Origin of the sequence: Streptomyces sp. SID14515, assembly GCF_010548505.1 — a bacterium.
In the GTDB taxonomy this organism is placed as follows: domain Bacteria; phylum Actinomycetota; class Actinomycetes; order Streptomycetales; family Streptomycetaceae; genus Streptomyces; species Streptomyces caviscabies.
The window spans coordinates 1-54742 of the sequence record NZ_JAAGMH010000111.1 but is presented as its reverse complement, the minus strand read 5'-3'; the positions used below and the strand labels follow the sequence as shown (position 1 = coordinate 54742).

At 72.8% G+C, this 54742-nt stretch carries 55 protein-coding genes, 3 pseudogenes and 1 riboswitch (1 of these 59 cut by a window edge); of the genes and pseudogenes, 25 read left to right on the top strand and 33 right to left on the bottom strand.

The annotated features are described in order from the left end of the window. Positions 1–387: the 3' end of a fused MFS/spermidine synthase gene (locus tag G3I54_RS26290; protein ID WP_164617722.1), read on the top strand. 459 nt of this gene lie to the left of the window's left edge; only the last 387 of its 846 coding nucleotides appear in the window; its start codon lies beyond the left edge, outside the window; it ends in the stop codon at positions 385–387. A gap of 55 nt (positions 388–442) precedes the next feature. On the opposite strand, the gene G3I54_RS26285 is transcribed toward G3I54_RS26290, so the two are convergent. Beyond that, positions 443–1540: a hypothetical protein gene (locus G3I54_RS26285; protein ID WP_164617720.1), complete on the bottom strand. Its 1098-nt coding sequence runs from the start codon at positions 1538–1540 to the stop codon at positions 443–445. A gap of 121 nt (positions 1541–1661) precedes the next feature. Between G3I54_RS26285 and G3I54_RS26280 the strand changes: the two genes are divergently transcribed. Beyond that, entirely contained in the window at positions 1662–2099 is a 438-nt protein-coding gene (locus G3I54_RS26280) for a DUF4442 domain-containing protein (protein WP_030081225.1), read from the top strand. Positions 2100–2189: 90 nt separating this feature from the next. Here the strand turns inward: G3I54_RS26280 and G3I54_RS26275 are convergent, their stop codons facing one another. Beyond that, entirely contained in the window at positions 2190–2720 is a 531-nt protein-coding gene (locus tag G3I54_RS26275) for a gamma carbonic anhydrase family protein (protein ID WP_164617718.1), read from the bottom strand. Positions 2721–2853: 133 nt separating this feature from the next. Here G3I54_RS26275 and G3I54_RS26270 point away from each other — a divergent pair, with 133 nt between their 5' ends. From G3I54_RS26270 to G3I54_RS26260, 3 genes are all read left to right on the top strand, one after another. Next, a complete protein-coding gene (locus tag G3I54_RS26270) occupies positions 2854–3603 on the top strand; it encodes an acyltransferase (RefSeq protein WP_164617716.1) in 750 nt (249 codons plus the stop codon). Between the two features lie 232 nt (positions 3604–3835). Next, entirely contained in the window at positions 3836–4408 is a 573-nt protein-coding gene (locus G3I54_RS26265; RefSeq protein WP_164617714.1) for an XRE family transcriptional regulator, read from the top strand. Positions 4409–4452: 44 nt separating this feature from the next. Then, positions 4453–5007: a YbaK/EbsC family protein gene (locus G3I54_RS26260; protein ID WP_164617712.1), complete on the top strand. Its 555-nt coding sequence runs from the start codon at positions 4453–4455 to the stop codon at positions 5005–5007. Positions 5008–5025: 18 nt separating this feature from the next. Here G3I54_RS26260 and G3I54_RS26255 read toward each other — a convergent pair whose 3' ends face one another. Beyond that, the gene (locus G3I54_RS26255) at positions 5026–5862 is read right to left on the bottom strand and encodes an AAC(3) family N-acetyltransferase (protein ID WP_343240423.1); all 837 of its coding nucleotides are present in this window, start codon (positions 5860–5862) and stop codon (positions 5026–5028) included. A gap of 55 nt (positions 5863–5917) precedes the next feature. Beyond that, positions 5918–6370, bottom strand: a complete 453-nt coding sequence (locus tag G3I54_RS26250) for a CoA-binding protein (RefSeq protein WP_164617710.1) — start codon at positions 6368–6370, stop codon at positions 5918–5920. A 75-nt stretch (positions 6371–6445) separates the two neighbouring features. On the opposite strand from G3I54_RS26250, the gene G3I54_RS26245 reads away from it, so the two are divergent. The 3 genes from G3I54_RS26245 to G3I54_RS26235 all read left to right on the top strand — a co-directional run bounded on the left by G3I54_RS26245 (position 6446) and on the right by G3I54_RS26235 (position 11605). Continuing rightward, positions 6446–7078, top strand: a complete 633-nt coding sequence (locus G3I54_RS26245; protein WP_164617708.1) for a YigZ family protein — start codon at positions 6446–6448, stop codon at positions 7076–7078. A gap of 181 nt (positions 7079–7259) precedes the next feature. Beyond that, positions 7260–8429, top strand: a complete 1170-nt coding sequence (locus G3I54_RS26240) for an exonuclease SbcCD subunit D (protein WP_164617706.1) — start codon at positions 7260–7262, stop codon at positions 8427–8429. Further along, on the top strand, positions 8426–11605 hold the full coding sequence (locus G3I54_RS26235) for an SMC family ATPase (protein ID WP_164617705.1): 3180 nt from the start codon (positions 8426–8428) through the stop codon (positions 11603–11605). Before G3I54_RS26240 ends, G3I54_RS26235 begins: the two co-directional genes overlap by 4 nt. A gap of 21 nt (positions 11606–11626) precedes the next feature. On the opposite strand, the gene G3I54_RS26230 is transcribed toward G3I54_RS26235, so the two are convergent. Next, complete coding sequence (locus G3I54_RS26230; RefSeq protein WP_030811699.1) at positions 11627–12073, bottom strand: Lrp/AsnC family transcriptional regulator; 447 nt, start codon at positions 12071–12073, stop codon at positions 11627–11629. Between the two features lie 87 nt (positions 12074–12160). Here G3I54_RS26230 and G3I54_RS26225 point away from each other — a divergent pair, with 87 nt between their 5' ends. Continuing rightward, positions 12161–12655, top strand: a complete 495-nt coding sequence (locus G3I54_RS26225) for a rhodanese-like domain-containing protein (protein ID WP_164617703.1) — start codon at positions 12161–12163, stop codon at positions 12653–12655. Between the two features lie 151 nt (positions 12656–12806). Here the strand turns inward: G3I54_RS26225 and G3I54_RS26220 are convergent, their stop codons facing one another. From G3I54_RS26220 to G3I54_RS26210, 3 genes are all read right to left on the bottom strand, one after another. Beyond that, positions 12807–13733: an ATP-grasp domain-containing protein gene (locus G3I54_RS26220; RefSeq protein WP_164617701.1), complete on the bottom strand. Its 927-nt coding sequence runs from the start codon at positions 13731–13733 to the stop codon at positions 12807–12809. A gap of 52 nt (positions 13734–13785) precedes the next feature. Further along, a complete protein-coding gene (locus tag G3I54_RS26215) occupies positions 13786–15474 on the bottom strand; it encodes a DUF885 domain-containing protein (protein ID WP_164617699.1) in 1689 nt (562 codons plus the stop codon). A gap of 138 nt (positions 15475–15612) precedes the next feature. Continuing rightward, a complete protein-coding gene (locus G3I54_RS26210) occupies positions 15613–16095 on the bottom strand; it encodes an Lrp/AsnC family transcriptional regulator (protein WP_164617697.1) in 483 nt (160 codons plus the stop codon). A 59-nt stretch (positions 16096–16154) separates the two neighbouring features. Here G3I54_RS26210 and G3I54_RS26205 point away from each other — a divergent pair, with 59 nt between their 5' ends. Continuing rightward, entirely contained in the window at positions 16155–17369 is a 1215-nt protein-coding gene (locus G3I54_RS26205; protein ID WP_164617694.1) for a PLP-dependent transferase, read from the top strand. Here the strand turns inward: G3I54_RS26205 and G3I54_RS26200 are convergent. The 5 genes from G3I54_RS26200 to G3I54_RS26180 all read right to left on the bottom strand — a co-directional run bounded on the left by G3I54_RS26200 (position 17302) and on the right by G3I54_RS26180 (position 26342). Then, the gene (locus G3I54_RS26200) at positions 17302–18696 is read right to left on the bottom strand and encodes a GNAT family N-acetyltransferase (RefSeq protein ID WP_164617751.1); all 1395 of its coding nucleotides are present in this window, start codon (positions 18694–18696) and stop codon (positions 17302–17304) included. The two genes, G3I54_RS26205 and G3I54_RS26200, sit on opposite strands and share 68 nt — an antisense overlap. 102 nt (positions 18697–18798) lie before the next feature. Then, positions 18799–21639: a DUF6493 family protein gene (locus G3I54_RS26195; protein ID WP_239144580.1), complete on the bottom strand. Its 2841-nt coding sequence runs from the start codon at positions 21637–21639 to the stop codon at positions 18799–18801. Beyond that, positions 21636–23015: an SWIM zinc finger family protein gene (locus G3I54_RS26190; protein WP_164617692.1), complete on the bottom strand. Its 1380-nt coding sequence runs from the start codon at positions 23013–23015 to the stop codon at positions 21636–21638. Before G3I54_RS26190 ends, G3I54_RS26195 begins: the two co-directional genes overlap by 4 nt. A gap of 70 nt (positions 23016–23085) precedes the next feature. Next, positions 23086–24684, bottom strand: coding sequence for an alkaline phosphatase D family protein (locus G3I54_RS26185; protein ID WP_164617690.1), 1599 nt, complete (start codon positions 24682–24684; stop codon positions 23086–23088). A 161-nt stretch (positions 24685–24845) separates the two neighbouring features. Continuing rightward, complete coding sequence (locus tag G3I54_RS26180; RefSeq protein ID WP_164617688.1) at positions 24846–26342, bottom strand: PLP-dependent aminotransferase family protein; 1497 nt, start codon at positions 26340–26342, stop codon at positions 24846–24848. 47 nt (positions 26343–26389) lie between these two features. Here G3I54_RS26180 and G3I54_RS26175 point away from each other — a divergent pair. Continuing rightward, a pseudogene (locus tag G3I54_RS26175) lies at positions 26390–27232 on the top strand (DMT family transporter); the annotation flags it as partial. A 93-nt stretch (positions 27233–27325) separates the two neighbouring features. Here G3I54_RS26175 and G3I54_RS26170 read toward each other — a convergent pair. After that, on the bottom strand, positions 27326–28156 hold the full coding sequence (locus tag G3I54_RS26170; protein WP_164617686.1) for an alpha/beta fold hydrolase: 831 nt from the start codon (positions 28154–28156) through the stop codon (positions 27326–27328). A gap of 119 nt (positions 28157–28275) precedes the next feature. Here G3I54_RS26170 and sigJ point away from each other — a divergent pair, with 119 nt between their 5' ends. Together sigJ and G3I54_RS26160 are read left to right on the top strand one after the other, a co-directional pair. Continuing rightward, entirely contained in the window at positions 28276–29160 is an 885-nt protein-coding gene (gene sigJ / locus G3I54_RS26165) for an RNA polymerase sigma factor SigJ (RefSeq protein ID WP_164617684.1), read from the top strand. Between the two features lie 276 nt (positions 29161–29436). Continuing rightward, positions 29437–30207: a GntR family transcriptional regulator gene (locus G3I54_RS26160; protein WP_164617682.1), complete on the top strand. Its 771-nt coding sequence runs from the start codon at positions 29437–29439 to the stop codon at positions 30205–30207. A 110-nt stretch (positions 30208–30317) separates the two neighbouring features. Here G3I54_RS26160 and G3I54_RS26155 read toward each other — a convergent pair whose 3' ends face one another. Beyond that, the gene (locus G3I54_RS26155) at positions 30318–31475 is read right to left on the bottom strand and encodes an ROK family protein (protein WP_164617680.1); all 1158 of its coding nucleotides are present in this window, start codon (positions 31473–31475) and stop codon (positions 30318–30320) included. A gap of 100 nt (positions 31476–31575) precedes the next feature. Then, a pseudogene (locus G3I54_RS26150) lies at positions 31576–31734 on the bottom strand (LuxR C-terminal-related transcriptional regulator); the annotation flags it as partial. On the opposite strand from G3I54_RS26150, the gene G3I54_RS26145 reads away from it, so the two are divergent. Then, positions 31666–31833 carry a hypothetical protein gene (locus tag G3I54_RS26145; protein WP_275408017.1) on the top strand — a complete coding sequence of 56 codons (168 nt, stop codon included), beginning with the start codon at positions 31666–31668 and terminating at the stop codon, positions 31831–31833. The pseudogene G3I54_RS26150 and the gene G3I54_RS26145 sit on opposite strands and share 69 nt — an antisense overlap. A 151-nt stretch (positions 31834–31984) precedes the next feature. Here G3I54_RS26145 and mug read toward each other — a convergent pair whose 3' ends face one another. From mug to G3I54_RS26115, 6 genes are all read right to left on the bottom strand, one after another. Then, positions 31985–32575, bottom strand: coding sequence for a G/U mismatch-specific DNA glycosylase (gene mug / locus G3I54_RS26140; RefSeq protein WP_164617678.1), 591 nt, complete (start codon positions 32573–32575; stop codon positions 31985–31987). 19 nt (positions 32576–32594) lie between these two features. Further along, on the bottom strand, positions 32595–34037 hold the full coding sequence (gene purB / locus G3I54_RS26135) for an adenylosuccinate lyase (protein WP_343240422.1): 1443 nt from the start codon (positions 34035–34037) through the stop codon (positions 32595–32597). Between the two features lie 89 nt (positions 34038–34126). Beyond that, positions 34127–34996, bottom strand: a complete 870-nt coding sequence (locus tag G3I54_RS26130; protein WP_164617676.1) for an SGNH/GDSL hydrolase family protein — start codon at positions 34994–34996, stop codon at positions 34127–34129. Between the two features lie 96 nt (positions 34997–35092). Further along, a complete protein-coding gene (locus tag G3I54_RS26125; protein WP_164617673.1) occupies positions 35093–36112 on the bottom strand; it encodes a hemolysin family protein in 1020 nt (339 codons plus the stop codon). Continuing rightward, positions 36109–37449, bottom strand: coding sequence for a hemolysin family protein (locus G3I54_RS26120; protein WP_164617671.1), 1341 nt, complete (start codon positions 37447–37449; stop codon positions 36109–36111). Before G3I54_RS26120 ends, G3I54_RS26125 begins: the two co-directional genes overlap by 4 nt. Positions 37450–37569: 120 nt before the next feature. Then, positions 37570–38004 carry a GNAT family N-acetyltransferase gene (locus tag G3I54_RS26115; protein WP_164617668.1) on the bottom strand — a complete coding sequence of 145 codons (435 nt, stop codon included), beginning with the start codon at positions 38002–38004 and terminating at the stop codon, positions 37570–37572. A 95-nt stretch (positions 38005–38099) separates the two neighbouring features. Here G3I54_RS26115 and G3I54_RS26110 point away from each other — a divergent pair, with 95 nt between their 5' ends. Together G3I54_RS26110 and G3I54_RS26105 are read left to right on the top strand one after the other, a co-directional pair. Then, positions 38100–38327, top strand: coding sequence for a hypothetical protein (locus G3I54_RS26110; RefSeq protein ID WP_010062312.1), 228 nt, complete (start codon positions 38100–38102; stop codon positions 38325–38327). After that, positions 38324–38695 carry a hypothetical protein gene (locus G3I54_RS26105; RefSeq protein ID WP_018957883.1) on the top strand — a complete coding sequence of 124 codons (372 nt, stop codon included), beginning with the start codon at positions 38324–38326 and terminating at the stop codon, positions 38693–38695. Before G3I54_RS26110 ends, G3I54_RS26105 begins: the two co-directional genes overlap by 4 nt. Positions 38696–38799: 104 nt before the next feature. Here G3I54_RS26105 and G3I54_RS26100 read toward each other — a convergent pair whose 3' ends face one another. From G3I54_RS26100 to bioB, 4 genes are all read right to left on the bottom strand, one after another. After that, positions 38800–39477: a class I SAM-dependent methyltransferase gene (locus G3I54_RS26100; RefSeq protein WP_164617666.1), complete on the bottom strand. Its 678-nt coding sequence runs from the start codon at positions 39475–39477 to the stop codon at positions 38800–38802. A gap of 136 nt (positions 39478–39613) precedes the next feature. After that, positions 39614–40306 (bottom strand): dethiobiotin synthase, encoded by a 693-nt coding sequence (bioD, locus tag G3I54_RS26095; protein WP_164617664.1) that lies wholly within the window; start codon positions 40304–40306, stop codon positions 39614–39616. Positions 40307–40312: 6 nt separating this feature from the next. After that, positions 40313–41656 carry an adenosylmethionine--8-amino-7-oxononanoate transaminase gene (locus tag G3I54_RS26090; RefSeq protein WP_164617662.1) on the bottom strand — a complete coding sequence of 448 codons (1344 nt, stop codon included), beginning with the start codon at positions 41654–41656 and terminating at the stop codon, positions 40313–40315. Continuing rightward, positions 41649–42923, bottom strand: coding sequence for a biotin synthase BioB (gene bioB, locus G3I54_RS26085; RefSeq protein ID WP_164617659.1), 1275 nt, complete (start codon positions 42921–42923; stop codon positions 41649–41651). Before bioB ends, G3I54_RS26090 begins: the two co-directional genes overlap by 8 nt. Positions 42924–43125: 202 nt before the next feature. Between bioB and G3I54_RS26080 the strand changes: the two genes are divergently transcribed. Further along, complete coding sequence (locus G3I54_RS26080; protein WP_164617657.1) at positions 43126–44286, top strand: 8-amino-7-oxononanoate synthase; 1161 nt, start codon at positions 43126–43128, stop codon at positions 44284–44286. Here G3I54_RS26080 and G3I54_RS26075 read toward each other — a convergent pair. Both G3I54_RS26075 and G3I54_RS26070 read right to left on the bottom strand, forming a co-directional pair. After that, positions 44279–44548, bottom strand: coding sequence for a DUF397 domain-containing protein (locus G3I54_RS26075; protein WP_164617655.1), 270 nt, complete (start codon positions 44546–44548; stop codon positions 44279–44281). The genes G3I54_RS26080 and G3I54_RS26075 overlap by 8 nt on opposite strands. A gap of 10 nt (positions 44549–44558) precedes the next feature. Beyond that, positions 44559–45425 (bottom strand): helix-turn-helix transcriptional regulator, encoded by an 867-nt coding sequence (locus G3I54_RS26070; RefSeq protein WP_164617653.1) that lies wholly within the window; start codon positions 45423–45425, stop codon positions 44559–44561. Positions 45426–45659: 234 nt separating this feature from the next. Here G3I54_RS26070 and G3I54_RS26065 point away from each other — a divergent pair, with 234 nt between their 5' ends. Beyond that, complete coding sequence (locus tag G3I54_RS26065) at positions 45660–46091, top strand: ATP-binding protein (RefSeq protein WP_164617651.1); 432 nt, start codon at positions 45660–45662, stop codon at positions 46089–46091. 59 nt (positions 46092–46150) lie between these two features. On the opposite strand, the gene G3I54_RS26060 is transcribed toward G3I54_RS26065, so the two are convergent. After that, the gene (locus G3I54_RS26060; protein ID WP_164617649.1) at positions 46151–47092 is read right to left on the bottom strand and encodes a LysR family transcriptional regulator; all 942 of its coding nucleotides are present in this window, start codon (positions 47090–47092) and stop codon (positions 46151–46153) included. A 74-nt stretch (positions 47093–47166) separates the two neighbouring features. Between G3I54_RS26060 and G3I54_RS26055 the strand changes: the two genes are divergently transcribed. Continuing rightward, positions 47167–47814, top strand: a complete 648-nt coding sequence (locus tag G3I54_RS26055; protein WP_164617647.1) for a LysE family translocator — start codon at positions 47167–47169, stop codon at positions 47812–47814. A 60-nt stretch (positions 47815–47874) separates the two neighbouring features. On the opposite strand, the gene G3I54_RS26050 is transcribed toward G3I54_RS26055, so the two are convergent. From G3I54_RS26050 to G3I54_RS26040, 3 genes are all read right to left on the bottom strand, one after another. Then, positions 47875–48345, bottom strand: coding sequence for a C40 family peptidase (locus G3I54_RS26050; RefSeq protein WP_030081314.1), 471 nt, complete (start codon positions 48343–48345; stop codon positions 47875–47877). Between the two features lie 3 nt (positions 48346–48348). Next, positions 48349–48511: riboswitch (cyclic di-AMP (ydaO/yuaA leader) on the bottom strand. Positions 48512–48886: 375 nt separating this feature from the next. Next, positions 48887–49192 carry a hypothetical protein gene (locus G3I54_RS26045; protein WP_164617646.1) on the bottom strand — a complete coding sequence of 102 codons (306 nt, stop codon included), beginning with the start codon at positions 49190–49192 and terminating at the stop codon, positions 48887–48889. A 37-nt stretch (positions 49193–49229) separates the two neighbouring features. Further along, positions 49230–49835 carry an ATP-dependent Clp protease proteolytic subunit gene (locus G3I54_RS26040; protein WP_164617644.1) on the bottom strand — a complete coding sequence of 202 codons (606 nt, stop codon included), beginning with the start codon at positions 49833–49835 and terminating at the stop codon, positions 49230–49232. A 104-nt stretch (positions 49836–49939) separates the two neighbouring features. Between G3I54_RS26040 and G3I54_RS26035 the strand changes: the two genes are divergently transcribed. Further along, positions 49940–50224 (top strand): type II toxin-antitoxin system Phd/YefM family antitoxin, encoded by a 285-nt coding sequence (locus G3I54_RS26035; RefSeq protein WP_164617642.1) that lies wholly within the window; start codon positions 49940–49942, stop codon positions 50222–50224. An 89-nt stretch (positions 50225–50313) separates the two neighbouring features. Here G3I54_RS26035 and G3I54_RS26030 read toward each other — a convergent pair whose 3' ends face one another. Further along, on the bottom strand, positions 50314–51306 hold the full coding sequence (locus tag G3I54_RS26030) for an ABC transporter permease (RefSeq protein ID WP_164617640.1): 993 nt from the start codon (positions 51304–51306) through the stop codon (positions 50314–50316). 128 nt (positions 51307–51434) lie between these two features. Between G3I54_RS26030 and G3I54_RS26025 the strand changes: the two genes are divergently transcribed. From G3I54_RS26025 to G3I54_RS26005, 5 genes and pseudogenes are all read left to right on the top strand, one after another. Continuing rightward, positions 51435–52055, top strand: coding sequence for a TetR/AcrR family transcriptional regulator (locus G3I54_RS26025; protein ID WP_164617639.1), 621 nt, complete (start codon positions 51435–51437; stop codon positions 52053–52055). A gap of 137 nt (positions 52056–52192) precedes the next feature. Then, positions 52193–52495, top strand: a complete 303-nt coding sequence (locus G3I54_RS26020) for an urease subunit gamma (RefSeq protein ID WP_030081323.1) — start codon at positions 52193–52195, stop codon at positions 52493–52495. Positions 52496–52508: 13 nt separating this feature from the next. Continuing rightward, positions 52509–52820 (top strand): urease subunit beta, encoded by a 312-nt coding sequence (locus G3I54_RS26015; RefSeq protein WP_044369300.1) that lies wholly within the window; start codon positions 52509–52511, stop codon positions 52818–52820. Next, on the top strand, positions 52813–54534 hold the full coding sequence (locus G3I54_RS26010) for an urease subunit alpha (protein WP_164617637.1): 1722 nt from the start codon (positions 52813–52815) through the stop codon (positions 54532–54534). Before G3I54_RS26015 ends, G3I54_RS26010 begins: the two co-directional genes overlap by 8 nt. Positions 54535–54549: 15 nt before the next feature. Continuing rightward, positions 54550–54742, top strand: a pseudogene (locus G3I54_RS26005) (urease accessory protein UreF); the annotation flags it as partial.

Sequence of the window (54742 nt, the reverse complement as noted above, 5' to 3'; positions counted from 1 at the left end):
GCGCACCTGACCTCCGTCGAGTACGCGCGGGCCGCCGGCCGGGCACTGCGCGAGGACGGCGTCTACGCGGCCAATCTGGCCGACAGCGCGCCGTTCGCCTTCCTCCGCTCCCAGCTGGCGAACTTCGCCGCGGTCTTCCCGGAACTCGCGCTGATCGGGGAACCGGCGGTGCTGCGCGGGCGGCGCTTCGGCAACGTCGTGCTCCTCGCCTCGCACGCGCCGATCGACGTGGACCCGCTCGTCCGCGGCTGCGCCGCCGACGCGTTTCCGGCTCGGGTCACCCACGGCGCGGCGCTGACCAGGTTCCTCGGCGGGGCCAGCCCGGTGGCGGACGTGGACGCGGTCGCCTCGCCCGAACCGCCCGACGGGGCCTTCAGCGTCGGCTGAGGGCCCCGTCGGGCGGGCGGGTCGATGCGGCCAGGGGAACGTGACGCGGGGCGGATCAGCCCGTGGGGTCACCCGCGAGGCGGACCGTGCTCAGGATCTTCTGGATGGTCGTGTCCGGAAGCTCGTCCTTGACGCCGGCGGCGGCGTAGAGGACCCAGGTCGAGAAGTCGCCCTTGGAGTTCTTGAAGGAGAAGGCGATCGACTTGCCGTCGCTGTCGCACTTGTCCTTGTTGGCCAGCTCCAGGGCGGTGGCCTGCACGACGCTGCCGGAGAGACCGGACTCGGTGGTGAAGGGCTTGGCCTTGCCGATCTTGACCTTGGACTTCGGGTCGAGCTGGGCGTAGGCGGCCCACACCCAGTTGGCGGCCTCGTTCGTCGCGGCCTCGTCGGTGTTCTTGGCGCCCTGGGCGCCCTTCGTCCCGACGCCGGCGAGCCCGGTGTCCTCCTCGCTGCCGTCTCCGTCGGAGTCGTCGACGCACCACTTGCTCTTGTAGTAGGCGGGCGCGGAGAACCCGGCGACCGGCGGGCCGTCGGGCTTCTTGGCGTCCTCGAAGCCGGAGAACATTCCCGAGCTCGCGACCTCCCAGTCACCGGGAACGTCGAACTGCGTGCCCCACTTGGGGTTGGTGACGACCTTCCAGCCCGGAATGACCGGCTTGGGGTCGCTGTCGGAGCCCCGCGGGTTCTCCGCGGGCGGCGCGGAGCCGGTGGCCGATTCGCTGGGCTTGGCGCTCGGCGACGCGGACTTCTTGTCGTCGGCGACGTTCTTGCCGCCCTCGTCGTCCTTGCCGAGCACGAGGAAACCGGTGACGCCCGCCGCGATCACGACCGCGGTCGCCGCGACGATCGCCACGATCGTCGTCTTCTTCTTGTCGTCGCCGGGCTTCGGCCCGCCGGGCGGACCCGCCACGGCGTACTGCGGCACGGTCGGCTGCTGATAGGGATTGGGCTGCTGATAGCCCGGCTGCCCGCCGGGCGGCGGGCCCTGCGGGTATCCGTAGCCCGGCTCAGCGGGCTGCCCCGGCTGGCCCTGCGGCGGATATCCCGGTTGCTGATAGGGATTCGGCTGCTGGTACCCCGGCTGCTGGTACGGGTTCTGATTCTGGTCCTGCGGGTTCTGCTCGCCCCCGGGCGGCTGCGTTCCTGGCCACATGGCCAGTAACCATAGATGGGCTGTGCGCCCACTTCTACGGCCGCCCTGTCCCAGAGCCGTCACAAGGGGATGGCCAAACGGTGCTACTGGTGAGTAACCTTCGGGCATGAGCGCTGAACAGATGACCGTGGGCGAGATGCTCGTCGCGACGGTTCCGATGGCCCGGACCCTCAACCTCGAATTCCTGGAGACCACCCCGGAGCGCGCCGTCGTCCGGCTGCCCGACCAGGCGGACTACCACAACCACGTCGGCGGACCCCACGCCGGAGCGATGTTCACGCTCGCCGAGTCCGCCAGCGGCGCGATCGTCATCGCCGCCTTCGGCGACCAGATGTCACGCGCCGTGCCGCTCGCCGTGAAGGCCGAGATCGGCTACAAGAAGCTCGCCATGGGCGAGGTCACGGCGACCGCCACCCTCGGCCGCCCCATCGCCGACGTCGTCGCCGAGCTGGACGCCGGACAGCGGCCGGAATTCCCCGTCGCCATCGAGATCCAGCGCGCCGACGGCGCGGTCACCGGCGAGATGACCGTCGTGTGGACCCTGCGCCCCAACGGCTGACCACCGCCGTACACAAGCGCAACCGGGCCGCCGCACCTCCTCGAACGGGAGGTGCGGCGGCCCGGTTGCGTCAGCTGCCGGGTGCGGCCGTCAGCCGGCGTGCGCCTCGCGGTGGGCCTTCGCCAGCTCCACGTAACCGGCCGCGTTGAAGCGGATGCCCTCCAGCTCCTCTGCGGTCAGCGGCCGCTTGACCTTCGCGGGCACCCCGGCGACGAGCGAGCCCGGCGGCACCCGCATCCCCTGCGGTACGAGAGCCTGCGCCGCGACCAGTGAACCCGCGCCGATGTGCGCGCCGTTGAGCACCGTGGCGCCCATGCCCACCAGCACGTCGTCCTCGATCACACAGCCGTGCAGCACCGCGTTGTGGCCGACCGAGACCCGCGCGCCCACGGTGAGCGGGAAACCGGGGTCGGTGTGGACACTGCAGTTGTCCTGGATGTTGCTGTCGGGGCCGAGCGTGATGGGACCGCAGTCGGCGCGCAGCACGGCCTGGTACCAGACGCTGGAGCCCGGGGCGAGCGTCACCTCGCCGATGACCACGGAGGTCGGGGCCACGAACGCGTCCACGTCGATGTCCGGCTCCTTGCCGCCCATGCCCGTGATCAACGCCTGCTCCGCCATCGCCTGCTCCTTCGCGCCGGTGTGGTACTCCGCCCCACGGTAGGTGACGGCTCCCGGCGCACGCCGCGCAGTGGGGCGAACATCACAGGTCACCGCACGGATCGCCCACCGCGCCGCCGACTACCGTGAGCGCGTGCCGAAGAACCGAAACACGTTCTCCTTCCTCGCCCGCTGGCCGCGCCGCGCCGCCTCCCGTGCGGTCCACCGCGGCTGGGCCTGGGCGCAGCGGGCGGGCGCGGTCACCGCCGAGCACCCCGGGCGGCTGCGGTTCGGCGCGATCGGCGAGGGCACGCGTCTCGCGTTCCCGCAGGGGACCGTGTTCGGGGAGCCGTGGATCGAGCTCGGCGCGCACTGCATCATCGGCGAGCAGGTCACGCTCACGGCCGGGATGATGCCGGACCTGGACCTGGGGCCCGAGCCCATCCTCACCCTGGGCGACGGCGTGGTGCTGGGGCGCGGCAGCCATGTGATCGCGGACACGAAGGTGACGATCGGCGCGGACACGTACTGCGGCCCGTACGTCTACATCACCTCCACGAACCACAGCTACGACGACCCGCACGAGCCCGTGGGCAAGCAGTGGCCCCGGATGGAACCGGTGGCGATCGGCCCCGGCTGCTGGATCGGCACCGGCGCGGTGATCCTGCCCGGGGCCCGGCTCGGCCGGAACGTGGTGGTCGCGGCGGGCGCGGTCGTCCGGGGCGAGGTCCCCGACCACGCGGTGGTCGCCGGGGCACCCGCCCGGGTCGTCCGCAGCTGGGACCCGGAGAAGGGCTGGCAGCCGCCCCTGCGGACGCCCGCGCCCGTGCCGATCCCCGAGGGCGTCACGCCCGAGCAGCTGCTGGCCCTCGCCGACATGGACGAGGCGCGCGAGATCTCGTAGCGCGGTGGTGGCGGTACGCCCACCGGCTGGACGCGGCGGCGCACCGTACGGGCGGTACACCGGCTGCACGCGGCGGCGGTCACCGTACGGCGGTGCAACCGGCTGGACGCGGCGGTGCACCGTACGGCAGTGCAATATTCTTGACCGCGGCATCCGCTGTAGGCGACCCGGTCACCGCGCCGGCCGCCCGCACCAGCCACCCGCACTCCGCCATCCACCGCAGGGACGGTCCGTGTCCGACCTCGACCAGCTCACCCAGTCGCTGGCCCGCAACCTCAAGCGCTGGCGGGGGGAGCGCGGCTTCACCCTCGACGCCCTCGCGGCCCGCGCCGGAGTCAGCCGGGGAATGATCATCCAGATCGAGCAGGCGCGGACGAACCCGAGCGTCGGCACCACGGTCAAACTGGCCGACGCGCTCGGCGTCAGCATCACCACCCTCCTCGACCACGAGCAGGGCACCCAGGTCCGGCTGGTCCCGGAGAGCCAGGCCGTGCGTATGTGGTCCACCGACGCGGGCAGCTCCACCACCCTGCTCGTCGGCGCCGAGGCGCGGGGCCCGCTCGAACTGTGGACCTGGCGGCTGATGCCCGGCGAGGGCAGCACCTCCGACCCGCACCCCGAGGGCACCGTCGAACTCCTCCATGTCACCGAGGGCGAACTGACCCTCCTCGTCGACGGCCGCACCCATCCCGTCCCCGCCGGAACCTCCGCCACCTTCGAGGCGCACGTGCCGCACGGCTACCGCAACGAGGGCGGCGAACCTGCCGTGTTCACCATGGCCGTCGCCATCCCGCCCGTCCGCTGAGACGCCCCGCCGCCTGCGCACCCGCCGCTGTTAGCGTGAGCGCCATGCGCGCACCCATCGGCACCTTCGAGGACGCCGCTCCCGCTGCGGAACGGCTCGATCTGCTCCCCGCCCCCGTCGTCGCGGCCCTGACCGCCGGCTGGGGCGAGTTCACCGCCGGACAGGTCGTCCACGTCGACAGCGACCCGGCCGTCGCCGACACCGCCGTCTTCGTCGAGCACTACGGCGCGGACCTGCTGGACACCTCCGCCAACTGCGTCGTGGTGGCGGGCAAGCGCGGCCAGGACGTCACGCTCGCCGCCTGTGTGGTGCTCTCCCGCACCCGGGTCGACGTCAACGGCGCGGTCCGCAAGCACCTCGGCGCCCGCAAGGCCTCCTTCGCGTCGATGGACACGGCGGTCGGCGAGAGCGGCATGGAGTACGGCGGCATCACCCCGATCGGCCTGCCCGCCGCCTGGCCCCTCCTGCTGGACCCGGCCGTGGTGGACGAGGAGTGGGTCCTGATCGGCAGCGGCCGTCGGCGCGGCAAGCTCATCGTTCCCGGCAAGGCGCTCGCCGCCCTCCCCGGCGCCGTCGTGGTCGAGGGCCTCGGCGTCTGAGCTCCGCACTGGGCGGCCTCAGCGGACCGTCGCCGCCCGGTGCTCCGTGAGCCAGGCCGTGGCGAAGTCGACGGCCGCGCGCAGCCGGACGAGCCGGCAGACTGCCGCGCCCACGCGTCCCGTCCGTACGTCACCGTCGGCGGCGGACTCCTCGAACGCCGCGCCCAGGGCGGCGAAGTCCCCGTCGTCCAGGGCGACATCCTCGTACTCCCACCACCGCCGCACCCCCCGCGCCGCCACCACACAGCGGTAGCTCCGGCGCGGCGGGCGGTCCATCCGGTACTCGCCCAGGTGGAACGCCGTACAGGTGGCGTAGCCGGTGCCGAGCAGCAGGATCCGGGCATCCGCCTCGTACAGCCGGGCCAGCGGCGAGTCCTCCCCGAGATGGCAGTCGGCCCGGTGCCCGGCGAGCAACCGCTCGGCACCGGGCCCGAGCGCGGCGAAGGAGGTCTGCGGATGCGCGCTGCGCCCGGCCCCAGCCGCCGTCCGCACGGTCTCCGCCAGCGCGCCCATCGACGGGGCCGGGGTCACCGCCGGGTCGTACGGCTCCATCGCGGCACGCACGGCGTCGACCGCCCCGGCGTCCAGGCCCCGGACCCGCGCGCGGTAGTGCGGGGAGGTGTCGGAGTTCTCCGTGGTGAAGGCGGGCACCACCACCGTCCCCTCCGGCCCCACGGCCCGGCGCAGCGCGCCCAGCACGCCCCGGACCCCGCCCGCCACCGGCCCCAGTGACCGCAGCGAGGCGTGCACCAGGAGCACGTCGCCGGACCGTAAGCCCAGCGCGGTCAGAGCGGCCGCCGCCCGGTCCTCGTCGAGCACGCCGTCCACGCCGTCCGTGCTGTTCACGTCGTTCACGTCGTTCACGGCGGGGATCCTTCCCGTCCCGGGGCGCCTCCCACACCCGGGACGCTCAGGCGCGCTCGCCCAGCTGCGGGATCTCGATCGCGGGGCACCGGTCCATGACCATGTCCAGCCCCGCCGCGCGCGTCCGTTCGTACGCGGCCGGGTCGATCACGCCGAGCTGGAACCACACCGCCTTCGCGCCCACCGCCACCGCCTCGTCCGCGACCTCGCCCGCCAGCTCGCTGTTGACGAACACGTCCACCACGTCGACCGGGAAGGGAATGTCCGCGAGCGAGGCGTACCCCTGCTCCCCGTGCACCGTCTCGGCCTTCGGGTGCACCGGCACCACCCGCTTGCCGAACCGCTGGAGGACCTCCGCCACCCCGTAGGCCGCCCGGGAACGGTTGCCGGACAGGCCCACCACCGCCCAGGTGTCGCCCGAGTCCTGAAGAATCCGCCGGATCGTCGCGGCGTCCGCGAATGTGCCGGCGCCGTCCGCGTACCTGTCGTCTGCGCTCATGCCGGGACAACCGACGGCCCCCACCCCGTCATTCCCGCCGGAGAACGCCGTTCCGGCGGCGCATAGGGTGGACGGATGCAGGAGCAGTACCGGACCGTCGCCCGCGCGGGTGTGCACGAGAGCGAGATCAACCGATCGCGTTTCCTCTGCTCCCTCGCCCCCGCCGCCACCGAACAGGAGGCGCAGGACTTCATCGCCCGCGTCCGCAAGGAGCACCCGACCGCCACCCACAACTGCTTCGCGTACGTGATCGGCGCCGACGCCTCCGTACAGAAGGCGAGCGACGACGGCGAACCCGGCGGCACCGCGGGCGTCCCGATGCTCCAGATGCTCACGCGGCGCGAGGTGCGGTACACCGTGGCGGTCGTCACCCGCTACTACGGCGGGGTCAAACTCGGGGCGGGCGGGCTGATCCGGGCGTACGGGGGAGTGGTCGGCGAAGCCCTGGACGCGCTCGGCACCATCACCCGGCAGCGCTTCCGGCTCGCCACGGTCCACGTCGACCACCAGCGGGCCGGAAAGCTGGAGAACGACCTGCGGGCCACCGGGCGGGACGTCCGCGAGGTGCGGTACGCCGAGGCCGTCGCCATCGACATCGGTCTGCCGGACGCCGACGTCGAGGCGTTCACCGCCTGGCTGGCCGACGCGACCGCGGGGACCGCCACACTGGAGCTGGGCGGCGAGGCGTACGGCGACGCGACCGCGTGAACCGCGTGAGGTGAGGGCAATCCCACGGGGGCCACGGGGGCCAAAATCATGATCGATGCGGGTTCGGCGGCCCGGCGGCGTTAGCGTGGTCCGTGCCGACAGCGGGATCACGGGCCGCCGGTGCGCGGCCCACGGGGTGGAGGACGACGACGATGCAGGCCGGAACCGGCGGAGTGATGGCGTGAGGATCCTGCACACCTCGGACTGGCACCTGGGCCGGTCCTTCCACCGCGTCTCCCTGCTGGACGCCCAGGCCGCCTACCTGGACCATCTCGTGGCGACCGTCCGGGAACGCGAGGTGGATGTCGTCCTCGTCGCGGGCGACGTCTACGACCGGGCCGTCCCGCCGCTCACCGCCGTCGAGCTGTTCGACCGCGCGCTGCACCGGCTCGCCGACGCCGGCGTCCCGACCGTCATGATCTCCGGCAACCACGACTCGGCCCGCCGGCTCGGCGTCGGCGCCGGGCTCCTCGACCGGGCCGGGACCCATCTGCGGACCGACCCCGAGGGCTGCGCCACCCCCGTCGTGCTCGCCGACGCCCACGGCGACGTGGCGTTCTACGGGCTGCCCTACCTGGAACCCGCCCTGGTCAAGGACACGCTCCGGGCCGCAAAGGCCGGCCACGAGGCGGTCCTCACCGCCGCCATGGACCGGGTCCGCGCCGACCTCGCCACCCGCCCCGCGGGCACCCGCTCCGTCGTCCTCGCGCACGCCTTCGTGGCGGGCGGCGAGCCCAGCGACAGCGAACGCGACATCACCGTCGGCGGGGTCGCCGCCGTCCCCGCCGGGGTCTTCGACGGCGTCGACTACGCGGCCCTCGGCCACCTCCACGGCTCCCAGCGCGTCACGGACCGCGTCCGCTACTCCGGCTCGCCGCTCGCCTACTCCTTCTCCGAGGCCGACCACCGCAAGACCATGTGGCTCATCGACCTCGACGCCGACGGGAACATCGCCGCCGAGGAACGAGTCGACTGCCCAGTCGAACGGCCCCTCGCCCGGCTCCGCGGCCGGCTCGACACCCTCCTGGAGGACCCCGCCCTGGACCGCCACGAGCACGCCTGGGTCGAGGCCACCCTCACCGACCCGGTGCGCCCCGCCGAACCCATGGCCCGCCTCGCCCGGCGCTTCCCGCACACCCTCAGCCTCGTCTTCGACCCCGAGCGGCCGCCCGACGACCCGGGGGCGTCCTACGCCCAGCGCCTCAAGGGCCGTGACGACCACCAGATCGCCGAGGACTTCGTCGCCCACGTCCGCGGCGGCAGCGGCCCGAGCGACCTCGAACGCACCGTGCTGCGCGCCGCGTTCGACGACGTACGGGTGGACGAGACCGTGCGCGAGGTGTCCCGGTGAGACTGCACCGCCTGAGCATCACCGCCTTCGGCCCGTTCGGCGCCACCCAGGAAGTCGACTTCGACGCCCTCTCCTCCGCCGGGCTCTTCCTGCTCCACGGACCCACCGGCGCGGGCAAGACCTCCGTCCTGGACGCCGTCTGCTTCGCCCTGTACGGAGCCGTCCCCGGCGCCCGCCAGAGCCCCGGGGCCTCGCTGCGCAGCGACCACGCCCCGGCGGACCTGCCCACCGAGGTCCAGCTGGAGCTGACCGTCGGCGGCCGACGCCTCGAAGTCACCCGCAGCCCCGCCCAGCCCCGCCCCAAGAAGCGGGGCGACGGCTTCACCATGGAGAAGGCCCAGAGCAGGCTGCGCGGTTACGACCCCGAGCGCGGCTGGCAGGCCCTCAGCAAGTCGCACCAGGAGATCGGCGAGGAGCTGACCCAGCTCATCGGCATGAGCCGGGACCAGTTCTGCCAGGTGGTGCTGTTGCCGCAGGGCGACTTCGCCCGCTTCCTGCGCGCGGACGCCGAGGCCCGCGGCAAGCTCCTCGGCCGGCTCTTCGACACCCGCCGCTTCGCCGCCGTCGAGGACCGCCTCGCCGAACTGCGCCGGAGTGCCGAGGCCAAGGTCGCCGCCGCCGACGAGCGGATCCTCGCCCTCGCCCAGCGCACCGCGCAGGCGGCCGGACCGGTCGGGGCCGAGGCCACGCCGATCACCGCCCGGCCCGGTGAACCGGGCCTCGCCGAAGCGGTGTTGGAGTGGGCCGCCATCGCCCGGTCCACGGCCCGCGAACGGCTCGACATCGCCCACGGTGTCGTCACCGCCGCCGAGGGCCGACAGCGCGCGGCCCGCCACGCCCTGGACGCCGAACGCGAACGGGACCGCCTCCAGCAGCGCTACGAGGAGACCCGGCGACGCTCGGCGGCGCTGGAGGAGCGCCGCCCCGAACACGACCGTTGCCAGGAGCAGTTGGAACGCGCCCGCAAGGCGGACCGGGTCGCTCCCGCACTGGACCTGCGCGAGGAGGCGGAACGCGCCCATCGGCGGGCGGCCGACGACCTAGACCGGGCCAGGGCGCAGCTGCCGCCCGACCTCGCCGACGCGGGCCCCGATCAACTCACCGAGCTGGAGCGCCGGTTCCGGCAGGAGCTGGGCGGGCTGGAGTCGGCCCGCCGGGCCGAGGCGCGCAGCGCGGAGATCGACGGGGAACGGGACCGTCTGGAGCGCGAATCCCGCGCCGACGACGCGACCGTCCGGGACGCGGACGCCTGGCTGGCGGGCTGGGACACCGTCCACGCCGGGCTCCGCGAGCGCATCGCGACCGCCCAGGAGGCCGCGACCCGCGCCGAACAGCTCGCCGGACTCCTCGCCCCGGCCCGCCGCCGACTGGACGCCGCCCGCCGCCGCGAGGCGCTGGCCGCCGAGGCCGAAACCGCCCGGGAAGCGCTGGCCGAGGCCCGCGAACGCGCTCTCGGCGCTCACGAGACGTGGCTCGGGCTGCGGGAGCGGCGGCTGCGGGACATCGCGGCGGAGCTGGCCGCCGGACTCGTCGACGGCGCGCCCTGCACCGTCTGCGGCTCCGCCGAGCACCCGGCCCCCGCCACCGAGGGCGACGGCCATGTCGACCGGGCCACCGAGGAGGCCGCCCTCACCGCCCACCGGCGCGCCGAGGAGGTCCGTACCCGCGCGGAGCAGGCCCTCGGCCTCGTCCGCGAACGCCACGCGGCCGCGGCGGCGGAGGCGCGGGATGCGGAGCCGTCGGCGGCCGTCGAGGCTGAGGCCGCCATGGAGGCCGGGGCCGGGGCCGGGGCCGGGGCCGAGACCGAGGCCGGGGCCGAGTTCGACGCCGGGGCCAAGGCCGAGGCCGGGGACGGGGCTGAGATCGACGCCGGGGCCGAGACCGCGGCCGGGGCCGGGGCCAAGTCGCATCCCGGCCCGTCCGTCGGTGAACTCCGCGACCTGGTCGAGCGGTTGACCGCCGAGCATGCCGAGGCGCACCGCCTCGCCGCCGGGACGCACGCCGCCCGCGAGGCCCTCGACGCCGCCGAGCGCGAACACCTCCAGCGCCTCGAACTCCGGCAGGAGGCCGAACGCCGGGCCGCCGCCCGCACCTCCCGGCGGGAGGCGCTCGACCGTGAGCAGGCCGTGCTGCGGGACGAACTCGCCGTGGTCCGGGGCGAGTCCGGGTCCGTCGCCGCGTACGCGGAACGCCTCACCCGCCGGGTGGCGCTGCTCGCGGAAGCCGCCGAGGCCGTACGCGCCGAGCAGGACGCGGACCGGCGGCGCAAGGAAGCCGACGGCCGACTGTCCGACGCGGCGTTCCGGGCCGGCTTCGACACCCCGGAGGCCGCCGCGGCGACCCTGCTCGACGCCGCGGCCCAACGCGAGCTCCAGCACCGCATCGACGCCTGGCAGGCCGAGGCCGCCGCGGTCGCCGACCGCCGTGGTGAACGCGACGCCCGCGAGGCCGCCGAGCAGCCCCCTGCCCAACCAGCCGCCGCACAACGCGAGTTCGAGACGGCGGAGCGGTTGCTGCGTGAGGCGTCCTCCGCCCGCGCCGCCGCCGAGGAACGCTGCGCGGAGCTGGTCCGGCTCTCCCGGCAGGCCGCCGACGAGGTGCGAAGGCTGGGCCCGGTGCGCCAGGAGTACGAGCGGATCGCCCGGCTCGCGGGTCTGGCGGCGGGCACCTCCGCCGACAACGAACGCAAGATGCGCCTTGAGTCGTACGTCCTGGCCGCCCGCCTCGAACAGGTGGCGGCCGCCGCCACGGCACGGCTGCGGCAGATGTCCTCCGGCCGCTACACGCTGGTCCACTCCGACGCCCGCACCGGCGGCCGCAGGGCCGGGCTCGGGCTGCACGTGGTCGACGCCTGGACCGGCAGCGAACGGGACACCGCGACCCTGTCCGGCGGGGAGACGTTCTTCGCCTCGCTGGCCCTGGCGCTCGGCCTCGCCGACGTGGTGACCGAGGAGGCCGGCGGCGTACGCCTGGACACCCTCTTCATCGACGAGGGATTCGGCAGCCTGGACGACCAGACGCTGGACGAGGTGCTCGACGTGCTGGACTCGCTGCGGGAGCGGGACCGCAGCGTCGGCATCGTCAGCCATGTCGCCGACCTGCGCCGCCGGATCCCGGTCCGCCTGGAAGTGGTGAAGGAGCGGCAGGGCTCGTCGGTGCGGCACCGCCTCGCGTGAACGGAGCCCCGCCCGGGCGGTTCAGCGGCCGATCGCGCGGCGGGGGAGCGGTGAGGAGTACACGATGCTGGTGGTGACGGAGCCCAGTGCGCCGATCCGGCCGGTGGTCTCCTCCAGATGCTTCATCGAACGGGCCGTGACCTTGAGGACGAAGCAGTCGTCGCCCGTGACGTGATGGGCCTCGATGATCTCCGGTGTGGTCTCCAGGAGATCGTGGAAGGGCTTGTAGTTCCCGTTCGGGTAGCGCAGGCGGACCAGGGCGAGGATCGGCAGCCCGAGCCGCTCGGCGTCCACCACCGCCGCGTACCCGCTGATCACGCCCAGCTCCTCCAGCCGCCGCACCCGCTCCGTCACGGCGCTCGGGGACATGGCGACGGCGCGCGCGAGCTCGGCGAAGGTGGCGCGGCCGTCGCGCTGGAGGACATCGAGGATGCGCCAGTCGGTGGCGTCCGGGGAATAGTCGGTCACCCTCCGAGAGAACAGGGAAAGCCCCGGCGAATCAAGCGGAGCGCCGGGGGATCTCACTTCTCGGGCCCGTTCCGCAGCCATAGATTCATGGTCATGACCTCGCACACCACGGCCCCGGCCGACCACCCCGTCCTGCGCGTCGCGCCCGCCTCTCCCGCTGCCGCCGCGGCCTACTTCGGCGCCTCGCTGGCCTTCCACGCGGACGTCTCCGACGTCGCCTCCGCGCTCGCCGCCGACGGCGACCCCGGGTTCGTCGTCCTGGACAGCCGCTCCACCGCGTCCTGGGACCAGGGGCACATCCCCGGGGCGGTCCACCTGCCCACCGCGCTGATCCCCGAGCAGGCGGCGGCACTGCTGGACCCGGCCGTGCCGGTGGTCACGTACTGCTGGGGTCCTGGCTGCGACGGCGCGACCCGCGCGGCCCTGGCCCTCGCCCAACTGGGCTACCAGGTCAAGGAGATGCTCGGCGGATTCGAGTACTGGGCGCGCGAAGGGTTCGCCTACGAGACCTGGGAGGGCGGCGAGCGGCGCGGCATCGACCCGCTCACCGCACCCGTCGACGCGGCCGACTGCGGCTGCTGAGACGGCGGGCCCGGGCGGAGGCCAGGAGGTCGGGAGGCCAGGAGGCCGGGCGTCCGGCGGCGGTCGGGCCCGGGTGGAGGGAAGACGCCCCGGCGGCGCTCGGGACCGGGCAGGGGCAAGGCGCCCCGGTGGCGGCCGGCCCGGGCCGAGGTCAGCGCGCCCCGGCGTCGGCGAGCACGCCGAACAGCTCTCCGGCCTCCGCCCCGGCGGGCAGCCCGCTGACCTGGCCGTCGCCGACCTCCACCACCCGCCACACCCCGTCCTCGCGCAACGCCAGGTCGGTGGTGACCCAGCGAAGCCCGAGACGCCCCACCGCCTGCCGCAGCGAAGGGAGTTCGGGGACGGGATCGCGGTCGGGAGTGTCCGGGGCGTCCGGGTGGGCGGTGACGAGCACCGCCTCCCCGTCCACCCACCACACCCGCGCCTCGCCGCCCGCGACGAACGGCTCGAAGGCCCGCAGCACCAGGCCGCCCGCGAGGAAGGCGTCCTGCAACTCCACGAACCGGCCCACCACGGCGGCCAGTTGCTCCCGGTCCGCGAGCTCCGGTACGTAACAGGCCTCGTGCCACTCGTGCTTGCGGGACTTCACGAAGTCCTTCACGATGCCGGGCCCCGGCCCCAGGGGCGCCGCGAGCCCGGCCAGCTCGTCGACCGATGGCGCCGGAGCCCCCGGAGTCAGGGCGCACCAGGCGCTGCGCGGGGTGAGAGCCTCGAACTCCTCGTACCAGCCGGGGAGTTCATGCGCCCGCCGGTAGCCGGCGGCACCGGTGAGCAGGGTGCAGCCCCGTGCGCGGAGCGCCGCCTCCAGCTCCGCGTACCGGCCGGAGGGGATCATCCACCCGCGGTACCAGTACGGTCCGGAGTCCCGCGCGACCCGGGCCACCGCACCGGCCGCGTCGCCCGCGAGCAGCGCGTCATGATCGAGCAGCGCGATCCGCGCGCCGGTCGCCCGCGCCGCCGCGAGCTCGCCGGCGAACTGCGGATCGGGCCGCGAGAGGCGCAACGGGTCCGCGCAGAACAGAAATCCGTTCCGCTCACTCGTGCTGTTCGTGCCACTCGTGCCACTCGTGCTGCTCATGCCGCTCATGACGGGGCCGCCTCGCCTTCCTGGCTTTGCTCGCCTTCCTCGCTCAGAGCCGGGACAGCTCGTCCACCAGGTCGTCCAGGCCCAGCGACCCCTGCGAGAGCGCCGCCATGTGCCAGGCCTTGAGGTCGAACGCGTCGCCGTGCGCGGCGCGCGCGTTCTCCCGGCCGAGCAGCCAGGCGCGCTCGCCGAGCTTGTAGCCGATGGCCTGGCCCGGCATCGAGAGATAGCGGGTCAGCTCGCTCTCCACGAAGTCGGCGGGACGGCCGCTGTGGTTGCCGAAGAACTCCTGGGCCAGATCGGGCGTCCAGCGCTCGCCCGGGTGGAACGGGGAGTCGGCCGGAATCTCCAGCTCCAGATGCATGCCGATGTCGACGATCACCCGGCAGGCGCGCATCATCTGCGCGTCGAGGTAGCCGAGCCGCCGCTCCGCGTCGGGCAGGAAGCCCAGCTCGTCCATCAGCCGCTCCGCGTACAGCGCCCAGCCCTCGGCGTTCGCGCTGACCATGCCGACCGACGCCTGGTAGCGGGAGAGGCTGTCGGCGACGTGCGTCCACTGGGCGATCTGCAGGTGGTGGCCGGGAACGCCCTCGTGGTACCAGGTGGAGACCAGGTCGTACACCGGGAAACGGGTCTCGCCCATGGTCGGCAGCCAGGTGCGCCCGGGGCGGGAGAAGTCCTCGGAGGGGCCGGTGTAGTACGGCGCGGCGGCCCCGCCGGGCGGCGCGATGCGGGACTCCACCTTCCGTACCCGCTCGGCGAGATCGAAGTGCGTGCCGTCCAGCGCCTCGATCGCCTCGTCCATCAGACCCTGCAGCCACTCGCGGACCTCGTCCACGCCCTCGATGTGCTTGCCGTGTACATCGAGGTGGGCGAGGACCTCCCAGGGGCCGGCCCCGGGCAGGATCTTGGCGGCCTCGGTCTTCATCTCGGCGAGCAGCCGGTGGTATTCCGACCAGCCGTACGCGTACGCCTCGTCGAGATCCAGATCGGTGCCGTTGTACAGCCGCGACCAGAGGGCGTAGCGCTCCCGGCCGACCGGGTCCGGGGCTCCTTCGACGCCCGGGGCGTACACATCGCGCACCCAGTCCCGCAGCGCGAGCACCGAGGCCGTCGCCAGCCGGGCGGCCTCGTCCAGCTCGGCCCGCAGCGACTCGGGGCCCGGAGCGACGAACTCCGTGAAGAACGCCGTGCCCTCGCCCTCCCCGCCCCACTCCGTGAGCTGTCCGACGAACGTGGCGGTCGCGCGCGGTCCGCCGTACAGCTTGCGCTCCAGACCGAGCGCGAGCGAGGCGCGGTAGCCCTCGTGCGCGGCGGGCACGGCGCGCAGCCGTTCCACGACCGCCGCCCAGTCCTCGTCCGTCGCGGTCGGCGTGAGGGTGAAGACCTCGGTGATGCTGTGGGCGGGCGACTGCAGGTTGGAGACGGTCCGCAGGCCTTCCTCGGCCTCGTGCACGGCGAGTTCCGCCGTCAGGCGTTCCCGCAGGAGCCGTCCGCAGCGCCGCTCGGCATCGCTGTCCGCACCGGGACGCCGCTCCGCCGCGTCCAGCTCCCGCAGCGTCGCGCGGATGAGGTCGGCGGTCGCGGCCTGGCCGGCCGGTGAGAAGTCGGGCAGCCGGCGCGAGCTTTCGGACACACCCAGATAGGTGCCCGTGATGGGGTCGAGTTCGATGATTGCGTCGACGTAGGCGTCGGCGACCTGACGGGGCAGCGCGCTGCTCGAAGTGTCTGACATGCGAACATCCTCGTACGGTGGTGGCCTCCGCGTCATCACTATGGGCCGCCGGACGTCCGAAAGACGATCACTTCCCCGTACTTCTGGGCCGGTGCCGGTGCCGGTGCCGGTGCCGGTGCTGGTGCTTGTGCCGGTGCGTCAGCTTGCGGCGGCGGGAGGTAGCAGTGGTCCGCAGTCCCACTGCTGGAAGATCAGCCGGGTGTCCACCCGGGCCACCTCCCGGCGCGAGGTGAACTCGTCCAGGACCAGCCGCTGCAGATCCGCCGCGTCGGCCACCGCGACCTGCACGAGATAGTCGTCGGGACCGGTGAGGTGGAACAGCGCACGCGACTCCGGCAGCGACCTGATCCGGTCGACGAACGGCCCGATGAGCTCCCGGCGGTGCGGCCGGACCTGCACCAGGAGCAGCGCCTGGAGTCCCCGGCCGAGCTTCGCCGGATCGAGGCGCAGCTGATCCCCGAGGATTACCCCGGAACGGCGCAGCCGGGCCACCCGGTCCAGGCACGTCGAAGCGGCCACGCCGACCTCGGCCGCGAGCTCGCGGTACGTGGTCCGCGCATCGTTCTGCAACAGCCGCAGAATCTGCAGATCCACCGGATCGAGAGCGACGGAATCAGCCATGCGGCGAACGTAGCACGGGGTTTTCTCGCTACGAGCCGGTAACTGTTCAGAGTGACGGCATGGACAACGAAGTCTCGATGACGCCCCCTGCTCCCACCCCGTCCAGGGCTCTCGCCACCGAAGCCGTGCACGCCGGACGCGACGACCTCGCCTCCCTCGGCGTGCACGCCCCGCCGATCGACCTGTCCACCACCTACCCCTCCTACGACTCGCGCGGCGAGGCGATGCGGATCGACGCCTTCGCCACCACCGGGGCCCGGCCCGACGGGCCGCCCGTCTACGCCCGGCTGGACAACCCGACCACGGGCCGCTTCGAAACGGCGCTCGCCCGGCTGGAGGGCGCCGAGAGCGCGGTCGCCTTCGCCAGCGGAATGGCCGCGCTCACGGCGGTGCTGCTCGCCCGCGCGAGCCAGGGGCTGCGCCATGTCGTCGCGGTCCGCCCGCTCTACGGCTGCAGCGACCATCTGCTCGGCGCCGGGCTGCTGGGCACCGAGGTGACCTGGACCGACCCGGCGGGCATCGCCGACGCCATCCGGCCGGACACCGGTCTCGTGATGATCGAGACGCCGGCCAACCCGACGCTGGCCGAGATCGACATCCGGGCCGTCGCCCACGCCTGCGGATCCGTGCCGCTGCTGGTCGACAACACCTTCGCCACCCCCGTCCTGCAGCGCCCGGTCGAACACGGCGCGCGGATCGTCCTGCACAGCGCCACCAAGTACCTCGGCGGCCACGGGGACGTCATGGGCGGCGTCGTCGCCTGCGACGAGGAGTTCGCCGCCACGCTGCGCCAGGTGCGGTTCGCCACCGGCGGGGTGCTGCACCCGCTGGCCGGCTATCTGCTGCTGCGCGGCCTGTCCACGCTACCGGTACGCGTACGGGCGGCCTCGACGAGCGCCGCCGAACTGGTCCGCAGGCTCACCGCCGACCCGCGGATCGCCCGGGTGCACTACCCGCGGATCGGCGGCGCGATGATCTCCTTCGAGGTGTACGGGGACCCGCACCGGGTGATCTCCGGGGTGCGGCTCATCACGCCCGCCGTCAGCCTCGGCAGCGTGGACTCGCTGATCCAGCACCCGGCCTCCATCAGCCACCGCATTGTGGAAGAGGGAGACCGCCGGGCGTCGGGCGTCGGCGACCGGCTGCTGCGGATGTCGGTCGGCCTGGAGGACGTCGAGGACCTGTGGGCGGATCTGTGCCAGGCGCTCAGCGACGGGCCTGTTCCGTCGGCACGGAGGGCCGAGCAGCACCTTCAGTCGTCAGCCGGGCGGTGATGACGAGCGTGCCCTCCTCGATCTGGTAGTCGAGGGGCAGCTCCAGCGCGCGCATCGCCGCCACCATGCCGGTGTTGTGGGACTGGGTCACGGCGTACACGCTGTCGCAGCCCGCTTCCTCGGCGAGGGCCACCAGGCGGCCGAGCAGCTCGGAGCCGATGCCCCGGCGCTGCCAGTCGTCCTCGACGAGGAGGGCGACCTCGGTCTCGTCGCCGTCCCAGAGGAGGTGGCCCAGCGCCACCAGCTTGCCGGAGGCCGTCTGCACCGCCAGGGTGCGGCCGAAGCGGGGGCTCAGCAGATGGTCGAGGTAGCGGTCCGCGTCCTTGACGGGACCGTGGTAGCGCAGGCCCAGGGTGCGCTGCGAGCAGCGGTCGTGCATGGCGCGGGCGGCGGCGAGATCGCCGCGGTCCGCGCGGCGCACGGTGATCTCGTTGCCCTCGGGCAGCGTGAGGACGTCCTCGCTGCGCGGCACGCGGGGACCGAGCCGGGCGTCGAGCTCGACCAGGGCCCGCGCCCGCGCGAACTCGGTCGGCGTGAACGGCAGATAGGGCCGCTCGACGGCGATCACCCCGCCGGACGGGTCCCGCAGCCGCATCACCGTCTCCTCCAGCACGCCCTCGACCGGGGCGCTCTCCCCGGTCGCCCGGCCGGTGACGGAGACGGCGGGCAGCGAGTGGATGGTGCACCGGCCGAGCAGCTGGCGCAGGGCGAGCGGCAGCTCGGCCGCGTCGAGCGCCGTCCGGGTGGCCAGCGACAGCACCCGGGTCGGGGTGTCGACCAGATCGTGGGCGTCCGCCCGCTCGATCCAGGTGGACGCGCCACCGGCGGCCGAGATCTCCCGGGACAGCTCCTGCGCCTGGAGCGAGACCGGGGCCCGCAGCAGGAACTCGTCGACGGTCCCCTCCGCGAGCGGGTGGGTCTGCAGGGTGAGGATGTCCACCCGCAGCCCGGAGAGGGCCACGCACAGCGCGGCCAGACTGCCCGGGGCGTCGCGCACCGTCGTCCGCATCCGCCACAGCACGGTCTCCTCGGCCCCGGCGATCCCGCCCGCACCGCTGCTCCCGGCCTCGCCCGCCGTCCCGCCACCGGTCCCAACCGCCTCGTCTGGCGGGGGAGCGTGACTGTGCCGTCGTGCCCACCAGGTGTGGAACGCGGCGGTGGCCACCAGCGCCACCGCCGACGCCATGAGCAGATAGGGCCCGTCCGGCTGGTGTCCGATCAGGTTGGCGATGGCGTCGGCCACGGCCACGGCGGTGAACAGGGCGGCCAGTTCGATCAGGTCCCGCCGCCAGTGGTGCGGACGGCGGGCGGTCTTCGCAGAGGTCACATCAGTCATATCCTCACTGTGAACGAGCGGTGTTGCCTGATCACGAACGCCTTGTGACTGATGGGTTAAGTGTGGATCTGGTCGCCTATCGTCGTCTTTCGGTCAGATTTTGAGACCGGCCATTCCTTGATCCTTCCGACCCGGACCGGAGCCTTGCGGACCGACGGCTTGCAGACCGACGGTGTTCGGACCGACGGCGTCCGGCGTGGAATCCTGCGCCCCGGTGGGGAACGCCGCGAGCAGCCGGGCGGCCTGGCGGACTGTCTGCGAGGAGCCCTTGCGCCCCGCCGTCGCCGCGAGCCCCGCGATCGGCGGTATCCCGCCCGTACCGCAGCGCTCGGCGCACCCGGCCGCCACGGACAGCAGATCGCCGAGCCCCCGGGGTGTTTTCTCGTACGCCAGGAGACCGGGCAGCATCGCCGCCAGCACGGTCAGCACCGTCCGGAACGCACCGGTGGCCGCCGCCGTGCCGAGCGCGTCGGCCGTACGGTTCACCTTCACCAGGTCGCGGTCGACCAGGATCGCCAGCTCGCGCCCGAGCGACGCGCCGTCCAGCCGGCCCCGCGCGGCCAGCACCAGCAGGGCGTCCACCGCCGCCGTCCGGTCCTCCGGATGCCGGGCGCCGAGCCCGTAGGCCAGCGCGAGATGCATCGCCCCGCCCACCTCGCCCGCACTCTCGGCCAAGGCCGGCAGGAACCCGACGGCTCCCCGCTGCCCATGGTCGGCGGCGAACAGCAGGTCCGGCATCAGCCAGGCGGCCAGCGTCTCCGGATCCTCGGGCAGGGTGGCCGTCCAGTGCGAGGACGGCTCGGGCCCCCAGTGGTAGCACTCCCGGGCGTTCGGGAGCTGTGCCCGGCCCAGCCAGTGGAAGGCTTCCGGGAACTCGCGCCGGATCACCAGCCGTTCCCGGGTCGCCGGCAGCACCTGACGGGCCCCGGTCGTCGTCCGCTGCCACCAATTGCCCGCCGACGGACGGGAGACGGCGGTCGCCGGGTGCCGCAGCACCGGGGCCACCGGCTCGTCGGCACGGAGCCAGGCGGCCAGCCGGTCGCCCTCTCCGGTGGCCAGCGCCTCGGCCGCAGCGGCGGCGGCCGCGCCCTCGGGGCCGCCGCCGCGGCGGACCCGCAGCAGGGCCTGGGCGAAGTCGGCGGGGCCCGGACGGACACCCAGTTCCCGGTAGGTCCGCAGCCGCTCGACGAGCTCGGCCGCTTCGATCGAGCCGGTGTGCCAGCTCGGCGTGGCCAGCAGGAACGGCGCCTGACCGTCCCGTATCGTCTCCGCCGCCTCCCACGCCCGGTCGAGCAGCACCCCGTTCAGCGCGGCATGGGCACAGGCGTCCGCACCCTTCACGGTGGTCTTCGCCCGCCACGCGACCCTGTCCCGCTCGGACACCAGGCCCAGCAGCGAGGCCACCACCACGGACAGCCCGTGCGAGGCCGAGACGTTCTGCGGTTCGACCATGCGTGGAGACAGACCGCCCTCGACGAGATACAGGCCGGCCAGCGCTTCCCGCAGGGCCTTCGCCAGCTCCTCCCGGTCGGTGCGAGCCAGCCGGACGAGCCCGTCGAGCGCCCGCTCGAAGCCGGTGACCCCGGACGAGGGGTCCGCGACGCCCGACGAGGGGGCCCAGTGCTCCGACGCATGCGACTTCAGCCGGGCGGCCACTTCCTCGACGAGCTGCGCCACGGTCTCCGGTGCGGGTCCGTGACGTCGCAGCACCGGCGCGGGCGGCAGGAACTCCTCGTACGCCTCGGCCGCCTCCTCCGCCACGAGATCGCCGAACAGGGCGGTGACCGTCTCCCGGTGCAGCGGGCCCAACTGCGCGGCGGCGAAGGCCAACTGCTCCCGCACCTCCGGGTCCGAGACGCCGGGCAGATACCGCGCGACCAGCTTCAGGGCCCGCTCCTGGACGTCGATGCCCTCGTGGCCGAACGCCTCGGCGACCGCCGGAAGAAGCTCGCCCGCCGTCGATGCGTCCCGGCGCAGCGCCTTGCCCAGCAGCGTCAGCTGGGCCCGTACCAGCTTCTTCTCCTGGCGGAAGAGCACCGCGCCCGAAACGTCTGCCAGCTCCCGGGTGGAGAGCACGCCCCGCGCGTCGAGCCGTACGAGCACCTGCTGGGCATGCGAGGCGACCGGAGCGATCCCGTCCGCCGCCATCGCCGTCCAGTCCCGCAGATGCCGGTCCTCCTCTTCCTCCGTCGTGCCCAGCCGCAACAGAACGGCCAGGAAGAACCGCTGATCGACGGATCTGCCGCCGCGCATCAGCCGGGTCACGCACCGCTCCACCAGATGCGGCCGGTCCAGCAGCCCGTCGTCGGCCAGTGCGCACAGCGCCCCGGGCCAGTGGTCCTGCGAGTCCGGCGCGTCGTAGAAGTCGACCTGCGGCGGCAGCTCCGGCATCTCGAACAACCGGGCCGCCAGCACGGGGGAGTGCGGGTCGTCCCGCAGGATGTCGGTCAGCGGACGCCGCGTCCGGCCGCGCCAACGCGCCGCGCCGACCAGCTCCGCCCAGCCCACCACCAGGTTGTCCGTGACGGGGAGCGGGGCCCCGGCGATCCGCGTCAGCTCGCCGACGAAGGTGTACTCCGCGTCGGAGAGGGCCGCGCGCCCCGCGAACCGGTGAGCGAGATCGCCGAGCCACTCCGGCTCACGGTCCTTGAGCGAAGCGAGGATCAACGGATACGGAGAACGGGTCCAGTCGCGCAGATCCCGGCCCCCGATCCAGGCGGCGCACCCCGCCGCACCGGTGTGACAGCCCGCGCCGGCCACCAACAGCGCCTTGCGGATCTTGTCCCGCCGCTGCCAGTCCCAGCTCCGCACCTCCTTGCGCAGCTCCTTCAACTCGGCGAGCGCGGCCCGGCGTCCGGGCCGGTCCAGGGCGAGCACCAGCGAAGGCACCTCGTGGTGGCGCCCCGCCCGTACAGCGGTGAGCAGCTCGTTCATCGCACGCCTCCCGCGACCGTCGCACCCCGGCGGACCATGCGCACGGCGAGCGCGTGTTTGCAGGGACCCCGCCGCCCCCGGTAGTCCGCCCACCACTGACAGGTGCAGGAGAACGCCGAACCGCTCTCGCGGACCTGGTAGCGACGGTCCCCGGAAGCGACTGTCGCCCGCGAACCGTCGAGCGACACCGCACCCTCACCGGCCAGCCTGCGGGCGGCCACCAGACGCGGATTGTGCCGCTCCGCCCGGTCCGCGTCGTACGGCAACTCCCGGTGGAAGTAGGCCGCGTCCGCCAGGTCGTAGCCGACGCGGCCCGCCGTGCCGAGCCGGGTCAGGGCGGCCCGCACCCGCTGCACGCTCAGCCCCGCCTGCTCGGCCAGCGAAGCCGGTTCGATCCGGGGCTCCCAGGCGAGCAGTACGGACACCAGCTCGGCATCGGCCGCCGCGTCATCCGTGGCCAGCGCCTCCAGCACGCCGCCCTCGCCCGAGAACCCCCGCGCGGAGTCCGGGGAGAGCGTCAACGTGAGCCGCATCCCCGGCAGCACCACCTCCCAGGCGCTCGCCGCCGCCGCACCGTCGGCCACCGGCCCGTACACCCTGAGGGCCGTCGCGTCGCGCAGCACCCGCTGCAACGCCACCAGCCGCTCCGGGCCCGGCAGACACACCGCGCCCGGGACCGGCCGGGTCGTCGGCCGCAGGGAACCGCCCGACGCCACCACCCACCGGGCGCCACGCGTCGCACGGCCCGAGGGCGAGGAGCGGGGCAGCGACCGCAGGAACGCCACCGCCCGCGCCGCCGTCAGCTCGGCCCGCAGATCGAACCCGGCCGAGGCGACCTGCGCCTCCGCGAAACCGCGCAGCCACCGGTCGGGCAACGGCACCTTCTTCTCCACCACCGGGCCGTCGAGCGTGGTCACCGCCAACTCCTCCGGCCCCACGCGCAGATGCAGCGGATCGTCCGCCGTGATCCGCGAAAGCGCCTCCCGCAGCGGAGCGTTCACGTCCACATTCGTCGTTCCATGGCCGGTCTCCTGCCCGTCCAGCCCTTCCCGGAGCACATCGAGACGGGCGTACACCCCGCAGCAGCCGGAGAACGACTCGAAGCGCAACCGGTCGCCGTTCCCCGTCACCACCGGGTCCAGCGACGCGGTCAGCGTCCGCTGGTAGTAGCGGGCGGCGGCCACGTCCGCCACCGCCAGCAGCCCGCGTGCCGCTATGCGCGGATCGGAGAGGAAACCCGCGAAGAACCGCGGGTGCGCCTCCGCTCCGCGCGGGGTGAGCCCTCCTGCGGTCTCCAGACCGAGGGAGGGCCCCACCTGCGAGGACTCCAGGGCGGACGGGCGTGCGTAGGCCAAGGCCTGAACGGATCGGGTCATGAAAAAAAGCGTAGGACCCACCACTGACAACGGCCCTCGAAACAGCTGTCGGCCGCCCGGAGGCCGCCGTTCACTGCCCGACGCGACCGGGCCGCAGCACCTTGGTGAACAACACCGATCCGCCCTCCGCCCGCAGACGCACCGTCAGTTCCGCACTGTCGCCGTCGATCTCCACCTCGCCGAAATACTGCGGGGTCTCCATCGGCGAGACGTTGGCCCGCTCCGGGGCCCGTACGAAGACCCGGTCCGGGCCGAAGGTGCCGTCCAGCGCGTTGGCCGGGAAGCCGCCCGCCGCCAGCGGGCCCGACACGAACTCCCAGAAGGGGGCGAAGTCCTTGAACGCCGCCCGCTCCGGCGCGTAGTGCTGGGCCGAGGTGTAGTGCACATCGGCCGTCAGCCACACCGTGCCGGTGATCCCGCGGTGCTTGATGAACCGCAGCAGTTCGGCGATCTGGAGCTCCCGCCCGAGCGGCGCCCCGGGATCACCCTGCGCCACGGCCTCGAAGTCCGTCGCACCGTCCGGGACCACGAGTCCGAGCGGCATGTCGGCGGCGATCACCTTCCACTCCGCGCGGGACGCGGCGAGCGAGCGTTTCAGCCACCGCAACTGCTCCGCGCCCAGGATCCCCGTCGTGTCGTCGGGCTGCCGGCCCGGGGAGTTGGCGTTGCGGTACGAACGCATGTCGAGCACGAACACGTCCAGCAGCGGCCCGTGGTGGACGACCCGGTACATGCGCGAACGGCGTTCGGGACCGGACGAGGGGGCGAGCGGCACGTACTCGTGGAAGGCGCGCACGGAGCGCGCCGCCAGGATGTCCACGTTCTTCTCGGTGTACCGCGGGTCGTCGAGGATCTGGCCCGGATACCAGTTGTTGCGCACCTCGTGGTCGTCCCACTGCACGACGGAGGGCACCTGCGCGTTGAAACGACGGACGTTCCGGTCGAGCAGGTTGTAGCGGAAGTTGCCCCGGTACTCGTCCAGCGTCTCGGCGACCTTCGCCTTCTCCTCGGTCATGACGTTGCGCCAGATCCGGCCGTCCGGCAGCGTCACGCTCGGCTCCAGCGGACCGTCCGCGTAGATGCTGTCGCCGCTGCACAGGAAGAAGTCCGGGTCCAGGCGGCGCATCTCCTCGTAGACCCGGTAGCCGCCGATGTCCGGATTGATGCCCCAGCCCTGCCCCGCGATGTCGCCGGACCACAGGAACCGCACCCCGGCCCGGCGGCGCGCCGGAGCGGTACGGAATGTCCCGTACACCGGTTTGCCGGTACGGCGCGGATCGCCCGGATCGGCGAGCGTCACGCGGTAGTGCACCTGCTCGCCCGGGGGCAGGCCGTACAGCGGTGTGGTGCCGGTGAAGTCCGTTCCGGGGCCGATCGACGGCCCGTACCACCTGCGGACCCGCCGGAACGACTCGGTCGACGAGGTCTCCACCAGCATCCGGGCCGGCCGGTCCGAGCGCACCCACAGGAGCGCCGACGAGGCGGTGACGCTGCCGACCTGCACACCCCAGGACGCTTCGGGCCGCCCCGCCAGATGCAGCGCGGGCGCCGCCGAAGCGACGGCGGGCGACAGCGCGACCGCCGCCGGGGCGATCAGTGAGCCGCGGAGGACGGCACGGCGGCCGGGCGAGGCGATGTGCGGACGGTGCGGACGGTAGGGCACGGGCATCGAAGCGCCTCCGGGGAGGTGGGCGGGCGGTGCGCCGTTCGCGAGAATACGTGGCCCGGCGCCGGTCTCAGCCCATGCCTAGTGCCCTGCGGAGACCAGGGGCCCAACCCCGGGTGAACGGCGCCCGTCGGCCGGGGCCGTACGGTCGCCGGGCCGCACGGTCAGCCGGGGCCGGCCCGGCCGACCCGCCAGGCCTCCGCCAGCGCGGCGACCCCGCGGGCGATGTCGCCGGGGGCGAGATGCGCGTAACCGAGGACGAGCGGCACGGTGCCGTCCTCGGAACCGGACGTTCCGCAGTCGCGCAGCGGCCGCAGCGCGATGCCCGCCCCGGCCGCCCGCTCCAGGAGGACGTCCTCGGGGCCGTACCGCGCGGGCAGCCGGGCGATGATGTGCAGGCCCGCCGCGATGCCGCTGACCGCCGTGCCCGGGAAGTGCTCGTCCAGCGCGGCCACCATCGCGTCGCGGCGTTCCCGGTAGGCCCGTTGGCAGCGCCGCAATTGCCGGTCGTAGCCGCCGCGCACGACGAAGTCCGCCAGCACGGCCTGGTCGATCACCGGGTTGCCAAGATCCATGGTCCGTTTGCGGGCGACGATCCGCTCGGTGAGCGCTGCGGGGGCGATCAGCCAGCCGAGCCGCAGACCGGGAGCCAGCGACTTGCTCACGGAACCGGTGTACACGACCCGTTCGGGGTCCAGCCCCTGCAAGGCTCCCACCGGCGCCCGGTCGTACCGGAAGTCCCCGTCGTAGTCGTCCTCCATGATCACGGCGTCCGCTTCCCGGGCCCACCCGAGCAGTTCGCCACGACGCTGCGCGGAGTATCCGATTCCGGTGGGGAACTGGTGCGCGGGCGTGGTCACCAGCGCGCGTACGCCGGAGCGCTTCAGAGGCGCGAGGGCCAGGCCGTCCTCGTCGAGGGGCAGCGGGACCGTGCCCAGGCCGGTCGCCGCGAACAGCGACGCGTGTTCCGGGCTGCCCGGATCCTCCACCCCGACCGAGGTCACGCCCTCGTCCCGGAGTACGAAACCGAGCAGCGTCGTCGCCTGGGCGACCCCCGAACAGACCACCAGACGCTCCGGATCGGCCACCACGCCACGACGCCGGGCGAGCAGCCCGGCCAGCGCCTCGCGCAGCTCCGGCAGCCCGCGTGGATCGGGGTAGCCCAGCGCCTCGTGCGGCAGCCGCCCGAACACCGTCCGCTGGGCGGCACTCCACGCACCGCGCGGGAAGAGGGAGAGATCGGGGGTGCCGGGCCGGAAGTCCACCCGCGCGCCCGGCGCGCGCGGCGCACGGTCACGTACGGGATGCACCGCCGCGCGTACGCCCTCGCTCACCCAGGTGCCCGCACCCCGCCCGCTGCGCAGATAGCCCTCCGCGGTCAGCTGCTCGTACGCCTCGGTGACCAGTCCGCGCGACACCCCCAGGTCGGCCGCGAGTTCACGGCTGGAGGGCAGTCTCGTGCCGGCCGCGAGGCAGCCGGAGCGAACCGCCTCCCGCAGCGCGGACCGGAGCGCGCGCCCCCGCCCGCGCGCCGGCGCGGCAGCGGCGGGCAGCAGCAACTCCCAAGCCGGGGAAAGGGAACCGGCGCCACCGCCTCCTGAGCCGCGGTCGTCCGCCTCGCGCGCGGGCCGCCGGTCCGGATTGGTCCCCGAAGACGTCATGGAAGTGGACCTTAAACCGGTCCGCCGCCGACCCTAGCGTCAGGTCCATGAACGCAACCTCTCTGCGCGGGGCTCTCCTCGCGGCCCTCGCGTGTGTGCTGGTGGGGGCATCCTTCACGGCCAACAGCGTCCTCGGCGACTACCCGTTCGCGGGTGGCCAGGCCCTCCGGTACGGTCTCGCCGCGCTCCTGCTCGTCCCGTTCCTGCGGCGTGACCCCGACTCCGCGGCGGTCCGGCTCCGGCGTCTCACCCGCCGCCAGTGGGGGCGGATCGCGCTGCTCGCCGCCGTGGGCATGGTCGGGTTCAACCTGGCGGTCCTGGCGGCCGAGCAGTCGGCTGAACCAGCTGTTCCGGGCGTCTTCGTGGGCTGCGCGCCGATCGTGGTCGGCGTGCTCGTTCCGCTGCTGGACGGTCGTCGGCCGTCCCGCGTCACGCTGTACGCGGCCGGACTCGTCGCCGTCGGGGCGTTCACCGTTCAGGGCTGGGGGCGCACCGACCTGGCGGGTGTGCTGTTCTCGGTGGGTGCGCTCGCGGGAGAGGTCGGCTTCGCGGTCCTCGCCGTCGCGGTACTGCGGCCGCTCGGCCCGAAACTGCTCTCCGCGACGGTCTGCGCCGTCGCCGCCGTCGAATCGGCGCTGCTCGGTCTGCTGATGCACGGCGGCTCGTTCCTGCGGGTCCCGACGGGCGGCGAGGCGACGGCCCTGCTGTGGCAGGCCGTCGTCGTCACCGTGATCGGATTCGTCTGCTGGTACAGCGGGATGCAGCGCATCGGAGCCGAACGCGCCACGCTCTTCTCAGGTCTGATCCCGGTCTCCGCCGCCCTGACCGCACCGCTGGTCGGAGCCGGGACGTACGGCCTCGCACAGGGCGCGGGAAGTCTCCTGGTCGGCGCCGGCGTGGCGTACGGCTCGGGCGTCATCGGGCCGCGCGCGGGCGCCGGAGCGCGGCTCTCCGGCCGCACCCCGACGCCCCGGCAGGACGGCTCAGCGACTGGTGTCCAGGATGACGCGGGCCACGAGCGCCGGGTCGTCGTTCATCGGGACGTGCCCGCAGCCGGGCAGCCGCACGAGCCGGGCGTCGGGGATCACCCGCTTGGCGCGGACTCCCTGCCGGCGCAACAGGATGCGGTCGCGGGTGCCCCAGGCGACGGTGACGGGTATGCCCTTGACGTCCTCGCCGAAGGAGGCGCCCCGGCCGACCTCCAGCGTCTGGTGAAAACCGGTCGCCCCGCGCAGGGCGAGCGTCTCGGCGACGACGGCCTCCGGTGAACGCCTGCCGGGCCGGGCGTAGATGGTGCTCGTGAGAGCCGCCCGGCCGGCCGCGCTGCGCGACAGGCGCTCTATCAGCGGCACCGGCAGGGCCAGTGCGCTCCGGCGCATCGTCCGCAGGGTGCCGAAGGCGTAGCGCCGTTCCGCCTCGGTCCAGAAGCCCGCCGGGGACAGTGCGGTCACCGACCGCGCCAGTCCGGCACGGCCCAATTCCAGCGCCTGCAGGCCGCCCAGCGAGTTCCCGGCCACATGGGGGCGGTCCAGGCCGAGTTCGGCGCAGAAGGCTCCGAAGACCGGGCCGACGGTCGCGGCATCGTACGGAACTCCGTCCGGCAGCGCGGGCGAGGTGCCGAAGCCGGGCAGGTCCACGGCGATCACCTCACGTTCGGCGGCCAGGATCCGGGCCACCGGGTCCCAGGCCCGCAGATGGTGCCCGATGCCGTGCAGGAGCAGCAACGGTTCGCCCGAGCCGGTCCGTTCGTACGCGACCGAGACCGGACGGGGGCCGTCGGCCGTTGCGACGGTGAAGGAGACCGTGGTGGTCATGCTGCTCCCTGGAGTGGGTAGACATCTCGTCAACAACAATTACCGTCGGGTAGCTTGGAGTTCAAGGGGCCGGGCGATTCCCGCTGGACAGCGGGTGGCCCGTGGGCTGGGATGGACCGATGACCGCCGACGCCGCGACCGAGCTCTTCGAGGAACACCGGCCCGTTCTCACCGGGGTCGCCTATCGCATGCTCGGCCGCGTCGCCGACGCCGAGGACGTGGTCCAGGAAGCGTGGCTGAGGTGGTCGGCGGCGGCGCGCGAGGACATCCGGGAGCCGCGCGCCTTCCTGGTGCGGATCACCACCCGGCTGGCCATCGACCGGCTCCGGCACCTGCAGTCGCGCCGGGAGTCGTATCCGGGGCCCTGGCTGCCGGAGCCGGTGGTCACGGACTTCGGCCCGACCCTGCCCGACACCGCGGAACGCGCCGTCCTCGCCGATTCCGTCTCACTCGCCGTGCTGGTCGTCCTCGAATCGCTCTCGCCGCTGGAACGGGCGGTGTTCGTGCTCCGGGAGGCCTTCGGATTCCCGTACGCCGAGATCGCCACCGCCCTGGACCGCACCGAGGCGGCCGTCCGGCAGCTCGCCGGCCGTGCCAGGCGGCATGTGGAGGAGCGCAAGCCGCGCTACGACGTGGACCCGGCCGAGCGGCGCGACCTCACCGAACGCTTCCTGGCCGCCGCGTCCGGAGGCGGCATCGAGCAGCTGCTCGCGCTGCTGGCCCCGGACGTCCGGCTCATCAGCGACAGCGGAGGCAAGGCGAAGGCGCCACGGCGGATCATCGAGACCGCCGACAAGGTCGGCCGCTTCCTCTTCGCGGTGGCGAGCGACCTCGGCCCGGACGGGGAAATCCGCATCGTGGAGCTCAACGGCGGACCCGCCGCCGTCTACTTCCTCGGCGGGAGGCCCGACGCCGTCTTTCAGATCGAAGTCAGCCAAGGTGTCATTCAATGCGCCTATATCATTCGTAATCCGGACAAGCTCTCCGGACTGCCCGCCGCATAGCCAAAAGCACCACCGGCCACCTCGGCCCCGCAGGCACGCTCCGGGCCTGGTCAGAGCCTCGCCATCCGTTGCGATGGCGGGGCTTTGTGCTGCGCGCGCCTCACGGCACCACGAACGTCGTGTGAACGCTCTGCGCCAGAGTCCCGTTTCGCTCCGTTACGGAATAAGTATTGGTCTTGACCAAGGGGGTATGCCGTCCTAGGGTCTCCACTTAAGACAGGAACCTTTAATAAATAACGTCGCGGAAAAAGACGCTGGGCGATTGCGGAGGACAGGGTGGGGACCACGCAGCTGGAATCGGTTCAGGAGCCGAAGTACTGGCACCTCAAGACCGTGCTCAGTGAGGCACTCGACTCGGACTTTGCGGTGGGGGAGATCCTGCCCAACGAGCGGGACCTCGCGGCGCGGTTCGGCGTCGCGCGAGCCACGCTCCGGCAGGCTCTGGAGCAGCTCGAACTCGAAGGCAGACTGCAGCGCCGCCGTGGAGTCGGGACGACCGTCGCCCCGCCGCGCGTGGGCATCGCCGTCTCCACCGCCCAGCACGAATGGACGGGCGGCGTCAGCGGCGAGGCCTGGCAGCCGGTCGACAGCACCATGGACAAGGCCCCGGCGGCGGTCGCCGTCATGCTCGGCACGGACCCCGCCGAGCCGGTGCACGTGGTGCGCCGTATCCGTGACACCCAGGGGCAGGCGGTAGCGGCGGAACTCCTCTACATCCCCGCCTCCTCGGTGCCCGACCTCTCCGCCATCGAGGCCCCGTCCGGCGCCGTCCGGGCCCGGAGCGTGCTGCGCGAGCTGCACCGGCTCGGCCTGCAGGGCCAGGACCGCTCCGTGGAGCTCGGCTCCGCACGGGCGGACGACGCCAAGGAGCTGGACCGGCTCCCCGGCGCCCCCGTCCTCGTCGTCACCACCCGCTACTTCACCGTGGACGGCACGGCGGCGGTGTCGGTCGCCACCTACCGCGCGGACACCTGCCGGCTCACCTTCGGGGACTCCGGCGCGCTGGAGATCAGCCACGAGGAACAGCCGGAGCGCCAGGCCTCCTGACGCCACCGGCCCGCTGGCTCCACGCCCGCCGTTTTCCGAGGACTCCGGCCCTCGGGAACGGCGGGTTCGTGCTTTCCCGGGGACTACTCACCGCAGGTTGCGTCGGGCAGTCAGCGGCGGGTGGTCACGGCCCCTTCGACGGCGAACAACTGCTCCTCGACGTGGTCCAGGGCGAGCCGCAGCGCCCCTGTCGCGACGGCGGCCTCTCCGAGCAGCGACAGCGTCACCCGGGGCGGGCGCAGGCAGTAGCGGGCCAGCTCCCGGCGGAGGGGCTCCAGCACTCCGTCCAGCCCGGCTGCCCAGCCGCCGACCACGACCAGCTCCGGGTCGAGCGCCAGCACCAGCGCCGCCACATCGTGCACCAGCCGCTGAAGGAACCGCTCGACCGCCGCCTGGGCTCCCGCATCGCCCTCCCGGGCCTTGGCGAAGACCGCGGCCACCGCATGCTCGTCCAGCGGGTCCAGCGGTGTGTCGGTCGTCGACAGCAGATGCTCCGGCGTCACGTCCCTGCCCAGCAGGTGGAGAGCGCCGATCTCACCGGCGGCCCCGCCGAACCCCCGGTGCAGACGCCCGCCGATCAAGGACCCCGCTCCGGGACTCAGCCCCGCCAGCACGAAGACCACGTCGTCGGACTCGGTGGCCGCGCCCTTCCAGTGCTCGGCCACCGCGGCGGCGTTGGCATCGTTCTCGACGAGCACCGGGCAGCGGAACGAACGGCGAAGCCGCTCCCCGAGCGCGAGCCCGGTCCAGTCCGGCAACGCCGTACCCAGCCGCACCGTGCCGTCGGCCTCCACGATCCCGGGGCTGCCCACACCGACCGCACGCAGACTGCTCCGGGCCACCCCGGTGCGCCGCAGCACATCCGCGATGACGGCCCGGACCTGGTCGAGCCGGTCGTCCGCGCAGGCGGTCTCCGACACCGCACGGGAGCCCGCCCCGACGATCCGGCCGTCGAGCCCCGAGATGAGCGCCGACACCCGGTGCGGGCCGATCTCCACCCCGAGGAGGTGACCCGCCTCGGCCCGGAAACGGAACCTGCGGGCAGGGCGCCCCTGGCGCCGTGCCTCACTCTTGTCGGGCACGGCCTCGACCACGAGCCCCGCTTCGAACAGCCCCTCGACGACCCCTTCGACCGTCGGCCGGGACAGCCCCGTGATCCGGGTCAGGTCCGTCAGCGTCGGCGCGCCGGCCCCTCTCAGGGCGTGCAGTACTACCGCGGAATTGATCCGTCGCAACAGGGACGGGTCCCCACCGGTCAGCCGGCCCACGGTATGTCCTCCCAGCTCGTGCGCATGTCTGCCGGATCGTACTCGCTGGCCGGGACCCCTGCGACCAGCGAGGAAAGCCGGTATCGAGCCGCAACCTGGGTCACCCCGGAGCGACGAATCCGGACTCGTAGGCGGCGATGACCGCCTGCGTGCGGTCCCGGGCGCCCAACTTCGCCAGAACCGAGCTGACATGGGTTTTCACCGTCTGGATCCCGACGACGAGGTCGGCCGCGATCTCCGCGTTCGACAGCCCTCGGGCCCCAGCCTGAAGTCATGGACCGGCCTGGCGGTGGCAGCCGCGTGGGCGGCAGCGGCGCTGCTGGCGGGCTGGTGGGCGGTCCGCCGCCGGGACGCGTGAGGCCCTGAAGGAAGGCGCCTTCCGCACAGTACCCGGAGCCGGAGGCAGAGGCAGAGGCAGAGGCAGAGGCAGAGGCAGAGGCAGAGGTGGGAGCGGGAGCAGGAGCAGGGGGAGAGGGAAGGGCGCAGGAAGCCGGAGGAGAGCGGTCGGCTCAGCTCAGTCGGTCAGGGTGGGGCCGGCGGCCGACCGGCTGGTCGGACGGGGGGCGGGTGAGTACGGCTTCCCGGAGGCGGGCGTACTCCTCGGCCATGCTCTGGACCGTCCAGTGGGCGTTGAGGCCGCTGGGGTTGGGGAGAGCCCACACATGGGCGCCGCCGACCGTGCGGTCCTGGGGGCCGATTCGGGCGCGGGGCTCACCGAAGGCCGTGCGGTAGGCGGTGATGCCGACGACCGCGAGCCACTGTGGCGCGAGTCGCTCGACCTTCGCCGTCAGAGCGGCCCCACCCTCCCGGAACTCGTCCGCGCCGAGCTCGTCCGCCCGGGCCGTGGCCCGCGCCACCACATTGGTGATGCCGAGGCCGAGTCCGAGCAACTCGGCCTGCTCCGAAGGACGCAGCTGCCGGGGCGTGAAACCCGAGCGGTGCAGGACCGGCCAGAACCGGTTCCCGGGGTGGGCGAAATGGTGGCCCGTGGCCGCGGTCATCAGGCTCGGGTTGATGCCGCAGAAGAGCACGCGCAGACCGCCCGCGGCCACATCGGGGACGATGCGGTCACGGGCGGCGCTCAGCTCTTCGGGGGTCATGCGGTGAGGGCGGTGCCGGTCAGAGGATCGAGCCGGGGGTGTAGTTCGCGGCCTCGGGGTGCTGCTTGGTGATCTCCTCGATCCGGGCGACGAGCGACGAGACCTGGTCGCCGGCGGCACCCGTGAACGAGAGCTTGTCGGCCATCAGCTCGTCCAACTGCGCGCGGTCCAGCGGGATCCGCTCGTCCGCGGCGAGCTTGTCGAGCAGCTCGTTGCGCTCGGCGCCCTGCTCCCGCATCGCGAGGGCGGAGGCGACCGCGTTCTCCTTGATCGCCTCGTGCGCCACCTCGCGGCCCACCCCGGCCCGAACGGCGCCCATCAGGACCTTGGTGGTGGCCAGGAACGGGAGGTAGCGGTCCAGTTCGCGCGCCACGACCGCGGGGAACGCGCCGAACTCGTCCAGCACCGTCAGGAAGGTTTCCAGGAGGCCGTCGAATGCGAAGAACGCGTCCGGGAGCGCCACCCGGCGGACCACGGAACAGGACACGTCGCCCTCGTTCCACTGGTCGCCCGCCAGCTCACCCGTCATCGAGGCATAGCCGCGCAGGATCACCATCAGACCGTTCACCCGCTCGCAGGAGCGCGTGTTCATCTTGTGCGGCATCGCGGACGAGCCGACCTGGCCGGGCTTGAAGCCCTCGGTCACCAACTCGTGGCCGGCCATCAGCCGGATGGTCTTCGCCACCGAGGAGGGCGCCGCGGCGAGCTGCACCAGAGCGGTGACCACGTCGTAGTCGAGCGATCGGGGGTAGACCTGACCGACAGAGGTGAACGCCTCGGCGAAGCCGAGGTGCCCGGCGATGCGCTGCTCCAGGTCGGCCAGCTTGCCCGCGTCGCCGCCGAGCAGGTCCAGCATGTCCTGCGCCGTGCCGACCGGACCCTTGATCCCGCGCAGCGGGTAGCGGGAGAGAAGGTCCTCCAGGCGGCCGTAGGCGACCAGCAGCTCGTCGGCCGCGGTCGCGAAGCGCTTGCCCAGCGTCGTCGCCTGCGCGGCGACATTGTGCGAGCGGCCGGCGATGACGAGCTCGCGGTACTCCGCCGCGAGCTTGCCGAGCCGGGCCAGCACGGCCACGGTGCGGTTGCGCATCAGCTCCAGCGAAAGGCGGATCTGAAGCTGCTCGACGTTCTCCGTCAGGTCCCGGGAGGTCATGCCCTTGTGGACCTGCTCATGACCGGCGAGGGCGTTGAACTCCTCGATCCGGGCCTTCACGTCGTGCCGGGTGATCTTCTCGCGCTCGGCGATCGAGGCCAGGTCGACCTGGTCCAGCACGCGCTCGTAGTCGGCCAGCGCCGCATCGGGCACCTCGATCCCGAGGTCCTTCTGAGCGCGCAGCACCGCCAGCCACAGCTGACGCTCCAGCTTCACCTTCTGCTCGGGGGACCAGAGGACGGCCAGCTCCGCAGAGGCGTAGCGGCCGGCCAGGACATTGGGGATGCGAGGCTTCGCAGACACAGCAGTCACGTAAACAGATTCTACTGGCGGTTTGTGCAGGCCAGCGACGCGCCCTTATTTGTGGCTTGCTACGAAGGCGCGGGCCTGGTGGTCCAGGGTCAGTCGGCTTCGGGGCTGCTCAGCGTGGCGCCGGGGGAGACGGCTCGGCGCCATTCGGTCACCGGGCCGGGGGTCTCGGTGTTCGTGGGCGTGATCCAGAAGGCCCTGCCCGTCGTGGCGTCGAACTGCGCGCCCGAGCGGCCGTCGCCGGAGGAGCGGCCGGTGAGCCGTCGGCCGATCCAGGGGGCGAGGTGTCGGCGGGCGAAGCGGATGTCCTCGGTCCGCCGGGACGCCCAGCGCGGGGGCGCGGTAGCGGGGACCGGCGTCCACCAGTCGAGCTCGGCCGGAAGCCCCAGGGTCTGCCAGACCGCCTCGGCGACACGCCGGTGTCCTTCGGCGGTCAGGTGCAGCCGGTCCACGTCCCACATCCGTGGGTCGCTGAGCGACGGCGCGCTGTAGAGATCGACCACCGATGCCCCGTGCCGGGCGGCCAGGTCGTCGATCAGGGTGAACAGCTCCTCCATGCGGGGCCGGAACCGCTCCAGCACCGGTCCGTTGCGGGCGGGGCTGCGCATCAGGACGAGCTGTTTGCAGGACGGGGCCAGACGTTCCACGGCCTCTTCCAGCCGCCCCTTGACCAGGCCCATGTCGCACTTCGGGCGCAGCGTGTCGTTGAGCCCGCCGACAAGCGTCACCACATCGGCCCGGAGCGCGGCCGCCGCCTCCACCTGCTCGTCGACGATCTGGCCGATGAGCTTCCCGCGTACGGCGAGATTGGCGTACCGGAAACCGGGGGACCGGGACGCCAGCCGGGAGGCGAGGACGTCGGCCCAGCCCCGGTAGGTGCCGTCGGCGAGCAGATCCGACATGCCCTCGGTGAACGAGTCGCCGACCGCGACGAGACTGGTGTAGGAGGCATTCAATTCCATGGCCCGCTGATCCTACCGGCCGGTAGACCGGTAGGCCAGCGGAACGTGGGCCGGTGGAACGTGGGCCGGTGGATCGGTCGCGCAGCGGACCAGCGGTCAGCGGGACTGCGGCCGTCCGACGAGTTCGCGGAGGACGTCCTCCATCGTGACCATGCCGGCCAGCCGGTCGTCCTCGTCGAGGACGGCCGCCAGGTGGGTCCGGCTGCGCCGCAGGGCGGTGAGCACGTCGTCCAGCGGAGTCGCCGCCCGGACGCGGGCGATCGGCCGCATCGCCGTCACCGGGAAGGGCAGGTCGCGGGGTGTCGCGTCCAGGGCGTCCTTCACATGGAGGTAGCCGAGGATGCGCTGCTCGCTGTCCATCACCGGGAAGCGGGAGAACCCGGACTCGGACGAGAGCCGCTCCAGCTCCTCCGGAGTGGTGCCGACCCGGGCGTACAGCACCCGGTCGACCGGCATCACCACATCCCGTACCGGCCGGCGGCCCAGCTCCAGAGCGTGGTGGAGGCGTTGCGCCGAGCGGTCGTCGACCAGCCCGGCGTCCCCGGCGTCCTGCACCAGCCGGGCCAGCTCGTCGTCCGAGAACGTCGCGGAGACCTCGTCCTTCGTCTCCACCCGCAACAGCTTCAGCAGGGTGTTGGCGAACGCGTTGATCGTGAAGATCACCGGACGCAGGCCACGGGCCATCGCGACCAGCGGCGGGCCCAGCAGCAGGGCGCTCCGCGCCGGTTCGGCCAGCGCGATGTTCTTCGGGACCATCTCGCCCAGGAGCATGTGCAGATAGGTCGCCACGGCCAGCGCGATGACGAACGACAGCGGGTGGACCAGCCCGTGCGGCACCCCCACCGCGTCGAAGACCGGTTCCAGCAGATGCGCGATGGCCGGTTCGGCGACGATGCCCAGCACCAGGGTGCAGAGCGTGATGCCGAGCTGGGCGGCGGCGAGCAGCGCCGAGACGTGTTCCAGCCCCCAGATGACACTGCGGGCCCGCCGGTTCCCGGCCTCGGCCTCCGGTTCGATCTGGCTGCGGCGTACGGAGATCAGGGCGAATTCGGCGCCCACGAAGAAGGCGTTGGCCACCAGGGTCAGCAGGCCGATGAAGAGCTGGAGAACGATCACTGTGCGCCCTCCGTCCGGTCGTCCTCGGAGCCGGGCAGCGGGGCGTGCAGCAGGGCCCGCGCGGCACGGCGGCCCGAGGCGTCCACCACGTCGATCCGCCACCCGGCCAGCTCGACGCTGTCGCCCACCGTCGGGATCCGTCCGATCTCGGCGGCGATCAGCCCCGCGAGCGTCTCGTAGGGCCCGTCCGGCACCCGTAGACCGATCCTGCGGAGCTGGTCGGTGCGCGCCGCCCCGTCGGCCGACCACAGGGTCCGCCCGTCGGCGTCCTCACCGGCGGCGGCGAGGTCGGGCGTCTCGTGCGGATCGTGCTCGTCCCGGACCTCGCCGACGACTTCCTCCACGATGTCCTCCAGCGTCGCGACCCCGGCCGTCCCGCCGTACTCGTCGATCACCACGGCCATGGCGAGCCGTCCGGACAGCCGGTCCAGCAGCTTGTCCACGGTGAGCGTCTCCGGTACGAGAAGGGGCTCGCGCAGCAGTTCCGAGATCCGGGTGCGGGGCCGCCGGTCGGCGGGGATCGCCAGCACGTCCTTGATGTGGGCCACGCCGACCACGGTGTCCAGGCTGCCCCGGTAGACGGGGAAGCGGGACAGACCGGTGGCCCGCGTGGCGTTGGCGACGTCCTCGGCCGTCGCGTGCAGGTCCAGCGCGGTCACCTGGACCCGCGGGGTCATCACGTTCTCCGCGGTCAGCTCCGAGAGGTTCAGGGTGCGGACGAACAGCTCGGCGGTGTCCGCCTCCAGCGCCCCGGCCTTCGCGGAGTGCCGGGCCAGTGCCACCAGCTCCTGCGGGCTGCGGGCGGAGGCCAGCTCCTCGGTCGGTTCCAGACCGAAGCGGCGCACGATCCGGTTGGCCGTGTTGTTGAGGTGGCTGATGAAGGGCCGGAACACCGCGGTGAACCCGCGCTGCGGCGTGGCCACCGCCTTGGCCACGGCCAGCGGCGAGGAGATCGCCCAGTTCTTCGGAACCAGTTCGCCGACCACCATCAGGACCACCGTCGACAGCGCCGTACCGATGACGAGCGCCAGGGTGGACGCGGCGGCGGGAGGCATCCCCGCCGCCTCGACGGGGCTCCGGATCAGCTTGGCGATGGACGGTTCGGAGAGCATGCCGATCACCAGGTTGGTGACGGTGATGCCGAGCTGGGCGCCCGAGAGCTGGAAGGTGAGGCTGCGTACCGCCTTCAGCGCGCTCGCGGCGCCCCGGTCACCCCGCTCGACGGCCCGTTCGAGCTCACCGCGCTCCACGGTGGTCAGCGAGAACTCCGCCGCGACGAACGCGCCGCAGGCGACGCAGAGCAGCAGGGCGACGAGCAGCAGAAGCACTTCGATCATCGGTTCACCTCCGTCCCATGATCGGGCAGGGACGGAAGGACCGCGCGGTGTCGGCGGAATCGGGTACCAGGCATCCTGGGCGTCTGCCCGGCCACGCACCGTCCTACCGCCGTCGGTCCGTCAGTCCGTCAGATGCTTCACCCAGCGGCTCCACTGCGGCTCGGGCGCGTAGCCCGCCGCGCGCCAGGCGTGCTGGGCCGACGTGTTGCGGTCGAGCACCATGGCGTCGGCGCGCCGTCCGCCCAGTGCGGTGAACCGTTCCTCGGCCGCCGCGAGCAGGGCGCTGCCCACGCCCCGGCGCCGTTGGTCCGGATGGACCGCGAGCCGGTAGAGATGGCAGCGCCAGCCGTCGAAGCCCACGATGACGGTGCCCACCAGCGCCCCTTCCCGTTCCGCGAGGAGCAACGCCTCGGGGTCCCGTTCCACCAGGCGTGCGACGCCGTCCCCGTCGTCGCTGATGCTGGTGCCCTCGGCGGCCACCTTCCAGAAGGCGAGGACCTCGTCCAGGTCGGCCGGGGTCGCGGACCGTATCGAAAGATCGTTCATGACGGCCATCCCACCACCCGCCGCGCCAGGGCGTCGATCGCGTTTCGCCGTGCGGACACCCCCTCCTCTTGCCGGTGCTAGCACAGCCGCGCTAGCGTGATGGGGTGCCCAAGACTCAGTTGAACGTTCGAGTGGACGAGGCCACCGCCGAGGCCGCGCGACAGCGCGCGCTGCAGAGGGGGATGAGCGTGAACCGCTACATAGAAGAACTGGTCCAGCAGGACGCGGGCGAGGTCGGACACACCTTCGTCGAGGCCGCGGCCGACTTCATGAAGCAGTACGAGTCGGTGTTCGCCGAGGAGTTCGGCCCGGAGCGCGAAGGCACCCGTTGAATCTGCGGATCGACCTCTCCTGGCTGCTGATGGTCGCCGAGCACAAGACGCCCGGAGACCCGCAGGTCGTCGACTGGGGCGCGCTCGTCGCCGCCGTCGCACGGCATGACGCGGAGATCTTCGGCAGCGCCGTCTACAGCGACCCGCACGCGCGGGCGGCCGCCCTGTTGCAGTTGCTGCTGCATGTGCCCGCCCTCGAACACTCCAACGCGATGTTCGCCTCGGCCGTCGCATACGGCTATCTCGTCGCCTCCGGGCTCAAGGTCATCACCTCGCCCGAGCAGGTCCGCGATCTGGCGCTCCTGGTGAAGCAGGGCAAGGCGGATGTACGGGCCATCGCCGACGAGCTGCGGCAGTGGAGCGTATGAGACAGGGCCGAACCACCTGGTGCGGGACGGGGCTGAGCCTCCCGGCGTGAAGCACGTCGAACCACCTGGTGCGAGGCCCAGGGCCGAACCATCCGGCCGGCGGCTCAGTCCTCCGTGAACGGCTTGCGGGCCACGCCCAGGACGCACGGCGAGGAAGGCATCTGGAGGCCCGACTCCGGAATGCGCAGCCTGCGGTACGTGCCCATCTCGAAGCCCGCCGCCGCGATCGCCGCCAGTGGATCCCGGGCGGTGTGACAGCCGCCGAAGAGCAGCGGCCACACGGTCCGGTCGGCCGCCCGCTGCGCCGTGGCCAGCGCCCGGCCCGGTGCCAGCCCGTGCTCGAAGAACCGCAGTTCACCGCCCGGGCGCAGCACCCGCCTGATCTCGGCGAGCGCCCGGGGCAGATCCCGTACGGTGCACAGGACCAGGGACGCCACCGCCCCGTCGAAGGCCTCGCTCTTGACCGGCAGCGCCTCCGCGGCCCCCGGCACCACGTCCACCGGCACCTCGGCGCGCAGCCCGGAGCGGACGGCGAGCTGCCGCAGCGAGCGCTCCGGCTCCAGCGCCACGACCTCCGAGACGGCTTCCGGGTAGTGGGCGAAGTTCAGCCCGTTCCCGGCGCCGACCTCGATGACCCGGCCCGAGAGCCCCGCCAGCAGCTCCTCGCGGTACGCGGCGATGCCGCCCTTCAGGTCGGCGGTCACGCTCACCCGCGCGTAGAAGCGGGCGAAGACCGGGTGGTGCACGGCGTCCCGGGGAAGCTTCCTGCTGCGCAGCTGCATGACGGACCTCCGTCGAGGAGTGGACGTGACGCTCAAGGAGTGGACGTGACGCTCCTCCACGATTCTCCCCCGGATCGCCCCCGCGGGAATCCCCGAGGACCGCCCGCCGCCCCCCCCACCCACACACACGCCCGGGTCAGCGCGCGGCCCAGGTCCCTCCGAGCTCCGGAGCCAGCCAACCCGGCGCGCGTTCCACGAAGTCGGCGCCCGCCAGTGAACCCGCGCCTGCCGGTACCGCGCCCAGCAGCGGTGCGCCGGCCGCCACCGGCAGATCCTCGATGTTGCAGCGGGCCGCGAGGTCCGGCTCCGCGGGCATGCTGCCGATCACGACGCCCCGGCAGCTCAGCCCCCGGTTCCGCAGCGCCTCGGCGGTCAGCGCGGTGGCGTTCAGCGTGCCCAGGCCCGCGGGGGCCACCACCAGCACCGGCGCGGACAGCAGCCGGGCCGCGTCCGCGAGCGTGCCGCCCTCGTCGTCGAACCGTACGAGGAGCCCGCCCGCACCCTCCACCAGCACCAGGTCGTACTCGGTGGCCAGCTTCTCCGCCGCCTCGGCCACCTCGAACGGCCGTACGGGCGCGAGCCCCGCTCGCCGGGCTGCCGTGGCCGGGGCCAACGGCTCGGGGAACCGTGCCAGTTCGACGGCGGTGACATGGCTGCCCGCCAGCCGCGCCACCTCGGCCGCGTCGCCCGGTTCCCCGGGCGCGAGCCCGGTCTGCGCGGGCTTGAGCACCGCGACCCGGCGGCCCCGCGCGGTGGCCGCCACCGCGGCGGTCACCACGGTCTTGCCGATCTCCGTGCCCGTACCGGACACCACCAGAATCGTCGACATGTCGGCTCAGCCCTCCTGTGCCGCGGCGCACACGGCCCGGCAGATCCGTGCCACGTCCTCGTCGCCCGTGACGTACGGCGGCATCGTGTAGACGAGGTCGCGGAACGGCCGCAGCCATACGCCCTCGCGCACGGCCGCACGGGTCGCGGCGGCCATGTCCACCTCATGGTCGAGCTGGACGACCCCGATGGCGCCCAGGACGCGGACGTCCACCACTCCGGCGATGTCGGAGGCGGCGGCGAGCCCGGAGCGCAGGCCCGCGCCGATCCGCGTCACCTCGCCCTCCCAGTCCTGCCCGAGCAGCAGGTCCACGGAGGCCGAGGCCACCGAGGCGGCCAGCGGATTGCCCATGAACGTCGGCCCGTGCGCCAGCACCGGCACCTCGCCGCTGGAGATGCCCTCGGCCACCCGCGTGGTGCACAGTGTGGCCGCCAGCGTGAGATAACCGCCGGTCAGCGCCTTGCCGAGGCACATGACATCCGGAGAGATCCCGGCGTGCCCGGCGGCGAACAGCGTGCCCGTGCGCCCGAAACCGGTCGCGATCTCGTCGAGGACCAGCAGGACGTCGTGCTCGTCGCACGCCTCGCGCAGCACCCGCAGATAGGCGGGGGAGTGGAACCGCATCCCGCCGGCCCCCTGCACCACCGGCTCCACGATGACCGCCGCGAGCTCGTCGGCGTGCGCGGCGATCAGCTCCCGCAGGTGCGTCACATAGGCGGCGTCCGGCTCGGCGTCGAAGCCGTCCGGCGGGGCGTCGGCGAAGACCTGCCGGGGCAGGGAGCCCGACCACAGCTCGTGCATCCCGCCCTCCGGGTCGCACACGGACATCGGCTGCCAGGTGTCCCCGTGGTAGCCGCCGCGCCAGGTCAGCAGCCGGCGCTTCTCCAGGCGCCCGGCCGAACGCCAGAACTGGAGGCACATCTTGACCGCGACCTCCACGGAGACGGACCCCGAGTCGGCGAGGAAGACGTGCTGGAGCGGCTCGGGGGTGATCTCCACCAGCCGGGTCGCCAGCCGGACGGCGGGCTCATGGGTGAGCCCGCCGAACATCACATGGCTCATCCGGTCCAGCTGGCCGCGTGCGGCCTCGTTGAGGACCGGGTGGTTGTAACCGTGCACCGCCGACCACCAGGAGGACATGCCGTCCACCAACTCGCGCCGCCCCTCGACGGGTTCGGCGAGCCGGAGCCGTACGCCGGAGGCCGACTCCACGATCAGCGGCTCCTGCCGACCTGGCATCGGACCGTACGGGTGCCAGACGTGCGCGCGGTCCAGCGCCCGCAGTTCGTCGGGCGTGTACGGCTTCGGCGCAGCGGCTCCGGAGCGCGCGGCGGCGTACGGCTCAGGCATTGGGCGCGAGATCCGTTCCCGCACCGCGTCGGCGCACCGCCACCAGATCCGTACGCGCTACGCCGTTGGCGTCCGTACGCGCGACCGGGACGCTCTGCCCGGCGTCGGCGTCAGCCACCGGCTCCTGCTCCCCGTGGCCACCGCACGGCCCGCAGCCCCCGCCACCGTGCGAACCGCAGCCACCGGCTCCGGAGGCCTCGTGCGATCCGCAGCCGGACCCCGCCGAGGCGTCCTGCGTACCGCAACCGCCGGCCAGGGCGTCGGCCCGGTGGCGCGGCAGCGTCGTCGTGCCCTGGCCCTCCACCTCGAAACCGGCGTCCGCGATCATGTCCAGGTCGGTCTGGCCGGCCTGGCCCTCGCTCGTCAGGTAGTCGCCCAGGAAGATGGAGTTGACCAGGTGGAGCGCCAGCGGCTGCATCGAGCGCAGATGCACCTCGCGCCCGCCCGCGAGCCGCACCTCGACATCGGGGCAGACGAAGCGGACCATCGCCAGAATGCGCAGGCAGCGCTGCGGGGTGAGGTTCCATTCCTTGGCGAGCGGCGTGCCCTCGAACGGGATCAGGAAGTTCACCGGCACCGAGTCCGGGTCCAGGTCCCGCAGCGCGAACACGACGTCGACCAGGTCCTTGTCGCTCTCGCCCATCCCGGCGATCAGCCCGGAACACGCCGAGAGCCCGGCCGCCTGGGCCTGCTGCACGGTCTCCACCCGGTCCGCGTACGTGTGGGTGGTGGTGATCGCCCCGTACGTCTCCTCGGACGTGTTGAGGTTGTGGTTGTACGCGTCGGCGCCCGCCGAACGCAGCCGGTCGGCCTGTCCGTCGGTGAGGAGACCGAGGCAGGCGCAGACCTCGATGCCCTCGTTCTCCTCCTTGATCGCCTCGATGGTCTTCGAGACCCGGTCGACGTCCCGGTCCGTCGGGCCGCGCCCGCTCGCCACCAGGCAGACCCGCTTGGCGCCGCCCGCCACCCCGGCGGCGGCGGCCTTGGACGCCTCGTCCGGCTTCAGCCAGGTGTACTTGAGGATCCCGGCCTTGGAACCGAGCCGCTGCGAGCAGTAGGAGCAGTCCTCGGGGCAGAGCCCGGACTTCAGGTTGACCAGATAGTTGAGCTTGACGCGCCGCCCGAACCACTGACGGCGCACCTTCCCGGCGGCGGTCACCACGTCGAGCAGCTCGTCGTCGGAGGTCGCCAGTACGGCGAGCGCTTCTTCGCGGGTCGGCAGTTCGCGCCGCAGCCCCTTGTCCACCAGCGTGTTCAGCAGGTCCATGGAAGATGATCCTTGCTTACCGCACCGCCTCCAGCCAAGGAGGAACCAGACAGGAGACCCCGGCGAGGGTGTGTGTATTGCCACACCCTGACCTGCTGCGCACCCGGCTAGGGTCTGTTGGCTGCCTACAAAGGGACCGTCCGCACCGGACCGTCCGCGCGGAGCCGCCCGCCGAGGGCCCGCCTACCCAAGGGACCGCCCCATGTCCTTCGCCCCGTTCGACTGGATCGACGCCGAGGCCCGCCGCCGGGCCGACGCCGGACTCGTACGCACCCTGCGTCCGCGCGACGCCGAGCCGGAGCTGCTGGACCTCGCGAGCAACGACTACCTGGGCCTCACCCGGCATCCGGAGGTCATCGCCGCCGCGGCCGGTGCCGCCCACCGCTGGGGGGCCGGGGCGACGGGCTCCCGGCTGGTCACCGGCTCCACCGCCCTGCACGCCGAACTCGAACGGGACCTCGCCGCGTTCTGCGGCTTCGAGGCGGCGCTCGTGCTCTCCTCCGGGTACGCGGCCAATCTCGCCGCGCTGACCGCCCTGTCCGGGCGCGGCTCGCTCATCGTCTCCGACGCGGGCAACCACGCCTCGATCGTGGACGGTTGCCGGCTCTCCCGTGCCGAGACCGCCGTCGTCCCGCACGCCGACCCGGACGCGGTCGCCAAGGCACTGCGGGCGCACGACGGACGGGCCCTCGCCGTCACCGACTCGGTCTTCTCCGTGGACGGCGACGCCGCCCCGCTTTCCGCGCTGGCCGCAGTCTGCCGCTCCGCCGACGCCGCGCTGCTGGTCGACGACGCCCATGGTCTCGGCGTCCTGGGCGACGGCGGCCGCGGCGCGCTCGCCGCGGCCGGACTGGCGGGCGACGACGGGACCGTGGTGACGCTCACGCTGTCCAAGTCCCTGGGCAGTCAGGGCGGAGCGGTCCTGGGGCCCGCCCGGGTCATCGAGCACCTCGTCAACACGGCCCGTACGTTCATCTTCGACACCGGACTCGCCCCGGCGGCGGCCGGCGGCGCGCTCGGCGCGCTCGGGGTGCTGCGCCGGGAGCCGGAACGGGCGGCCCGCGCCCGTGAGGTCGCCGCCTCGCTGTACGGAAAGCTCACCGCCGCCGGGCTGACCGCGGTCCGGCCCGACGCGGCCGTCGTCTCCGTCCGCGCGCCCTCGGCGGACGCGGCGGTGCGCTGGGCGGCCGACTGCCGTGCGGCCGGGATGGCGGTCGGCTGCTTCCGCCCGCCGTCGGTACCGGACGGCGTCTCCCGGCTGCGGCTGACGGCACGGGCCGACCTGACCGAGGAGCAGATCACGACCGCGGTGGCCACGATCGTCGCCACCGCTCCCCGGCAGGCGGACGCGGACCTCAGCTGACGTGCCGTGGACCGGTTCCGTCCGGACCGGTTCCGTCCGGGGCGAGTCCGGTCACGAACGTGGTCCAGGCCGCCGCCGAGAAGCGCAGCGGCGGCTGGTCCACGTCCTTGGAATCGCGTACGGCGAGGAGCGCGCCGCCCAGCCGCGCGGTCTCCACGCAGTTGTTCATCCCGGTCGAGCGGCTGCTGCGCCGCCACCGCGGCGCGGACGGGTTCACGGACGACGGCGGCGGTGCGACGGGCGGTGCGAGTCGGTCGGACATGGCGGCCCCCTCAGCTGCGTCTGAAACTGCGTCTGATCTCGGTGATGAGGTCCTGCGAGCACTCGGGCGACAGCGCGTGAGCCTGCAAGGCACGGAAGGCCGAGCTGTACGCCTCAAGGTCTTCTCTCCGCTCCAGATAGAGGCTACTCGTCAAGTGGTCAAGAACGACCACATCCAGATCAGAAATGTTCGGAAAGGAGAAAATAACGAAAGGGCAGGTGAGTCCGACGTAGCCGCCGACCGAGAAGGGCAGCAACTGCAGTTGCACATGGGGGAGTTGGGAAACCTGTCGCAGATGTTGCAACTGGTCGCGCATCACCTCCGGCCCGCCCACCTCACGATGGAGCACCGCCTCGTCCAGCACGGCGGTGAAGCGCAGCGGCGGACTCGCGCGCAGCACCCGCTGGCGGGTCAGCCGGACCTCGACCAGGGAGTCGAGCCGGCCGTCCGGTAACCCGTCCAAGGAGGCGCGGGTCACGGCCCGGGCGTATCCGGCGGTCTGGAGCAGCCCCGGCACCACCGAGGTCTCCAGCGTCCGGACCGTACTCGCCTGCGACTCCAGGCTGATGAAGTCGCGGTACTGCGGTGGGATCAGCCCCCGGTAGGCATGCCACCAGCCCGAACCGCCGCCGCCCGCCGACCCCGCGAGGACTTCGAGCAGCGAGCGCAACTGGGTGTCGCGCACCGCGTAGACGTCCAGCAGCCGCGACACGTCGGCGGGCGTCACCCCGCTCGCGCCCGTCTCGATACGGCTCACCTTCGACTGGTGCCAGCCGAGCAGCCGCGCCGCGTCCCGGCTGGTCAGCCCGGAGGCGTGGCGCAGGCTCCGCAGCTCCTCGCCGAGCTTGCGCCGCCGGACGACGGGGCCGTGCAGCATGCCGGTCTCCTTCCGCAGTCGGGGAGGGCCGGTCCGTCGCCGGAGCAGCCCGCAGAGGGGCCAGTGTGCCGCCCGTCCACGCCGTACGGGTCCCGAATTCACCGCTTCGAGCGACAGATATATGCATATCTTGGCCGAACGCCGTTACAGGGAGCTGCATCAATGGCAATCTGGCGCGAAGCACAATCCTGGACGACCGCCGGTCGGCCGGGGCGGGAAAGGGACGGCGTCGCCATGGCAGACCATCAGGAAGCAACCGTCACTCTGCCGAGCGATCCGCTCTCGGTCTCCTCGGCCCGCAGATATGTCGCCAGGACGCTGGGCCAATGGGGCCTGCCCGACGACACCGAGTTCGCCGACACCATCCGGCTGATCATCTCGGAGCTGGCCACCAACGCCGTCCAGCACACGTTCGGCCAGTCGCCCACCTTCACCGTGGATCTGCGCCTCGAACGCGACGAGGAGCTGTACCTCGGCGTCACGGACAGTCACCCCCGCTGGCCCCAGCGACTGCCCGCCGCCGTCCGGCAGGACAACGGCCGGGGCATGGTCATCATCCGCGCACTGGCCAAGGAGCGCGGCGGACGGCTCCAGGTCACCCCGACCGCCGAGGGCGGCAAGACGGTCTGGATCGCTCTCCCGTGGGTCGTTCCGGTCCAGGGCTGACCCCGGATCAGCCCGGGACTGCCCCCGCAGAGCCGGTGGCGGGGCCGGCCCGGGGCTGATCAGCCCTGCGGGAGCCGGTTCGCCGCCGGGGCCGTGCTTCCCCGACCGAATCCGCTGCGCAGCAGCGCGAGCAGCGTCGCGGCCGCGGTGGTCGACCGTTCGCCCCGGTGCACGACCGAGATGGTCCGGCGGAACGACGCCGGCTCCAGCCGCCGGACCGACAGTGGAGCCGCCGCCATCGAGGCGACCATCTCCGGCACCACCGCCACCCCGAGCCCCGCGCTGACCAACGCGCACACCAGGGCGTACCCGGGCGACTCGCAGACCACCGCGGGCGTCGCCCCGGCCTCGGCGAGCGCGTTCTCGACGCCGCGCCGGGGCGGATGGGTGGGCGCGCTGCTGATCAGCGGCCGCCCGGCCAGTTCGGTGACCGGCAGCCGGCCGGTGCCCTCGGCGAGCCGGTGGCCCACCGAGGTGACCAGCACCAGTTCCTCGACGAGCAGGGGTTCGACGAGAACGCCCACCGGAGGAGGGCCCGTCGTCGCCGGTTCGTAGGCGTGCGTCAGGGCGAGGTCCACATCGCCCGCGACCACCGCGGCGACCCCGTCGGGCGGTTCGTAGTCGGCGACGGCCAGCTCGACCTCCGGATGAGCCCGCCGGAACGCGCTCAGGACCGGCGGCAGCAGATGGATCCCGGCCGTCGTGAACGTGCCCACCCGCAGCCTGCCGCCCGAGAGCCCGGCCAGCTGCGCCAGCTCGTGCCGCGCCTGGTCCAGTTCGTCCAGGATCCGCCGGGCCCGGCCCGCCAGCAGCTCGCCCGCCGCCGTCAGCCGTGCCCCGCGGTGGTGGCGTACCAGCAGCGCCGCCCCGGCCTCCCGCTCCAGCTTGGCCAGCTGCTGGGAGAGCGCGGGCGCGGTGTAGCCCAGGCGGGCGGCGGCCCGGGTGATCGATCCGGCCTCCGCGACCGCCACGAGTGCCGCGAGCCGTGTCGGGTCGTACATGAAAGCGTTCCTTTAGGCAGACCCAGAAGATTGCAAGTACACGCTAAAGGCTCCGCAGGTCCAAGGTGGACCTCATGGACGCACAACTGATCGCCTTCACGGGGGTCGCCGCCGGGATGGTCGCGCTGCCCGGCGCCGACTTCACCGTCGTCGTACGCAATGCCCTGGCCTCGCGCACCGCCGGCCTGGCCACCGCGCTCGGTGTCGCCGGAGGTCTGCTGGTGCACACCGCGCTCGCGGTCGCCGGACTCGCCGCGGTGCTCGTGACGATGCCGGTGCTCTTCCGCACCGTCCAGCTGCTCGGCGGCGCGTACGTGCTCTACCTCGGGATCAGCGCGCTGTACGCGATCCGGCGTCGCGGCCCGGGGAACGGCGAAGCGGCGCCCGAGGACGCACCCGGGCGGCCCGCGCCCAGGGCGTTCGGACGCGCGCTGCGCCAGGGGTTCCTGACCAACGCGCTCAACCCGAAGGCCCCGGTCCTCTTCCTCAGCCTGCTGCCGCAGTTCGTGCCCCACGGTCAGCCGCCGCTGCCCCGGACCCTGCTGCTCGCGGCGCTCGTGGTGGTCCTGGCGCTGATCTGGTTCCCGGCCGTCGCCCTGCTCGTGGACCGGCTGGGCCGGTGGCTGCGCCGCCCGCGTACCGCCCGCGCCATCGAGGGCGGCAGCGGTGTGGCGCTCACCGGTCTGGGGCTCGCGCTGGTCACCGGCCCGCTGTTGCGCTGAGACCGGACGCACTTTCCGCGAGGAAGAGCGTCAGCACGGAAAGAGCGTCCGGTCGGTGGGTCAGCGGACCCGTCCGTACCAGACGCTCTTGGACCAGATTTTCGCCAGTCGCACCACGTCCCCCGATTTGGGGGAGTGCCAGATCTTCCCGGCCCCGGCGTAGATGCCCACGTGGTAGACGCTGCGCCCCGAATGGAAGAAGACGAGGTCGCCGCGTTTGCGCTGCGACTTGGGGATATGGCGGGTCTTGTTGTACTGCTGCTGTGCCGTGCGGGGAAGCTTCTTCCCGGCCTTCTTGAACGAATACAGCGTCAGCCCCGAGCAGTCGAAGCGACTGGGGCCGGATGCTCCGTACTTATAGGGAGCCCCCTTCTTCGACGCGGCCACCTTCAGGGCCTTCGTCGAGTGGGTGGCGGCCTCGGCGTCGCTCACCAGGCCGGGCGCCAGCATCGTGGACGTCACGGCCAAGGTGAGTACCGAGGCCGTACCGACCCGGGCGAACAGAGACGGGACATGAACCTGCGCAGACATGCGCAACCCTTCGTCAGCCGCCTGTGAAGGATGACCTGTCGGGTTCGGGCTGGCGAAGTTGCCCGGCCGCGTCGCGGCTTCACCCCGAGGGCTTCCCGGTCTCCCGGTCGGCCCGTTGCGCTCGGGTCCTCCACTCCTGCCGATCCACTTCTGTCGACCAGTCATCCGGGCGGCGGCAGGACTCGGCGTCCGCCCGGACCGCCCCGCCGCGGTGGCGGGGGCTTGTCGTCCCAGGGATCTTGACTCACCCGGTGCCGGATTTCCGAGCTGAAACAGCGGTTTGTGAGTCTCCTCACCACTGATCCATTCGGGTGGACAGGTCGGATTCGCGCTCGCCCACGAGCCGGGCGCACACCCTCGTACCAGCGACGAAAGGGCACATTTCGAGTACGGACCGCGCGCCGAACGCAAGTTGGGCCGTCGCTCGCGCGGGTGATCGCCTACGCCGAACGAGCGAGACAAATCGATCGCCGGACCGGGCGTGTCGTGCACGGGACCGACCCGCCCGCTCCCGTACGGCGCTCCTCGCGCGCGGTGCCAGTCAGTTCGCGGCGGGCGGCATCGCGACCCGGCCCGCCCTGCGCTCCCCGTCCAGGACGCGCAGGGCCCGCGCCAGGGTGGCGGCGTGGATCCGCGACTCGCCGCGCTCGTGCATCAGGGCCAGGGCGTCGCGCAGGGCCGCCGCCCGGGAGGCCAGGGCCTGGGCGGCCCGCAGTGCGCTGTAGGTGTCGCTGCCGTGGGCCGGGTTGATCCGGCCCATCTGGTCGAGCACGGCCAGATAGCAGTCGACGAACTCGCCCTCGGCACGCGTCAGTGCGGGCAGGGGCGGGAACTCGGTGGGTTCCATCGGCAGTTCACCTCGCGTCCTACGCCGGCCGGGAGTGTCAGCGGTTCTCGACGACGTGGTCGACCAGCCCGTAGGCGAGGGCGGCCTTCGCGTCGAGGATGGTGTCGCGCTCGATGTCGGCGGTGATGCGCTCCGCTGCCTGGTCCGTGTGCCGGACCAGCATGGCCGCGAACATCTCGCGGGTGCGCACCAGTTCGCGCGCGTGGATCTCCAGGTCGGACGGCTGGCCCCGCATCGGCTCCTCCAGTGCGGGCTGCTGAATGACTACCCGCGCGCCGGGCAGCGCATGTCGCCGGCCCTTCGCCCCGGCCGCCAGCAGGGCCGCCGCGTACGAGCCCGCCTGCCCCAGACAGAAGGTCTCCACCTCGCAGGTCAGGAACCGCATCGTGTCGTAGACCGCCGCCATCGCCTGGAACGTGCCGCCGGGGGAGTTGATGTAGAGCGACAGGGGCCGGTCCGGATCGGCGTGCTCCAGATACATGAGCTGGGCGATGAGGTCGCTCGCGGCCGTGTCGTCGATCGGGGTCCCGAGGAAGACGATCCGCTCGGACAGCAGCTTGGAGTACGGGTCCAGCGTCCGGGTTCCGGTCGCGGTGCGCTCGGTGAACTCGGGCAGTACGTAGCGGGCGGCGGGGCGGATCATGGCGTGCCTCTCTCCTGGAACTGGCCATCCGTCTGTCCGTCCGTCAGCCCGTCCGGCTGTGCGTAAAAAATGTACAGGACGTACAGAAGGTTATGATGGGGACTATGGCCTACGAGATTCCGGTGACGCAAGCACGGGCGGAGCTAGCCGAACTGATCAACCGCGTCGTCTACGGCTGTGAACGCGTTGTGGTGACGCGGCACGGCAAGCCGCTCATCGCGCTGGTTTCCGCCGCCGACCTGCAACGACTTGAAGCGGAGGAGGCCGCTGCCGAGGAGCAGGTGATCAGTTCGGTCTCCTCGATCGGCTCCGCGCCATCCGCTCAGGGCGAACGGCGCAGTTTCGGTATCGCCGCCGAACACCGCCCCCACGACGGCCGGGACGCCTGACGCCCGACCGGACCGCGACAGCACAGAGCCGGGCGCCTCTCCCGTAGGAAGGGCGCCCGGCTCGGTCCGTGCGGAAGTGGACCCGTCGCTCAGCCGGTCAGGGCCGGCTCCCGGGCGGGCCCGGTCGACCCGACGGGCTCGGCCGGTGCCGGTGCGCGGCGGGCGAGCAGCACCGCCGCCAGGCCGAACAGCGACCACAGCGAGAGCGTCAGCACCGCGCCGCCCGCCGCACTGCCGTCGAAGAAGGCGACCGAGCGCAGCAGCGAACCGCCCGCGCCCGGCGGGAGCCACTGGCCGATCGCGCCGACGGGCTCGGGCAGCAGCCGCGGCGCGCTCGTGACGCCGGAGAAGGAGTTGCCCAGCAGGACCATCAGCAGCGCGCCGACGCCGATGCCGCGCGGCCCGAACAGGGCGGCGAGCCCCGCCACCGCCGAACCGATGGCCAGCACGGTGAGCGCGAGCACGCCCGCCTCCGTCCACCAGTCGCCCGTGATCACGCCGAGCCAGCTGTGCGCCACGGCCGTGGCGGCGAGGCCCACCAGCGCGGCCGACCCGACGAGGGTCAGCGCGGCCCGCGCCCCGCGCAGCCCCATCAGGGTGACGACGGCTCCGGCCGCCATGCCCGCCAGGGCCAGCGGCAGGACGCTCGCGCCGAGCGCGCTGCCCCGGGGGTCGCCGGGCGGTGCGGCGACCACGTCGGTGACCTGGACCGGGGTGTCCGCGGGAACGGACGCCGTCACGGCCTCGCGCAACAGCTGGGAGACGACGGGGCTCGCCGCCGATGCGGTGAGCAGGTGCGGACCCTGCGGGGTGGCGACGACGGCTCCGTATACGACCCGGTCCTCGATCGCGGCGCGGGCGGCGGCCTCGTCGTCGAAGCGGTGCACCTCGAAGGCGCCGTCACGCTGCTGGAACCGCTGCTCCAGCTGCTGGGCGGCCGGCGCCGCGCCCGCCACCCCGACCGGGAGGTCGCGCGGCGCGATCCGGGCGGCGGGCCAGGCGAAGGCCCAGAGGGCGAGCGTCACCACCAGCGGGATCAGCAGGACTACCGCCACCGCGCGGCGGTTGGGTGCGGTGGGCATGAGGGGCCTCGATTCGTGCGGCACAGCGAAGGATTCTGAGAGAAGGATCGTTCGTTTTACGATCTGGTCCCACTGTCGGGACGTCGTGTCCGATTGTCAAGAAGGAATGTTCGTTTTAGATTGAGGTCATGGCTCGCGTATCCCAGGAACACCTCGACGCCCGCCGTCGGCAGATCCTCGACGGCGCGGCGCGCTGCTTCGCCCGCAACGGATTCCACGGCACGTCCATGCAGGACGTCCTCAAGGAGGTGGGCCTGTCCGCCGGAGCGGTCTACCGCTACTTCCCGGGCAAGGAGGACATCATCGCGGCCATCACCGAGGAGACCTTCGCCGTTATCCGCGGCGCCTTCGAGGAGGCGGCCCGTACGACTCCGCCGCCCACTCCGGACGCGTTGCTCAGCCGGGTCCTCGGCGGGGTGCTCGCGGGGCAGGTGCACGGACTGGAGCGCCGGATCTTCGCCGCGCTCGTCGTCCAGCTCTGGTCGGAGACGCTGCGCGACGAACGGCTCGCCGCCCTCCTCGAGGAGGGGTACACCCTTATGCGCGTCGTCTGGGCGAAACTCGTCGACGCCTATCGCTCCGCCGGGATCCTGGCGAGCGACGTGCCCGCCGACCATGTGGCGCGAACGATGATCGCGGCGGCGCAGGGCTTCATCGTGCAGGAGGCGCTCTTCGGGGACGTACGCCCCGAAGTGCTGGAGAACGGGTTGCGCGGGCTCATGTCCATGAACCCGCAAAAGATCAGTTAACGCAACGGAAAAACTTCCGCCCTAACGTGCAATGCATGGTCGCGAGACCGTCATCCCCGTTCAACGGATTGTTGAACGGGGATATGGTCCCGCTGCGTCCGGAGCCGGAGCCGGACGGAAGACGATGAGGTGGAAGCGTGCAACTGACCCCGCACGAGCAGGAACGTCTGCTCATCCATGTGGCCGCCGACGTGGCCGAGAAGCGCCGGGCACGCGGGTTGAAGCTCAATCACCCCGAGGCCGTCGCCCTGATCACCGCCCATCTCCTGGAAGGCGCCCGGGACGGCCGCACCGTCGCCGAACTCATGGCGTCCGGCCGCAAACTGCTCACCCGCGACGAGGTCATGGACGGCATCCCCGAGATGCTCCACGACGTCCAGGTCGAGGCCACCTTCCCGGACGGCACGAAGCTCGTCACCGTCCATGACCCGATCGTCTGACGGGGCCGCGCCGATGATTCCCGGAGAGATCCTGTACGGCGACGGGGACATCCCCCTCAACGAGGGGCGGGCGGTCACCCGCCTCACCGTCCTCAACGCCGCCGACCGCCCCGTCCAGGTCGGCTCCCACTACCACTTCGCCGAGGCCAACCCCGGACTGCGCTTCGACCGCGCCGCCGCCCACGGTCTGCGGCTGAACATCGCGGCCGGCACAGCGGTCCGCTTCGAACCCGGCATCCCCGCCGACGTCGAACTCGTTCCCCTCGCCGGCCGCCGCGTCGTCCCCGGCCTGCGCGGCGAAACCGGAGGTGCCCTCGATGCCTGACCTCAAGCGAGCGGTGTACGCCGACCTGTTCGGCCCCACCACCGGCGACCGGATCCGGCTCGCCGACACCGATCTGCTCGTCGAGATCGAGGAGGACCGCTCGGGCGGCCCCGGACAGGCGGGCGACGAGGCGGTCTTCGGCGGCGGCAAGGTGATCCGCGAGTCCATGGGCCAGGCCCGCACCACCCGGGCCGAGGGCGCACCCGACACCGTCATCACCGGGGCCGTCGTCATCGACCACTGGGGCATCGTCAAGGCCGACATCGGCATCCGGGACGGCCGGATCACCGGCATCGGCAAGGCCGGGAACCCGGACACCATGGACGGCGTCCACCCTGACCTGGTGATCGGACCCGAGACCGAGGTGATCGCGGGCAACGGGAAGCTGCTCACGGCCGGCGCGGTCGACGCCCATGTCCACTTCATCTCGCCCACCCTCGTCGACCAAGCGCTCTCCAGCGGCATCACCACCCTCGTCGGCGGCGGCACCGGGCCCGCCGAGGGCACCAAGGCCACCACCATCACCCCCGGACCCTGGCACCTCGCCCGGATGTTCGAGGCGCTGGAGACCTTCCCGGTCAACATCGGGCTGCTCGGCAAGGGCAACACGATGTCGCAGGAGGCGATGCACTCCCAACTGCGCGGCGGCGCACTGGGATTCAAGATCCATGAGGACTGGGGCGCCACCCCCGCCGTCATCGACGCCTGCCTGAGCGTCTGCGAGCGGACCGGCGCGCAACTCGCCATCCACACGGACACCCTCAACGAGGCCGGGTTCGTCGCCGACACCCTCGCCGCCATCGCCGGCCGGACGATCCACGCGTACCACACGGAGGGGGCGGGCGGCGGGCACGCGCCCGACATCATCAGCGTGGTCTCCGAGCCGTACGTCCTGCCCAGCTCGACCAACCCCACCCGGCCGCACACCGTCAACACCATCGAGGAACACCTCGACATGCTGATGGTCTGCCACCACCTGAACCCCGCCGTCCCCGAGGACCTGGCCTTCGCGGAGTCCCGGATCAGGCCCTCCACCATCGCGGCCGAGGACATCCTGCACGACCTCGGAGCCATCTCGATCATCTCCTCCGACTCCCAGGCCATGGGCCGCATCGGCGAGGTGATCCTGCGGACCTGGCAGACCGCCCATGTGATGAAGAAGCGGCGCGGAGCCCTGCCCGGCGACGGCCGGGCCGACAACCACCGGGTCCGTCGCTATGTCGCCAAATACACCATCAACCCGGCCGTCGCGCAGGGCCTGGACCGGGAGATCGGCTCCGTGGAGACCGGCAAGCTCGCCGACCTCGTGCTCTGGGACCCGGCGTTCTTCGGCGTCAAGCCGCAGACCGTCATCAAGGGCGGTCAGATCGCGTACGCGCAGATGGGCGACGCCAACGCCTCCATCCCGACGCCCCAGCCGGTCATGCCCCGGCCGATGTTCGGCGCCCTGGGACGGGCGGCCGCCCACAGCTCGTTCAACTTCGTCTCCGCCGCGGCGATCGAGGACGAACTGCCCGAACGGCTCGCCCTGAACAAGCGGTTCGTGCCGATCACCTCCACCCGTGGGGTCACCAAGGCGGACATGCGGGAGAACGACGCGGTGCCGCAGGTCCACGTCGACCCCGACAGCTTCGCCGTCACCATCGACGGCGATCCGGTCGAGCCCGCTCCGGCGGCGGAACTGCCCATGGCCCAGCGCTACTTCCTCTTCTGAGAGCCGGTCGCAGCCATGTCACGCGCAGCTCTCCTCGTTCTCGCCGACGGCCGGTTCCCCGCCGGCGGCCACGCCCACTCGGGCGGCGCCGAACCGGCCGTCGCCGAGGGCCGCGTCCGGGACGCCGACTCCCTCGCCGACTTCTGCCGGGGCCGGCTGCACACCGCGGGCCTCACCGCCGCCGCCCTCGCCGCGGCGGCGGCCCACG

Coding starts and splice junctions, on each gene's coding strand:
- G3I54_RS26285 (WP_164617720.1), bottom strand. CDS start 1,540: ATGTGGCCAGGAACGCAGCCGCCCGGGGGCGAGCAGAACCCGCAGGAC.
- G3I54_RS26280 (WP_030081225.1), top strand. CDS start 1,662: ATGACCGTGGGCGAGATGCTCGTCGCGACGGTTCCGATGGCCCGGACC.
- G3I54_RS26275 (WP_164617718.1), bottom strand. CDS start 2,720: ATGGCGGAGCAGGCGTTGATCACGGGCATGGGCGGCAAGGAGCCGGAC.
- G3I54_RS26260 (WP_164617712.1), top strand. CDS start 4,453: ATGCGCGCACCCATCGGCACCTTCGAGGACGCCGCTCCCGCTGCGGAA.
- G3I54_RS26250 (WP_164617710.1), bottom strand. CDS start 6,370: ATGAGCGCAGACGACAGGTACGCGGACGGCGCCGGCACATTCGCGGAC.
- G3I54_RS26245 (WP_164617708.1), top strand. CDS start 6,446: ATGCAGGAGCAGTACCGGACCGTCGCCCGCGCGGGTGTGCACGAGAGC.
- G3I54_RS26225 (WP_164617703.1), top strand. CDS start 12,161: ATGGTCATGACCTCGCACACCACGGCCCCGGCCGACCACCCCGTCCTG.
- G3I54_RS26220 (WP_164617701.1), bottom strand. CDS start 13,733: ATGAGCAGCACGAGTGGCACGAGTGGCACGAACAGCACGAGTGAGCGG.
- G3I54_RS26215 (WP_164617699.1), bottom strand. CDS start 15,474: ATGTCAGACACTTCGAGCAGCGCGCTGCCCCGTCAGGTCGCCGACGCC.
- G3I54_RS26210 (WP_164617697.1), bottom strand. CDS start 16,095: ATGGCTGATTCCGTCGCTCTCGATCCGGTGGATCTGCAGATTCTGCGG.
- G3I54_RS26205 (WP_164617694.1), top strand. CDS start 16,155: ATGGACAACGAAGTCTCGATGACGCCCCCTGCTCCCACCCCGTCCAGG.
- G3I54_RS26195 (WP_239144580.1), bottom strand. CDS start 21,639: ATGAACGAGCTGCTCACCGCTGTACGGGCGGGGCGCCACCACGAGGTG.
- G3I54_RS26190 (WP_164617692.1), bottom strand. CDS start 23,015: ATGACCCGATCCGTTCAGGCCTTGGCCTACGCACGCCCGTCCGCCCTG.
- G3I54_RS26185 (WP_164617690.1), bottom strand. CDS start 24,684: ATGCCCGTGCCCTACCGTCCGCACCGTCCGCACATCGCCTCGCCCGGC.
- G3I54_RS26180 (WP_164617688.1), bottom strand. CDS start 26,342: ATGACGTCTTCGGGGACCAATCCGGACCGGCGGCCCGCGCGCGAGGCG.
- G3I54_RS26170 (WP_164617686.1), bottom strand. CDS start 28,156: ATGACCACCACGGTCTCCTTCACCGTCGCAACGGCCGACGGCCCCCGT.
- sigJ (WP_164617684.1), top strand. CDS start 28,276: ATGACCGCCGACGCCGCGACCGAGCTCTTCGAGGAACACCGGCCCGTT.
- G3I54_RS26145 (WP_275408017.1), top strand. CDS start 31,666: ATGGGTTTTCACCGTCTGGATCCCGACGACGAGGTCGGCCGCGATCTC.
- mug (WP_164617678.1), bottom strand. CDS start 32,575: ATGACCCCCGAAGAGCTGAGCGCCGCCCGTGACCGCATCGTCCCCGAT.
- G3I54_RS26130 (WP_164617676.1), bottom strand. CDS start 34,996: ATGGAATTGAATGCCTCCTACACCAGTCTCGTCGCGGTCGGCGACTCG.
- G3I54_RS26120 (WP_164617671.1), bottom strand. CDS start 37,449: ATGATCGAAGTGCTTCTGCTGCTCGTCGCCCTGCTGCTCTGCGTCGCC.
- G3I54_RS26115 (WP_164617668.1), bottom strand. CDS start 38,004: ATGGCCGTCATGAACGATCTTTCGATACGGTCCGCGACCCCGGCCGAC.
- G3I54_RS26100 (WP_164617666.1), bottom strand. CDS start 39,477: ATGCAGCTGCGCAGCAGGAAGCTTCCCCGGGACGCCGTGCACCACCCG.
- bioD (WP_164617664.1), bottom strand. CDS start 40,306: ATGTCGACGATTCTGGTGGTGTCCGGTACGGGCACGGAGATCGGCAAG.
- G3I54_RS26090 (WP_164617662.1), bottom strand. CDS start 41,656: ATGCCTGAGCCGTACGCCGCCGCGCGCTCCGGAGCCGCTGCGCCGAAG.
- bioB (WP_164617659.1), bottom strand. CDS start 42,923: ATGGACCTGCTGAACACGCTGGTGGACAAGGGGCTGCGGCGCGAACTG.
- G3I54_RS26080 (WP_164617657.1), top strand. CDS start 43,126: ATGTCCTTCGCCCCGTTCGACTGGATCGACGCCGAGGCCCGCCGCCGG.
- G3I54_RS26075 (WP_164617655.1), bottom strand. CDS start 44,548: ATGTCCGACCGACTCGCACCGCCCGTCGCACCGCCGCCGTCGTCCGTG.
- G3I54_RS26070 (WP_164617653.1), bottom strand. CDS start 45,425: ATGCTGCACGGCCCCGTCGTCCGGCGGCGCAAGCTCGGCGAGGAGCTG.
- G3I54_RS26065 (WP_164617651.1), top strand. CDS start 45,660: ATGGCAGACCATCAGGAAGCAACCGTCACTCTGCCGAGCGATCCGCTC.
- G3I54_RS26060 (WP_164617649.1), bottom strand. CDS start 47,092: ATGTACGACCCGACACGGCTCGCGGCACTCGTGGCGGTCGCGGAGGCC.
- G3I54_RS26055 (WP_164617647.1), top strand. CDS start 47,167: ATGGACGCACAACTGATCGCCTTCACGGGGGTCGCCGCCGGGATGGTC.
- G3I54_RS26050 (WP_030081314.1), bottom strand. CDS start 48,345: ATGTCTGCGCAGGTTCATGTCCCGTCTCTGTTCGCCCGGGTCGGTACG.
- G3I54_RS26045 (WP_164617646.1), bottom strand. CDS start 49,192: ATGGAACCCACCGAGTTCCCGCCCCTGCCCGCACTGACGCGTGCCGAG.
- G3I54_RS26040 (WP_164617644.1), bottom strand. CDS start 49,835: ATGATCCGCCCCGCCGCCCGCTACGTACTGCCCGAGTTCACCGAGCGC.
- G3I54_RS26035 (WP_164617642.1), top strand. CDS start 49,940: ATGGCCTACGAGATTCCGGTGACGCAAGCACGGGCGGAGCTAGCCGAA.
- G3I54_RS26030 (WP_164617640.1), bottom strand. CDS start 51,306: ATGCCCACCGCACCCAACCGCCGCGCGGTGGCGGTAGTCCTGCTGATC.
- G3I54_RS26025 (WP_164617639.1), top strand. CDS start 51,435: ATGGCTCGCGTATCCCAGGAACACCTCGACGCCCGCCGTCGGCAGATC.
- G3I54_RS26015 (WP_044369300.1), top strand. CDS start 52,509: ATGATTCCCGGAGAGATCCTGTACGGCGACGGGGACATCCCCCTCAAC.
- G3I54_RS26010 (WP_164617637.1), top strand. CDS start 52,813: ATGCCTGACCTCAAGCGAGCGGTGTACGCCGACCTGTTCGGCCCCACC.